Raw genomic sequence first — 57,671 nt, 5'->3', positions numbered from 1 at the left:
ACCAGTTCTCACCGAGGACGACGACGGCGGCGTCGGCATCTTCTGCGGCCGAAACCGCCGCGTCGAGGTCGTCCGATTCGTCGATTCCGGCTCCGCGTTCGTAGGTAACTGCGGTGTCTGCGGAGACGACCGACTCGATACCCTCTCGAATCGTCGTCCCGTCGAGTTCGTCGGCTTCTTTGAGACTCCACCCGCCGACTTGGTGCGTGAGTTCGTCGGCGTTCGGTCCGGTGACGAGCAATTCGTCGAGTTCGGGGTCGAACGGCAGTCGGCCTTCGTCGTTCTTCAGGAGCGTCATCGACTTCCGTGCTGCATCGAGGGCGACGGTTCGGTTGTCGTCAGTCCCGAGCGTCTCGGCAGACTCCGCGGCATCGACGTAGGGGTCGTCGAACAGACCGACGTCGGTCTTGAGTTGGAGGACGCGGCGGACAGCCGTATCGACCACAGATTCGTCGAGGTCGCCGGATTCGACCAGCGAGACGATGTGGTCGATGTGGTCGGTTTCGCCCAGTGAGTGGACATCGACGCCAGCGGTGAACGACCGGAAGACGGACTCTCGCTGGGTTCGGGTAACTCGGTGATTCTGGTGAAGCATGTTGATGCCGTTCCAGTCGGAAGCGACGTAACCGTCGAACCCGAGTTCGTCGCGGAGAATTTGTGAGAGCCAATAGTTCGACCCGTGAGATGGCTCGCCGTTGATGGAGTTGTAGCTGGGCATGATACCCTCGATACCTTCGGCGACGACCTTCTCGAACGGCGGCAGGAAGTCACGATAGAGCGACGAGAGCGACTTGTCCACGGGCGAGGCATCCTCGCCGCGCTCGGGCTCGCCGTAGGCAGGGAAGTGTTTCGCCATAGCCGCGACATCGACCGGTGCGCGATGAATACCGCGAGCCTTCGCGGCAGCGAGTTCGCCGCAGAGATACGGCGATTCGCCGAAGGTCTCGAAGGTGCGGCCCCATCGGGGGTCGCGGACGACATCGCACGTCGGGCCGTAGGTGAGACTCGACCCAGTAGCGGCGACTTCGGTCGCCGTGACGGCCCCAATCTGCTCGACGAGGTCGCGGTCACGGGCCGCCGCGACACCGAGGTTGTGGGGGAACACCGTCGTCTCTTCGACGTAGGCGTTGCCGTGGATAGCGTCCACAGGAATGAGAATCGGGATGCCGAGACGCGTCTCTTCGGTCGCAATTCGCTGGAGTTCATTCGCTATTTCGACGACTTCCGCCGAGTCTCGGTGGGGTGACGCACCGTATCCGAACGGCGTCACGAAGCCGATGCCGTCCTCACGGACCATCTCCTCGGCGTCGTCGAGGGTTCGGGTCTCTTCGAGCGTGCCGACGTACGTGCCCGCGAGTTGACCTGCCTTCTCACGGAGCGTCATCTCGTCGAGAAGTGTCTCGACGTGGTCGTCCGTCTCGTCAATCTGCGTCATCTGTGTTTCGTGAGTTGTCATAGAGATGTAGTTTTACTGGTTGATTGGCCGGCAACGTCGGTCACCGTCAGAGAGACTGACGACGGACTGCTCTTCGACCGAACGTTCGTCGAACCCGAGGCGGAGCCACCGGAGACAGAGATGGCTTGTGCGTCAAGCACCGTGCCAGAACCGTCGAGCAGTTCGATGGTCACAGACTGAAGGTCACCGTCGGCGTCGGAGACGGCCCAATCGATGGTAGCGTTGTTCCACGGTCCGCTAGCGTACGCATTCACCGACATCGAGTCGATGGTAGGCGCGGACGAGCCACCGGTGCCACCCGACCCGGAGTCGCTTCCACCTTTCGTCGCCAGAGAGTTCGCCGAAACCGAGAGCGACGTTCCGTCAGAGAAACTCACGGTCGTCTCCGTGTCGGCGGCGTTGTAGGCGACGTAGGTCTTCGCGGACCCATCGTCGAAGACGGCGGCGAGTGGTGTGTCAGCCGAGACACTGGTATCGACCGCGCCGAGGCCGTCGAAGGCCGTCAGCCACCGGTAGGTGTGGGCTTTCGACTCGCCGAATTCGACCGCATAGCTCGACGCATCTGCCTCGAACAGGCTCAGCGCGTCGGCTGGGTCGCTGAATGCGCGGTACTCCCAGAGGATGTCGGGCCAGTAGTCGAAGTCGTCGCTGCCGTTCGCCGCGACGAGTTCGTCGTAGGTCGCCGAAGCAGCAGCGCGATTGCGGCCAAGCGAGAGCGAGTGGCCGCCGACCGGAAGCGCGTTAATACCGTGAATCGCCTCCACGTCGTCGGTCCACCACGTATCGTACTTGTAGCCCGCACCCCACACAATCGCGGCGTAGCTGTAGTCCCACGACGAGGGGTGGTTCTCCTCATCCACGTCGTACCAGTACTCGTCCACGGCGGCCGTCTCGTGGGCGACAAGGTACGCGCCGAGGTCACGAAGTTCCGTGTCGCCGGTGAACTCGCCGTACATGAGAATTGCGGCGTACGCGTTGACCGACTCAGACGACGATTCCTGATTGTTACCGAGTTCGTATCCCGCGTTACCGGAGGCCCACGAGTGACCGGCGTAGGGACCGAAGTTCCGCAAGAACGGATACATCGAGTCCGTCCGCGAGGGGTTCGCGTAGTCGCGGATGATGTGGTCCATCATGCCACCCCAGTTGGCCGCGTCGGCCCACGCCGGGTTTCGCCGTGCGATTTCGGCGGCCCCTTTGACGTAGTAGCCGTAGTGGAAGTGGTGGTCGTTGAGGTCCGCCCCGGAGCCGAACGAGTCGTTGTAGCCGACGAGTGTTCCCCACGTATCGTCGTAGTAGAACACGTCCTCGGAGTCGGTCGAACCCGAGGCGGTCGCATCGAGCCACGTTTCGAGGTCGTTTCGGAGCGCCGTGACGAACGTATCTGCCGCCGCCGAGTCGCCGACCTGTTCGGCGATGGGACGCAACTGCGCTAACCGCTCGTAGTTCTTCCCCGTCCAATAGGTCCCGTCGCCGGGCGTGTCCGGACCGACGCGAACGAGCGGTGACTCGGCTTCTACGTCGTCAACGTATCCGGCGAGGCGAGTCTGCTCAACAGACCCTACATCGGGCATGTACGGCAGGAGTGGTGGGAGCGAAAGCACCGTCTCGAACGACGTTCCCGTCGTCGTCTGCATGGTGCCGCGCGGCGAGACGAACGTATCGCCGTCGAGTGTGGTGGTGGTATTCTTGTGCTGGTGCGGATAGAGACCGGCGATGGTTCCCGTCGCCGACGATTCGGCGCGGGCGTTCGTCTGGAACGTGTGGGTCGTCCGGACCTCACGAGCCGCCTCGTCGTAGGTCCACGAGACAGTCGTTCCGGTAATCTGGTTGTAGGCGTACGACTCGTAGCGCGCGAGCGCCGTCGTCGTCGCTTCAGGGAGGACTGCGAGCGTGAAGTAACCCGACCCGCCGAGCGCGCTGGTGAGCGTCGCGGAGCCGAGACCGCTCCAGGTGGCACCGCTAGGCGCGAAGATACCGTAGTGGTGGCCGTTGACCGAGACGCCGAGGACGTTGCCCTGGTCGGCCCAGACGGTGGGTGTCGCAGCGAACGTGAGTTCGGCGTCTGCACCCGCGATTTCGGCGAAGGCGAACGGCGACCCCTGCGTGAGTGTCACGTCGAGCGTTGGCGTCGTAGAGTCACCAGCACCCCAGCGGACGACGGTGTGCCAATCGCCGTATCCTGCACACTGCGTGTCGAGGAACGACCCACCGGTCGTCGAGAGGGTGACGTCGGTGGTCGCGTCCATCTCGGCGATGTTGTCGCGGTTCGCGTCTCCATTCTGGTTCGAGAACAGCCACTCGGTGGGGTGAGACAGGTCGAGTCCGTCGCTCGTCGGCATCGCGGCGAGCGGGTGTGCCCACAGCGGCGAGCCGTACTGTTCGAAGAGGATGCTACTCCACCAGTCGTTCGTCGGATACGGTGCGGAGATGTCGCCCGTCGCGTAGACCTGGCTGGGCGGCGACCCCTCTCCCGAGGGAAGCGTCGTGGTGTAACTGCCCGCGCCGACACTGACGACGCCCGAAGCGGCTTGGACGGCTTCGGTCGTCGTGTCGTCTGAAAGTTGGTTCGTCGTCGTCGCTGTCGTCTCGGGCTCCTCGGAAGCACTCGCACAGCCGGTGAGGCCAGCGGTGCCGAGGATACCGAGACCAGCGAGATACCGGCGTCTGGAGAACGTGCGGTTCGTCTGTGTGGAGTTGTCGTTAGTCATGGAGAGTCATCTCATCGGAATCGAGTGTTGCACCGTCGAGCGGGGAACTGTTCCAGTAGGCGTCGTCGTCGGCCGAGCGATAGCAGGCGACCTGATGGCGACCGTCGTCGCTGACGGCGGTTGCCAAAGGGGTGGCAGTTCGGCACTGCTCGGTCGCGTGCGGGCACCGCGTGTGGAATCGGCAACCAGAGGGCGGGTTCACCGGGTCGGGAATGTCGATGTCGCGGATGGGTGGCCCACTCGGTCCCTCGTCGACGCCGAGTTCTGGCGTCGCCCACTTCAGAACCTTCGTGTAGGGGTGCTGTGGGTTCTGGAGAACTTCGTCAGCGGGGCCGAGTTCGACCAACTCACCGAGGTACATCACGCCGAGACGCCCGCCTGCGTGTTCGGCGATGTACCGGGCGTTCGAGAGGTCGTGGCTGATAAAGAGAAAGGAGGTGTCGAACTGCGATTGCAGTTCGAGCATCAGATCCATCATCTCGACGCGCAGGCTCACGTCCAGTGCACTCACGGCCTCGTCGGCGAGGATGACATCCGGATTCATCAAGAGGGCGCGGACGAGTGCGACGCGCTGTTTTTCCCCACCAGAGAGTTGGTGTGGGTAGCGATGGGCGTAGTCTTCTGGGGGAGACATCCCGACGCGCTCGATGAAGTGGAGGATGCGTGCTTCGCGGTCCTCCGAATCGAGGTCAGGGTTCCATCGCTTCAGCGGGGCAGCAAGCGACGAGAGAACCGTCCGGTTCGGGTTCAACGCCGCGCCGGGGTCTTGGTGAATTATCTGGAGCGAGCGACGAATCTCGTCGAACGGAATCGACGGGTTCGACCGCCACTTCTTGGCTTCCCAGATGTCTTGGCCGCGGAACGAGATGCTCCCGCCGGTCGGTTTTTGCAGACCGACTGCGGTCTTTCCGAGCGTCGTCTTTCCGCTGCCCGATTCGCCGACGATGGCGACCACGTCGTTGCTCCCGATATCGAGCGAAACACCGTCGACAGCGCGGACCGTCGGGCGGTCGGCGAAGGGGTTCAACCCGCCGCCGTCTTTGGTAAAGTGTACATTCACGTCCGAAAGCGAGAGGACCGGTTGGTCGGAACTCATCGCTCTACCCCCGTCGAGAGAGGGATTTCGTCGTCCACGTCGGACCAATGGTGACAGGCCACTTCGTGCGAGTTCGATACCGCCTCCATCGGCGGTTTCACGTCCGCACACTCTGGGGTCGCCATCGGGCACCGTTCGTGGTACGGACACCCAGTCGGCACGGCGACGGGGTCGGGTGCCGAGCCAGCGATTGGGCGCATTTCGGAGAGCGGTGCGTCGAGGTTTGGTGTCGCGTTGAGTAAGGCACGGGTGTAGGGGTGCTTCGGGTCGTTGACCATCTCGGTCGTCTCACCAACCTCGGCGAATTCGAATGCGTAGAGGACGCCGATGCGGTCTGCCAGTTTCGTGATGAGCGGCAGGTCGTGCGTGATAAAGACCATCGTGAGGTCGTACTTGTCGCGGAGGTCCGACAGGAGGCTGATGATAGACCGCTGCATGAGCAAGTCCAGCGCCGCCGTCGGTTCGTCCATGACGAGTACCTCGGGTTCGAGTACGAGCGAGAGCGCGATGAGCGCCCGCTGTTTCATCCCGCCGGAGAGTTCGTGCGGGTACGAGTCGAGGACGCGCTCGGGGTCGAGATAGAGGTCCGCGAGGAGTTCTTTCGCCCGACGCATGCCGTCGCCCACGTGGTAGTCGTGGGCTTCGAGGGTCTCCACGAAATGTTCGCGGAAGTCCATCGTCGGGTTGAACGAACTCATCGCCCCCTGGAACACCATGGAGATGTCCTCCCAGCGAAGGTTCCGAAGTGGTCCCTTGTCGAGTTCGAGGACGTCGATTGGCGACCCGTCGCGCGGGTTGTAGGTGACAGAGCCTTCTGTGATTCCGGGGTTGACAACGGCGTTCAGGAGTGCAGAGGCAAACATCGACTTGCCACTACCGGATTCGCCGACGATACCGATGATTTCGCCGCGTCGGATGTCGATGTCCACGTCGTGGAGGACGCGCGAGGTGCCGCGGTCCATGTCGAACGAGACCGAGAGGTTCCGACACTCGAGGACGATATCCCGCTGTTTCGAGTCTATCGTCTCGTCGTGGGTCGGGGTCGTTTGACTCATTGGCCCCCCCCTGCGTTCGTCCATCTGCTCGCCGATTTGATGGACTCGTCGTCCAGCGAATCGGCAGAATCGGCGGTCGTCTTCGAGTGTCGCGCACGGACTCGCGGGTTGAACACGCGGTCCATCCCCTGTGCGAACAGGATGAGTCCCATCGACAGCAGGATGATAGTGACCATCGGCGTGATGAGCCAGTGGGCAGCATCGAGTGTGAGCAACCCGCCGTTCGAGTAGGCGAGTTGGAGCATGACGCCCCAATTGACGACGGACCTGTAAGGCAGCAATCCGAGGAAGTACAGGCCGACGGAGGCGAAGATGACCCCGCGCATGGCGTTGACCATGTTAATCATCACGAAGGGCATGATGTTGGGGACGACTTCTTTCGCGACGATAGCTGGCGTGGACAAGCCCATCGCGCGAGCCGCCTCGACGTAGGACGTCGAGCGAATCGTCAGTACCTGCGAGCGGATGGCGCGGGCCATTCCCGCCCACCCTTGTAACGAGAGGACGATACCGAGGACGATGGGGTTCTTCGGTTCGAGGAGTGCGACCAAGATGAGCAACAGCGGCAGTCCCGGCAGCGTCAACACGATATCGATGACCGTCGAGAGCGCCCGGTCGAGGCGGCCCCCGGCGTACCCTGCGAGCGCGCCAACGCTCGTTCCGAGAACGGTGACGAACACACCAGCGCTCGCAATCATCAGCAGCATCCCGGGTGTCGCGTGAACGACCTGTTCGAGGATGCCACGACCGACGTTGTCGGTTCCGAGCGGCCAGTGGAACGCCACCCAGGGGACAGACAGTCCAAAGACCGACGTACTCGCGAGTTCGTACCAACTGCCGCCGACGATGCCACCTTGGAAGGGGCCGACGAGGAGCGGTGCTTGGCCGAGCCGTGGCTCGACCACGACTGCGGGGCCGAGGAGTCCCATCAAGACGAATCCAACGACCAGAACCGTCCCGATACGGGCGCGGATGTCGTCCCAGACGACTCGCATCGGGGCGACGACCCAGAGGTCGAGAACGCGTTGAGACCGTTCAGTTCGGCTCAGCGACGACTCTGCGACGGTTCCGAAGCCGCCTGCAGAGGCAGACGTCGTCTGATTTTCTTGGCTCATGCGTTACCTCCAGTGGAAACACGCGGGTCCACGAGGCCGTAGGTCAGGTCGGCGATGAACGCACCGACGACGACGGCGAGCGTGATGAGGATGAAGCCACCCATCATCAGCGGGTAGTCGCGGGCGTCGACGGCCGTGACGATGTAGTAGCCGAGTCCCGGGTAGGTGAACACCTGTTCAAGAATCGCCGACCCGCCGATGATAGCACCGAAGGCGAGCAAGAGACCCGTGTACATCGGGAGAATCGCGTTGCGGGCGACGTATCGGAGTGCGATACGGGAGTCCGAGAGGCCACGAAGTCGGGCGACTCGAAGGTAGTCCTCACCGAGTACCTGGATACTGTTGCCACGCATCGCGAGGGCGACGCCACCGAAGCCGGTGATGACGACGGATGCGATGAGGAGGCTCGCGTGGTAGGTCGCATTCGCGACGAAGTCGTACGTGGCGACCGGTTGGAGTGGGTCGACGACCGGTGTCACCTGTGAAGAGATGTGGCCGCTCGTCGGGAACCACCCGAGAGTGAAGCCGAACACGTAGAGGAACAACAGCGCCGTCACGTAGTTTGGCGTCGAGTTGAGGACGATGCCGACGCCCGTGAAACTGACGTCGAATCGGCTGCCTTCCCAGTAGGCCATGAGCGCGCCGAGGGCGATACCGACGCCGAACATCAGCAAGATGGCGATAGAGAACGCGAAAATCGTCCACGGGAGCGCCTGGCCGAGAATCTCAGAGACGGGTGCGTTCTGACTAATCGACCGGCCGAAGTCACCCTGAAGGATTCCCGAGACGTACGAGAGGTACTGCTCGTGGAGCGGTGCCGAGAAGTCGATATTGATGTAGTTTGCAACCCGGCGGTTGATCTCCTGTTGTGAGAGGTCAGGGTTGTTCCGGATGAGTTGCCCGCGGAGTTGGTCGGCGGGATTGCCCGGCATGAGGCGAACGAGTGCGAACGAGAGCGACACCACGACGAAGGCCGTGAACAGTGCCTGTCCGGTTCGCTTGACGAAGTACTCGTACATCACTTACTCCGACTTGGCGGTCAGTTTGCCCTCTCGCGGCAGGTAGTACTGTGGCCAATCGACGATTGCATCTTCGTCGTCTTCCGTGACGGTGTTCCACTCGTCGGTGGTGAGCCACGCCTGGTCGATTTTCTCCATCAGCGGGGCCATCGGCAGATGCTGGTTGATGATCCACGCCAACTCCTGGGTCTTCTGTTTGGCCTCCTCGCCCGTGAGTCCGGCCAGTTCCTCTAACTCGGGTTCGAGTTCGACCGTTCGCGTCTCGCCGTCGGGTTCACCAATCGGCGTCACTTCGACTTCGCGCGGGAACTTGAGAATCGTCCGCGAGCGGGTTCCGTTGAGGAGTTTGTTGAGCGAGAAGTACGGGTAGAGCTTTCCGTCCGGCCAGCCGAGTCCGGCGACGACGTAGTCCTGACTGCCGTAGATGTCCCCCCAGTACGACTGACTCGGGTTGAGCGAGGCATCGATGCCGAAGTCGTTGAGGTCCTGCACGATGGACTGGCCGCCTGCGGTCCAGTCGTTCCACCCGGCGGGAATCTTGTACGGGAACGCCAGCGGCTTGCCGTTCTCGTCGGTCCACGTCCCATCGGTCTTCGAGAAGCCTGCTTCTTGGAGGAGTTGGGCGGCTTTCTCGGTGTTCGGTTCGTACGCATCGAAGTCAGAGAGCGAGTCGCCGAGCCAGTCTTTGTAACTGCCGTCGAAGTTTCCGGGGAGACCACACGGCACCTCGACGGGGACGTGCATCTTCCGACCCGCTGACTGAGCGAGTTTCTCGCGGTCGATGACGTACTGGATAGCCTGTTTGACCTTCTGTTGGCTGTAGTGTTCGTGTTCGTGGTTGAACATGATTCCCATGCCCCAGTTGGCTGGCATTGGAATCTCTCGGACGTGGTCCCCGTAGGACTGCGCGATGTTGTCGGGCGTGAACACGTTGTCGATGCCGTCGACGTTGTCAGTTCGGAGTGCCTGCCACTGTTTCTGATTCGTCTCGAGGTAGTCCCAGCGGAAGCGTGCGAAGTTGATATGTTCGGCGTCGGGGTGGTCCTCGAATCGGTCGGCGACGAGTTCCTGATTTCGCGCGTGGACGAATTTGAACGGGCCAGTTCCGTTCGGTTCGTCGAGCGTCATCTCGGCGAGTCCGGGTGCTTCACCGTCGCTCTCGTAGGCATCGAGGAACTCTTGGAACTCCGACCGAGGCGTATCGAGCGCGATGGGCTTCAGCGAGTAGAGGAACACTTCGTCTGCGACGGCACGTTGCAGTCCGAGTTCGATAGTCGAGTCATCGACCACCGTCACGTCTTCGGCTTCGACGATGTTTCCGATGGGTGCCCCGTTGTGGATTTCGAGTTTGAATTTGAACGCCACGTCCTCGGCCGTGACTGCTTCGCCGCTGTGCCAGTGGAATCCGTCCCGGACCGAGAGCGTCACCACCTCGTCACCGATGTCCCACGATTCGAGGACGCCCGGCATGAACGTACTCGTCGCTTCGTTAACGTAGAGCAAATTCTCGAAGATGGCGAGCGCCGCGCGGTCCGGGTACTGCTGCCCGTACGGGTTGAACTGCATATCTTTCGGGACGTTCGTGGTCGCCGTGACGAACGTTTGGTCGGTCATCTCGACCGATTCGCCCTCACCTGTGGTCGAAGTGTCATCTTCAGAATCGTCGCTCGTGGTCTGCGTATTCGAAGACGAACTGTCCCCACCACCGGTACACCCTGCGAGTGCTGCAGCCCCAACCGCACCGGCTGCCTGCATAAATCGCCGCCGTGTTCGTCGTTCTGCGCGTGCCACGTCTTCCCTGGTATCGGTAGACATACTCACCCAAATACCAGCAAGATATGTATGTATTTTTGATGATAGTTTTGATGTAGGGAGCCAATAAATAATTTATCTGATATTTTTTGGCAAACGTGACGGGGCGCTCGCACCGGCGATGAACAGCCTTAGACGTCGAACATCGAGACTCTGCGGCGGGCGGCGACGACGATACCGACCATCGTCAAGAGAATAATGCCGAGTGAGACCTGGAGTATCGCGTGTGCGGCCGTCCCCGGTTGCGCGAACTGGAAGGCGACGACGAGAAGGACGAGGAGTGTCGCGTCCAGTGCGAACAGGACCGAGAGGAGACGCTCAGACATACCAGAGTCGGCGGTGGCGACGGTGAAGAACGTTCCGCCGTAGACAGGTGTCGTGACCAAGGTTGGCTATCGGCCAAGAAAAGAAACGCACGACTCAGTTGCAACGCAAGGGTGGGGATTGTGGTGGGAGCAAAGCGGCCGTCCACAGCTAACCCAGCGTTGCGACACTGCGGTTATTCGAGGTCGAAACGGTCGAGGGTCATCACTTTGTGCCACGTCTCGACGAAGTCCTCGACGAACTTCTCCTCTGCGTCGTCGGTTCCGTAGACTTCCGAGAGGGCGCGAAGTCGAGAGTGCGAACCGAAGATGAGGTCCACGCGGGTGGCCTTCGCGTCGAGTTCGCCCGTCTCACGGTCGTAGCCTTCGAGTACGTTGTCGGATTCGTCGGACGGTTTCCACTCCGTGTCCATGCTGAGCAGGTTCACGAAGAAGTCGTTGTTCAGCGTCTCGGGTTCGTCGGTGAAGACACCAAGGTCCGACTGCTGGTAGTTCGCGTCGAGTGCGCGCATCCCGCCGACGAGTACCGTCATCTCGGGTGCCGTCAGGTCGAGCAGGTGTGCCTTGTCGACCAGCATCTCCTCGGGCGACATCTCGGTTTCGAGGTCGTCTGCGAGGTAGTTACGGAAGCCGTCTGCATCGGGCTTGAGCGCCTCGAACGACTCCACGTCGGTGTGTTCTTCGGTGGCATCGACACGTCCAGGTTCGAATGGAATCTCCACGTCGTAGCCAGCGTCTGCTGCGGCCTGTTCGACGGCTGCGTAGCCACCGAGAACGATGAGGTCGGCGAGCGAGACGTTCGTCCCGTCGTCCTGCGAGCTGTTGAAGTCTTCTTGGATGCCTTCGAGCGTCTCCAGCACTGTTGCCAGTTTCTCAGGCTCGTTGACTTCCCAGTTCGCCTGCGGTTCGAGGCGGATGCGTGCGCCGTTCACGCCACCGCGCTTGTCGCTGTCGCGGTACGTCGATGCCGCCGCCCACGCAGTCGAGACGAGGTCGGAGACAGAGAGGTCCGAAGCGAGGATTTCGTCTTTGAGTTCGGCGACGTCGTCCTCGTCGACGAGGTCGTAGTCGGCTTCGGGAAGTGGGTCCTGCCACAGCATCGCTTCGTCTGGAACCTCGGGACCGAGGAACCGGGACGGTGGGCCCATGTCGCGGTGGGTCAGTTTGTACCACGCCTTCATGAAGGCGTCTTTGAGTTCTGCAGGGTTCTCGTGGAACCGCTCTGCAATCTCGCGGTAGTCGGGGTCGCGGATGAGCGCGATGTCCGTCGTGAGCATCATCGGGGTCTGCTCTTTCGACGAGTCGTGCGCGTCAGGTGCCTTGTCGATGGCGTCTGCGTCTGCACCCTTCGGCTTCCACTGCCACGCGCCACCGGGGCCTTTGTGCGGTTCCCACTCGTACTCGAACAGGTTGCTGAGGTAGCCCATGTCCCACTGAATCGGCGAAGAGGTCCACGGACCTTCGATTCCACTGGTGATGGTGTCGGGACCCATGCCGGAGCCGTGTTCGTTCTCCCAGCCGAGGCCCTGCTGTTCGATGGGTGCCGCTTCAGGTTCTGGGCCGAGGTTCTCACCGGAGTCAGCACCGTGGACTTTCCCGAAGGTGTGTCCACCGGCGATGAGTGCGAGCGTCTCTTCGTCGTTCATCGCCATGCGGTCGAACGTCTGGCGGATGTTCTTCGCCGACGCGAGCGGGTCAGGCTGACCGTCCGGTCCTTCTGGATTCACGTAGATGAGACCCATGACGGAGGCACCGAGCGGGTTTTCGAGTTCGCCGTCTTCGTCGAAGCGGTCGGAGGCTTCCATCTCGTTCTCCGGACCCCAGTAGACGGACTCGTCGGGTTCGAAGGCGTCTTCGCGGCCACCAGCGAAGCCGAACGTGTCGAAGCCCATCGATTCGAGCGCGACGTTTCCGGTCAGAATCATCAGGTCGGCCCACGAGAGTTTCTTGCCGTACTTCTGCTTGACGGGCCAAAGCAGTCGGCGTGCCTTGTCGAGGTTCGCGTTGTCGGGCCAACTGTTGAGCGGTGCAAAGCGCTGCATGCCGCCAGCCGCGCCACCGCGACCGTCACTGGTGCGGTACGTCCCGGCGCTGTGCCACGCCATCCGAATAAAGAGTGGACCATAGTGACCATAGTCGGCTGGCCACCAGTCCTGCGACGACGTCATGACCTCCTCGATATCTGCCTTCACGGCGTCGAGGTCGAGACTCTCGAACTCTTCGGCGTAGTCGAATTCCTCGCCCATCGGATCGACATCACGAGCGTTCTGGTCGAGGATATTCAATTTCAACTGATTCGGCCACCAGTCTTGGTTGGACCCTTGCATCAATCCATGATTGATTCTTCTGCATGTAAAGATTGTCTAATTCGCCAACGAAGTTTTGCTTCGGTGAGGAAGTCTTTGCACCAGCCCAAGTAATCTATCGGATTCGAAAATTTTTGTGGGCGAATGAGATTTCTTGCGGGTATCAGAGCTTCGAAAGTGGACATCCGCGAACGGTTCGAAGCGGCCCGCATCTTCGACTTCCATCGAATGATTCAAAAGTCGCTGACGAAACACCGCAAGAGGAGTCCACCAGCGCCCGCAGACACGAGACAACCGAGCGCCAATGCGAGACCCGGAATCGGCGGTCCGGCCCGAGGCCACTCGCCCCGTGTCTCTTCGAACGCCTCGTTCTCGTACACGGTGAGTTCTGCGCCATCGAACGCGACCGAAAAGTCGGAGTGCGAGCCAAGAGATTCGTATCGCTCGTAGTCGGCTTCGTGGGCGAGGACGACGTACTGGATACCGACCGACGCGAGTTGGTCACCGAACGCCGGGTCAGTCGGCGATTCGAGCGCCTCGCGGACGCGAGTGTGGCTCGGGTCAGTCGCGTGCGTCTCGATACCCCCGACTTCGATGTTCCGCCCCTCGATGACCTGCCGGTCGAAATATAGCTCGGCGGGTGTTGCAATCCGTCGGTCGGTCCACGAGAACGTCAGGTACTGGTGCCACGGGAGAAAGAGCGCCCGCCCCGAGCCTTCGGTTCCCATCTGGTCGTTGGCTTCTGACCACGAATCGGGATAGGTCGTCGTGTCGAGTTGGCCGTCGAGTCCCGCGAACATCGGCGCGGTGTAGGCGAGCGGTGCCAACACGAGAAGTGCGACGAGGGCGAAGCGAATGGCGTTCGAGGTATCGTGTGCGGCCATGAGACCCTGACTTCGGCGTGGAACGAGCGCATCGACTCCAAGACCACCGAGGAAGGCATACGCCAGTACGAGTACACCCGCGAACTTCTGTGTATCTCGCATTCCGCGGAGGAACGGAATAGCCTCGAAGAGCGTGCGAACGAACGGTTCTGACACTGCTGTACTCACACCCAAACTCAGCACGAACCCGAACACAGCGGCGAGGACGATGCCGCGAACTGTCGAATCTGTCGAGTGCTGGAGAACCCCAGAGATTGCACAGTAGACCACAGCAGCGAACAGCACTCCGACGACCCACATTGGAAAGATATCGAAGGTAGTCGTCGCTCCGCCTCGCCAGAATCCGTACAGCATCGCAACCGAGAGCGGGACGTTGCCCGCGACGGTGCCACTGGCGCTGAACACCGTCAAATCGGCACCGGAGATAGACGAGAGAGACGTTCCACCACTGACCGTGGAAGTGGCCGCTGGAAGAAGCCAATAGGCGTTGACCGCGGCGGCGACGAGAGAGAAGGTAGCAAGCCGACGCACGTCGCCTCGCAGGACCACATCTGTAGTGATATCGGAGGCCTCCAGCGCCGCTGGAATGACTCGAACGGCCCACAGACAACACCCGAGAAGGGCGACCAGTACCGTCGCGTGCGGGTCGAACACGCTGACGAGCGTCGTCCATCCAACCGCGCGAACGAGCGCACGGTTCGTCTCGGAATCGACGTACTCGTCGAAGGCGACGACGGCCAGCGGGACGAATGCGTATCCCAAGAGGAAGTACCAGTGACCGGCGAGCAGGCGCACGTAGACGAACGGGTTGATGGCGTACACTGTCCCGGCGAACAGCGGGGCGACACGCGTGCGCGTGCGCGACTCGCACGCGACGTACATCGATAGGCCACAGAGAAGTGGAATCGACACGAGAACGAGTTTCTGAATCACCCAATCGTCGAGAACCACTGCAAGCGCATCGAGAGCGAGGAGGAAAGGGAGTCTCCCGTAGTACAGCGGCCCTTTCGTGTGGAGACCGAACTGGAGGTACTCGGCGTTCGGTGCGAAAATCATGTCCAACGTGAGGACGAACCCCGGTTTCAACAGCGGGTAGAAGACGAGGAGACTGAGTATCGTGAAGTACGCCACGAGGAGTGCGTAGGTGGACGAACGGCCCCGTAGCCGAGTGGCGAACTCGGTGGCGAGGTCAGTCTGTCTCCTCATAGACGCGACCGATTTTGTCGCTCAGCCCGACGACGGCGTTTTCGGACGTTGATGACCCCGAGTGCGCCGAGCGTGAGAATCCAACTTCCGGCCCACGCGTTGACGACCCACGTCCGGACGGTTCCACCAGTCCAGTTGATTTCGGAAGGAGCGGCGTTGATGTAGCCGTTGGCCCATCCGTACGCCCGGAAGTGCGTCGCGTTGGCTGGACCCTCCCAACGTTCGTCGTAGGAGGTGTAGAGTACCGTCACCGGTCGGTCGTCGAACTCGCCGACGACCCAGTAATCGAGGACGGTTCCGTCCGGGTGGTCGAAGGTGACCGCGCGCGCATCGTCGGGGACGTACTCGTCAACGTCGTCGTCGGAAACCAACACGCCGACACCCTGTCGGTAGTCCTCGTCGTAGACGAGTTCGCCATCGAGGACCGTCTCGGCGTCGCGGATGCGAACGTCGGGCGCTACTGCGGCCGTCTCGCTCTCGTTGAGGTTGACGCCGACAGCGACGCCGACGGTCTCGTTCGACTGCCTTCCGTCGATGACGACACCCGGAACGTCGTCGGTGTTGGCGGCGAAGCCGACGTCTCGTGGGTACGTCGTCTCTTGGAGCGAGACGCTGTCGATTTGGACCCACGAAGAGTTCGGCCTGATGCGAATCGAGAGGGTCGAGCCGTGTGAGACGACTGTTTGTGGCGTGTCGTTGAGCGCGTAGCTCTCACGTTCGACCAGGTTGTCCGGAGAACGCGTCCCGTTGTACCAGTACAGGTAGATGTTCCCCGAGCCTTCGGCATCGAGCGTGAGTTTGTAGGGCTGACCCTGTTCGACGTCTGCTTCTTGGGCGATGGGGTAGAGGTCACCCGATTCGGTCTCCATCACCACTGCGCGACCCTCGGACGTGTTGATGACAGTCGTTTGTGTGCCGTTCTCTCCGTCCCACGACCACCACTCTTCGAGTCCATCGTCGAACTCGCCGTTGGCGACGAGGTTCGGACCCTCGGGCACGATATCGTCGGTGGCGTTGGGGTAGTAAAGGCGGTGGACGCCCTGCGACTCTTCGATTCGCTCGCGGTCGGTCGCGTCCACAACGCGGTAGACGGTGTACTCACCCGAGGTGTAAGCGTACTCGTAGCCACTGCTCTCGTCGAGCGCCGTGTTGTAATCCTCTGGTGACCCCCAGAGCCACGGCGCACCCCAGCGTTCGACGACGCGGGGCGGGCCGTAGGTGATGTCCTCCGGTGGGTCCGACTCGACGACGATATACTTCACGCCCTGTCGTGCGAGTTGGCCGTGGACGGAGTCGGGATTATCGACGAACTGGTAATAGATGTCAGAGACGTACTCGGTGTTCTGAATACCGTGAAGGACGCCGCCGCTCTTGATGCCGAGGTGGTCGGGATAGGCGTACCGCAAGCGAAGTTGCGTGGTGTAGCCGTACGGAACCCACAACACCGTCCCATCCAAGTCGTCGGTGAGTTCGGTCTGTTCCTGGGGGACGTAGTAGCCGTCGCCACGAACCTCTTGAAGACCCAGCGCACCTGAAGCGGGGGCGGCGTACGCCAGTAGCGCGAGGATGACGAGTGCGACGACCAGAGCGTTACTCCCTCGTTCGACACCGCCGTCGGTGAGTGCGAATCCCGAACGAGCACGTTTGGTCTTCAGCAACCCGGTCGGCTCGCGGGGGTCGCCGAGGACGGTTTCGAGGCCCGCACCGAACAAGATGCTCAGACAGACCAACAGCGGGTACTGGAGTTTCACCGGGTTTCGAAGCGACCACACGGGCGGGAGCGTCTCGAACAGGACGGTCGTAAGCCCGTATTTGGTCAGCACCATGAACGCGATGATGGACCCGGCGATGGCGTAGTAGACGTGAAGACGGCGCTGTCGAATTGCGAGGAGGGCGACGCCCGGAATGACCAGACCGATGAGCATCGCGGGGTCGGTGTTGTACCCCAGTTTGTTCATCGCCATCACGCCGTGGTTACCCGCGAGGCGAGCGACTGCGAAGAGACTTGCTTCGGTGTAATTCCACGCGAGCGTCGTCTCCAAGACGCTTTGCCCAGAATCGAATCCGAGCGCCCGCTGAAGCATGTGATGAACGCTCGGCAGCGAGAGAATGACACCAAGGACACCCGAGACACAGAGTTTCAGGATTGTCTTCGGTCCCTCGCGTACGCGATAGACCAGATACGCGGCGAAGGGCGCGACCATCCAGAAGCCGAGCCACGGACTGACTGTCGTCGCCCCGAATACGGCTCCCGTCTTGAGGGTAGCTTCCCACCCGTCGGTATCGACGATATCGTACATGTAGTGCAGGAGAAGTGGGAGCGCCGCGTAGCCGATGAGTGCGGCCATCCCACCGTTGACGAACTCACCGATGGTCAGCGGGTTGATGGCGTAGACGAACGCCGCGAGGTGTCGAACTGGAATTGACTCGATGAACCGCTCGCCGAAGACCACGAAGGTGAGATACCCAATCGGCAGGAACGACAGGAAGAGGAGGTTCTGTGCGAGGACGCCGCCGATGAGCGTGAGTACGCCCATGTAGAGCGGGAGGACGTGGTAGATGTACGAGAATCCCAGTCCTTGGTTGACCCACACGTCGGTGAACTTCTCGATACCACCCATGCCGTAGAAGGGGGGAAAGTCACCGAAGGTGTACAGTCGTCCGATGGTGATGCCTCGGAGGAGGTACGCGTAGACGATGAGGAACACCACGAAACACACTGCATGGACGAGTCTTGGGGTGACACTCGGATGTTCGCGCAGGTCATCGAAGCGTGGAGTCATCTACAGGTAGCCGAGGTTCTTGAGTTTCTCTTCGACGGCGGCGTCGTGTTCGACGACGCGCTCGACGTTGCGCTCGACGGGAAGTGGCCGACGTTGGCTGTTCGAGCCGAGGAATCCGAGGCTCTGCCCGCGCATGTCTTGCGGGATGTCGATGCCGAAGCCGTCGAGAATCGTCGGCGTGAGGTCGTACAACCGCGGCGTGTCGAACTCGATATCCTCCACGTCGGGGCCGCGAGCGGTGAGAATGCCGTTGCGGCGGTGGTGAGCGGTCTTGTGGTGTCGCCAGTCGCCGTCGTACTCGAACAAGACACCCGGTTTCACGATGTCGCTGATACCGTACTCGGTGTGCTTGATGACGAGGTCTGGAACACGCACGTCGGCGTCGGGGTAGATGTCCTCGCCGTAGTACACCTCGTCGATGATGTAATCGCCGTACTTGTCGGTGACTTCGAGGAGTTTGCTCCGAATCTCGTCGGCCACCGCTTTGTTTCGCGTATAGATGAGCGGCGCGAGCGCGACGGCGTCGGCGTTCCAGTCGATTTTGTCCTCTAAGCCCTCCAATTTCCGGTTTCCGGGCATCTGACGAGCGACTTTGCGGAGGAAGCTCTCGGGGAGTGTTTCGAGGACGAGACCCGAGACGCGAAGTTTCTGCATGAGTGCGAGCGCCCGGTCGTAGTCGAGACCGACGAGGCCGAACAGGTCGCCGAAGTCGAATCCGGAGTCGTCGATGTGGATGTAGCCCTCCTGTTCGAGCCACGTGTTGAGGTAGAACCGACCCTTCGTGTAGCCGAACCCGTGGTCCGACATGAGAACGACGTTCCACTCGTCGTCGAGTTCGTCGAGGAACCACGCGAGTTTCTCGTCGACGGACTCCCAGAACGACTTACAGACTGGCGAGTCCCACTCGGTGTGCTGGACCGTATCGGTGAGATACAGCGTCGTGTGGACGAAATCCGCCGTCTCGGTGAATCCGAGCGCAGTCTGGAGTTTCGTCTCGACCGAATCGACCGCTTCGTCGATGTCGTCAGGGTCGCGCGAGAGGTAGTACTCTGGGAGGATAGTGTACCCGTTACGGTCGAGGGTTCGACCGAGTTCTTCGGGGCGAGTGTAGTCTTCCTGTTTGCCCGAGAAGGGACCGCTGATTTGCCATCCGTCGATATCGCGCGGAGGGTAGGTCGTCGGCATGTTGACGACGGCGCTCTTGTGGTCGTGTTCGCCGAGGTAGTCCCAGATTTCTCGCGTCGTAAAGGACTCGTTCGTGACGGTCTTGAACTGCTCTTCTTCGAAGTCGGGTTCGACGAAGGTGAAGACGCCGAGGTCACCGGGGTTCATTCCGGTGGAGTAGACCTTCCACGCGGGCATCGACAGCGGTGGAATACAGCTATCGAGTGTCGCCCGGCGCTCGTCGGCGAACGATTTGATGGTCGGCAAGTCGTCGAGCCACGGGTCCAAGAGGTCCCACGTGGCACCATCGAGGCCGATGACGCAGACTTTCATCTGCGCACCTCCGAGGTGAGCGTGTTCGTCGTGCGATTCGTGGTCGTCGTCGTGTGTTGGTGTTGCATTGGGTGTGCGAGATTAGACATAACCGAGGTCCTCTAGTCGTTGTTGGGCCATTCCTGAGACGCGAACGTCGGCTCGTTCGCCGTCTGGCCACGCGGGGAGGGCGTCTGTCAGTTGGCGTTCGATATCCGCTGGAAGGTCGGTCGGTTCTTCGTCGGGGAGGCAGAAGCCGACCGATTCGTCGTCGCTTCGTGAGACGATGAGTTTCCACTCGTCGAGGTACGCCGCTTTCTTCTCGTAGCCGTATCGCGCGCTCTCGACGAGCGGAATTCGGTCAGCGGGGACGCCATCACGGAGCGAGAGTCCGGTCGAAGATAGTGCGCCATCGAGACCAGTCACGTCGAGGAGGGTCGGCGCGAGGTCGATAAGTGAGGCGAGACCGTCAGAGTTGGTCGCAGGGCCGAAGTCGAGACCATCGACCGCGAGCGGGACGCGAGCCAGCGATTCGTAGGGCGTCCCGCCGTGGTCGACGCAGTAGGCGGGTCGGGAATCGACGAAGTGGTTCGCGTCGAATCCGGTGTGTTCCCAGAACGCCTCGCCGTGGTCGCCCGTCACGACGAAGGCAACGTTGCCGTCGAGTTTGCTGTCGAGGACGTACTGAAGGCGTTCGAGTCGGTCATCGACGTAGGCGAGTGCGGCCCGGTAGAGTCGCTTGCGGTGGTCACGATAGCGTTCACCTTCGGGACCGGGGTCGGCGGCATCGGTGTAATCCCACGTCGTGAGGTTGGGGATCGAGCGGTCGAGTTCGTACCGCCCCCAGTAGGATGCGGGCGGGTCAACCGGTTCGTGGAGGTCGCCGATGTGAAGATACGAGAACGTCTTCTCGCGGTCGGTCTCGGTGAGCCAGTCGCGGAAGTCGCCGAAGACGGTCCCGGCCGTGGCCTTGTCGTAAACGGCGTGGGTTCGGAACCGCCCGCCGATAGCGAAAAACGGCATGTGGAACGAGAATCCGCCGTAGGTATCGTAGCCTGCACTGCCGAGGACATCAGGGAGTGTCTCACGGTCGGAGGGGAGTTTCGGCGGGATGACGAGGTCCGTCGAACCGGTGTTGGATTCGTCGGACTGTCGGACTGCGCCGTGTTCGTGGGGGTACGCACCGGTGACAAGCGAGGACACAGCGGGGAACGTCCACGGGGCCGGTGTCACGAGGTCACGTTGCAGTCGAGCGTGCAGGAAGGGGCTATCCTCTGGAGTGATTGCATCGGCACGGAGCGCATCGACGACGACACAGACGATGTGGTCCGGTGCGTCGTCGGCAGGCGTCCGCGACGGAAGCGTTCGTTGGCGACTTCGATACTCTCGGTTCGCCTTGACGGTCAGCACGCGGTTGTACGGGCCGACGAGTCGGCGCTTCAGGCTATCGGGGAGGGACTCCATGAGTCGGCGTTTAGCCGTATCGACACCGTCGGCGACCACAGCAGTCGGCGGTCGGTGGTCGCGGTCCGTCACGACCGACCACCGATTCCATGGACACTCATGCGGTCACCTGCTCTCTGAGAAGCGAGACCATTCGGGCGGCGGTGTCGCTGATGGTGTAGGACGAGGCCGCTTCGGAGTTCTCGTGAGCGAGTCGCTGGAGGCGCTCGCGGTCGGATTCGAGGGCGAGGAGTTCGTTTGCGAGGGAGTCTGCATCGCCGCCTGCGTAGAATGCGGCGTCACCGCCGGTCTCGACCGTCGAAGTTTGCATTCCTTCGACGTCTGCGCTGACGACCGCCGTCCCATACGATTTGGCGAGTTGGAAGACGCCGCTGACGCCGGTACAGGTCTTGTACGGCATCACGACGACAGACGCGTTCTGCCACGTGGCGTCCATCTCGTCGTCTTCGACGTAGCCCGTGAACTCGACACCCGGTCGGTCGCCGTACTTCGCTTCGAGCATCTCGCGGTGGTTCGGAAAGCCCGGATGCGACCCACCGGCGATGACGAGTTCGGCATCGGGAACCGCCGAGCGAACCTGTGCGAACGCTTCGACGACCGTCTCGACGTCTTTGGTCGGGCTGAGGTGGCCGAACACCATGACGCGGAACTGGTCGGGGATGTGTGGCAACCCACCGTCAGCGTAGGCGAACGTGCCGTGAGGGACGTGGTGGACGTTCGAAGCGTAGTAGCGCTGGTCCACGATTTCTTTGTACTCTTCGGAGGTGACAGTCGAGGCATCACCCATGAAAGCGAGTTGTGTCGCAAGGCGGGCACCGGCCTGTTGGACGAAACTGAAGTCTTCGTCCACGGCGTCCTCTTCGACCACTTCCATCAGGTCGTGCATCGTCGTCAACACGGGGATGTCGTAGACGTTTGTGAGAAGCGCCGGAAGGACGAGACCGAGGAATCGATGGACGTTCTCGTCGCCGAAGTAGGTCATGTGGATGTTGAACTGGACGGCGTCGTAGTCGCCCGCCAGAAGTTCGTCGAGGAGGGCGCGGGCACCGTCGAACGAGTCACGGTCCCAGACGCGCCGAACCTCGTAGCCACGACGGAATTCGACGGGGGGTGCCGAATCGCTCCGTTGTGCGAGGACGGTCACGTCGATGTCGTCGCGGCGGCCGTAGGCCCGGGCGAGTTCTTCGCCATACTCGGCGAGGTGGCCGCGAGTTGGGGGGTGTGACGTGACGAGTGCAACACTGGGGGTGTCGCCGTCGGAAGAACGGGGGACTGACGGTCCGCGAATCGACTTCCGGATGCGGTAGAGCGACCGGAGCATGTCGGGAACGTCACGCGTCGGTGAGACGCTGCTGTCGCCGGGGTCGTCCCAGTCGATGGAGAGTTCCTCCACTTCGTAGCCGTTGTGGTGGACGCGAGCGACGAGTTCGGTGTCGAAGGCGAACCCGGTTTCGCTCATCTGGTCGGTAACTCTGTCCCAGACTTCCGAGCGGAACGCTTTCGCGCCGCACTGGAAGTCTTCGAGAGGGGCGTTCGTGACGCGCCGCGCCAGCGACCGGTAACCAACGGCAAGACACTGCCGGATGGCAGTCTGTGTTGCCCGGCAGTCGCCTTCGATGTCGCGAGAGCCGACGGCGACGGCCGCCGACCCGGATTCGACCGCTTCGTAGAGACGGTTGAGTTCGGCGACCGGGATGGCCCTGTCGGCATCGACGTAGCCGACGATGTCACCGGAAGCAACGTTGAGGCCGTCGATGAGCGCACCACCCTTGCCGCGGCGGGCGTCGCTCACGCTGATGGACGTTCCGGAGTCGGTCTCCAACGAGTCGAGCGTCGCTCGCATCGCTTCGTCGGGAGTGTCCGCACAGACGACCACCTGATGCCACCCAGCATCGTGAAGGTCGTCGACGAGCGAGACGACGGTCGCAGGAGATTCTGCGTAGACCGGTATTACGACTGACCGAGTAAAGTGGTCAGACGGCGTTTCAAACTGAGTCGAGGAGTGTGTCGTGTGTAAACTCATGAGTACACCTCAATGATTCCGAGGACAACGAGCGCAGTGTTGCCCAGAAGGAGGATGTGCAAGAACTGGAGAGGAGACGCGTGGAAGAGTCCCATGAGGGCAATTTCCACCACCGAAATAAGGGTAAATACGTAGACGAACCGGTTCCGTGACCGAGCCAGTTCGAAGTTGAGAATGACGCTAGCAAGCGCGAAGACGAGAATCGAGATGCCGTACCACTGAAGCAACGGCACCGCATCAGCGTACGCGGCACCGTAGAACGTCGTGAGGACGAACTCGGGGAGTACCCAGTAGGTAGCCGTCCCGAGACCGGCGATAACAGCAGTGTAGAACATCGCTCGGGTGAGCAGTTCGCTCGTCGCTGACTCGTCGGCTTGCTGCGTCGAAACCTTCGGGAACAGCGCGGTGCTGATGCCCATCGGAAGGAAGACGAGAATCTTCCCAAGCACCGAGGCGGCGACGTAGAGTCCCGCCAGTCGGGATGGGAAGAAGTGTTTTGCGAGGATGACATCGACCGTCGTCGGGACAGTAAGGCAAAACCCGGTGAGTATCGCTGGAAGCGTGTAACGGTAGGCCCGACTGAAATCGAACGTCGATGCGGAAGGAAGGGGGGCCTGCAACCGGCGACGCAGGTGGATGGTCGTCGTGCCGTAGACGACAACTGACGCGAGTATCAGTGCGGCGAACGCACCGAAGACGCCGTAGCCGAGGACGACGAGCGCAACACCCGCTGCGAGTTTTACGCCAGCGAGCAGGACTTTGTAGCCGCCGAGTGGGGTGAACCACTGGACTCCTTGGAACGTACCGAAGTTCACGGTGAGCGCCAAACCGAACGGCGCAGTGCCCGCGATAGCGACCACAAGCAACGTCGTGGAAACGTCGAGGAAGTCGCTGAGGAGTGGGGCGGCGGCGACGAGTGCAACGAAGATACCGATGCTGAACAGCATCGACTGTCGCAGGAACTTCCGATGGAAGGAAGCCAGTGCGGGGCCGTTACCGACGAGTTCTGCGGTGAACCGAGACGCGCTGAACCGAAGTCCGCGGCCGAACACGTTGACGATGTAGAACAGCGCGAATAACGCGCCGAACACGCCGTACTGTTCGGGACCGAGGGCACGGCCCATGAACACCTGAAAGGCGTAGTTGAGCGCCCCACTGGCCACTGTTGCGATGGCGATGATACTTCCGTGTTGCAGGAGGTCATCGCCAAGGACGTGTTGACGGACGACAGTGACCGGGGACGTAGCGAACTGTCGAATGCCGAGTTCATCGGTATCCTGAGACATTATCTAGCGAACAATGCCTCCATCAGACCCACCCACCAGTTGGACGCGTTGGTTAACCAACCGAACCCGAAGCTCGGTGGCCCCGGGGAGCGGTCGTTAGAGCGTCCATTCCGGTCGGCGTTTCCACCACGGTCTGCGTCGTCATCGTCTCCGTTACGGTCATCCCAATCGTCGTGACGGTCGTTCGAATCGCCTTCGTGGCGGTCGTCCGAGTCGTCGTCATCACGGTCGTCTGCGTCGTCACCGTCACGGCCGTCCCACTCACCGCGGTCATCCCAGTCGTCACCGTCCTGACGTCGGTCGTCGTTGGATGGGCGGACGACTTCGAACTGGAACACCTCGGAGCTGAAGGACGTTTCCTCACCGGTGTCGATGCTCAGTTGACCGTTGAACGATTCGCGGTCGAGCGACGTTGCGTCGAACGATATCTCGTATTTCAGCTCGGATTGTTCGCCGTAACCGTAGCCGAATCCGTAGCCGTAGCCGTAGCCGTACTGACGAGTGACGCCTGCTTGCTCATCGTAGCCAGCTCTGTACCCGTAACCGTACGATGCGCTGTTTTCAACCGGCGTAATCGTGAGCGACTGTGTGAACTGTTCGATTCGAATGTCGCCACGATTGATGGTGCCTCTTTCGGGCGTCACTTCGAGGACAGTCCCGTTCGGTGCAAACGTCACCGTGAGCGGTTCGTCGATGTCGGCGTCAGTCGGTGAAAGCGTGAACTGGAACGCTTCGATTGGGACGCGTTCACCGTCTTCGAGGTCGATAGTTGCAGTGACCGTCATCCGGTCGTTGCGGTCAACCTCGTCCGGCCCGGATAACGTCGTCTCGACAGCACTCGATGGAACTGCGGCCGCAGCGAGCGAGCCGAGCAGAATCACAGTGAGTGCGAGGCTCAGGAGTGGCCGTCGGTAGTCGGAGAGTACTGATTCGAGTGTGTTTCGCCTCATCCTCTCACCACCACTGGCTCACGTCCAGCGAGACATCGTTGCTCACACCGTATGTTCGAGTCTGTCGAGAGACTGGAGTGGGTATACCAGGAATCCGCCCGGCGCGTTGGCTGTTGATTCTAGTTCTCTCTCGCATGGTTATCGTATCACCATCAATTGAGGAATCTTGTTACGACGCCTTATTATTAATTCACTTACTAAAGAAAAATCCCTGATTAGATGAACAATGCGTGCATTAATTCTGTTAGCATGAACATACGTTTGCTCACTGAATCAATTGCCAGTTGATAGACGCTATTTCACGCCGTGAACAACGTATCTGTAACCGTACGAACCATCGGCTCAAAGTCGACGCTAATCGACAGACTCGGTTTCGAAACGCCAGTTATGAACAGAGATAGTGAACGTCAGTACTCGAAGAGAGTCACAGGTCGGGTTGCTTCGCACGCTCTCTGTACTCGTCGTACAGGTCGCGGCCCCACGCCACAGCATCCGGATTATCGTTTTGAATGACTCCCCGAAGGGTTCCATTGTCGTCGACGATGACACACACTGCCTCGTCCGGTTCCTCTGCGATGAGAAGTCCGAAGGGGAGGGGGTCGTCCACCACGAGATAGTCGAGTCCCGCAGCAATCGCCTCGTCGAGTTGGTCTCGCCATTGGACAGAGGTGTAGTCCAGTACTGGTTGTGAGGTGAGAATCTCTGCATCGAGCGACCGCGAGGTCACTTGGTCGTGAAACAGCATCGCGTATCGCTCCACGATAAACGGCGTAAAGCCACGGACAGTCGTCGCCCCACGGACGAACGACTCGACCTCTGAAATCGGCTTCTCAGGCGCAAATGGGACCGATTTCGTGTACGTGGCTCCTTCGAGTAGTGAATCACAAATCAAAGAGGCGTCCTGCAACCCCATCAGTAACTCCCGGTTCGCTTCGATGTCACTGAACTCCGAGAGAAACGACTGGTAGCGTTCGAAGAGGAGTTCACCGTACGACGTTACGACGTACCCATCTGCGGTCTCGGCGACGAGATGGTGTTCTTGTAATTCCTTGAGGCTACGATGAACGGTCGGGCGTGAAACAGCAACTGCATCCGTCAAACTGCGAATATCAATCGGGCCATCTCGAATTTGGGTGACGACCTCGTCACGGCGAAGAAGGAGCCTGAGAAGAGATTTGGTCTCGGTCACACTAATTAACTTCTTCAAAAGCCCAAAACTATTTTGGCTATTGTTAAACCCATTGGCCAATCGTCAGACAATAGTATCAGTTTTGTCAAAAAACGACCGAGCTTCTCACGAGTCGTGTAGTTATCTCTTCGACAATATCATGACTGGTCTCTTTCCAATCAATTTTTGGCCAAATGCTATTTATACAATTAGTTCTCGAAATGAAATGTATGCATAACCGGAAAATATTGGTGACCGGTGGAACGGGGTTCATCGGTTCGAATCTCGCGAACACTCTCGCGGAAGACAACGACGTAATCGCCCTCGACAACGGTTACCTCGGGACGCCGAAAAATCTCGACGATGCCGTCGAATACGTCGATGCGAGCGTCCTCGACGACGACCTTCCGACCGACGTGGACGTGGTCTTCCACCTCGCTGCACTGTCCTCCTACGCGATGCACGAAGATGACCCGACGAAAGGCGTTCGCGTCAACGTCGAAGGGTTCGTCAACACGGTCGAACAGGCACGAAACGACGGCTGTGACACCGTCGTCTACGCGACGACGTCGTCCATCTACGGCAACCGAACCGAACCATCTCCCGAGACGATGGACGTGACTGCAAACACTGGCTACGAAGCGTCGAAACTCGCCCGTGAACGCTACGCCCAGTACTTCCACAACCACTACGACATGTCGATGGCCGGGATGCGGTTTTTCTCTGTCTACCAGGGGTACGGTGGTGCAGAGGCCCACAAAGGAGAGTACGCGAACCTCATCGCACAGTTCGCAGACGATATCGCCAGCGGCGATGCGCCCGTCATCTACGGTGATGGGACGCAGACGAGAGACTTCACCCACGTCGATGACGTCGTTCGCGGACTCATCGCCGCCGCCGAGAATCAGCTACAGGGCATCTACAACCTCGGAACCGGTGAGAGCTACGACCTGAACACGCTCGTCGAGAAACTGAACGCGGAACTCGGAAGCGACATCGAACCGGAGTACATCGAGAACCCGATTCCCGAATCCATCTACGTGAAAGATACGATGGCAGATACGACGAAGATGTACGAGGCAACCGGGTGGGAACCGGAGATTTCCTTCGAAGACGGACTCCAGCGAGTCTGTGCGCAGTATCAGTCGTCCTCGGCGTCTCACTGAGAAGGCTACTGCATTGGTTCGGTCTTCTCGATGAGCGGGTGCTGAAGGTAGTCGTTGATATCCACGTCTGCCAGCGACTCGAGTCCACCGAGCCGAGCCATCTTGCGGAGGCCTAACTCTCCAACTTCGTCCGGTGAAACCGTGAGGACGTGAGCGAGCATTCGGTCGATACCGAGTTGTCGAGCGGCCAGCGCACGGTGGTGGCCATCGACGAGCAACGTCTCTGCCCCGTAGGAGATGACGATGAGTGGCTCTGCGAGTCCGTTTTGGAGTTCGTACTTGCGGCCTTCGAGTTCGTCACCGTAGACCTCACGTTGCGTCGGAATCAACGACGGGACATCGATTTCTCGTTCGCTGACGCTGATGGAGATACCGTGGGTTCGTTCGAGCATCTCACGGGTACTCTGGACCTTCGAGGGCGTCGTTCGCTCGATTTGACTCCTGACGGCGTCGCCGTTCGAAAAGAGACCGAGAAGCGTTCGTTCGTCGTCCACGACCGGGAGGAACTGGTGGCCGGTCCGGAAGATGACGCGGGCCGCATTTTTCACGGTCATCTCCGGGCGGACGACGACGAGGTCGCGACTCATCACTGATTCTACGCGCTCGCTTCCGTGGACTTCCAAGAGGTCGATAGCGCCGACGAAGCCGAGGAGATGCTCCCCTTCGTCCACGACCGGGAGGCCGCCGTACTGCGGCCCTGATTTGAGTCGGTCGACGACATCGGTCACCCACGTCTCGGGGTGAACTGTCTCGACACCGGTCGTCATGTATGCATCGACGCGGACGTCGTCGAGTTCCATCGGCGTCATGGGTGAAAGCCTCGCATTTCGGGTGTGTTGGGCACCTTCTGTCCCCATGTGCCTAAGCGTATCTCCAAAATAGCGGGTCAGACTGGGTGGTGTCCCAGTTGTTCGTTACTTCGCGTCTATCTTTCCGGCGAACGTCTGTGTGGTGATAACCCCGTCTTCGACGACGAACGTGTCCGTACAGAACTCGTAGACGTTGTCCGGCGTCTCGCCGTGCCACGTGATATAGGCGATATCGCCTTCGACCTTCTGGAGGTCGATACTCGCTTCGGCACCTTCCTGTGCGAAGTCGGCGAAGAGTCCCTCGAAGAAGTTGGGAATTTCGTCCATTCCACGATACGTCTCGTCGGGTGTGATGATAACCGACGTATCGTCGTAATCGGCCAGTATCTCGTCCATATCGCCACCACCGAACGCGGTCAGATGGTGCTCGAGCACCGCTTGTGTAGTTGTCATTGAAACCACCACCCATTATTTGTGCTAATCAATCATCAAGTTACGCGAAGAGTTAGACCCCCGGCTCTGCCTCTGGAATCGGGGCGGGTTTTCGCGTCGTCAACGCGGCGACCACCGCGACTCCCCCGACGAACACGGCCGCGACAGCCATCAGCGGTTCGTATCCCACAGCAGTCGCGGCGGCAGCGAACACCAGGGGGCCGGTTGCTCGCCCGAGGAACGTCGTACTATTGCGGAGTCCGAACAAGCTTGCGCGGAACTGGGTAGTCACGCGATTACTGACCGCGGCATCGACCGCAGGCATACTGAGCCCGAGCCCAACACCGAAGACGACCACCGACAGGGCGACGAATATCGTCGATGGAGCGACGTACAGACCCGCGAGCGAGACTGCATAACAGCCGAATCCGAGTGTGATCAGTCGTCCGTTGGTGAAGAGACGCGCCAATCGACCGTTGGAACTCGCTGCGACGACGGCCCCCGCCTCTGCGGCCATCAACACCAGTCCGATGTAGAACGGACTCAACCCGTAATTCGCAGTGAGCAAGAACGGAAGGACGGTCACGAGTGCTCCGAAGAGGATGAACTCCGTCAGGAATGCGACCGTGAGCAACGACGCGACACCGAGCGAAAGTGCCGAAATCGCCCCGCTGAGGTATGCACGAATGTCCGTGGCGTCTGGATTTCGACTCGTCTGCTCGGCGGGAGTGGGTTTCGTCTCGTCGAGTGCGACGTACGCAAACAGCGCGACCGGGAACCCGAATGCGTAGGCGAGAAACGGCGTATTCCACGCGACGGTCGCAAGTGCCCCGCCGAGGACGGGAAATATCGCGGCCCCAAACGAGAGGACAGCGACGTTCGCCCCGAGGACCGCGTTGCGCTGGACGCCCTCGAACGCGTCGCTGATGAGCGTCACTGTCGTCACGAAGAGCGCGGCGGCCGCCGTCCCCTGAATCGCTCGAAGCCCGAGTAGGATTGCATAATTCGGCGCGAAGAAGCTACTGAGTCCGGCGATGCTGAACACGAACAACGCAGGGACGAGAATGCGTTTTCGGCCAAACCGGTCGGCGAGCATGCCGACGAACGGAGAGACGACGATGCCGACGATGAAGTAGGCGCTGACCAGTAGACTGGCCGCCGCATCGGTCAATCCGAAGGTGTCGCGGACGAGTGGAAGTGCCGGTGCGACGAGTGGCACACCCAACGGTGCGAGGAGCGTGCTTGCGAGAACGACCTGCACGGTACGGTTTCGCCACGGGACATCACCCGTTTGGGATTGCTCTCTGGCGGACGCTTCTGCCGTCATAGCAGTTCACCGGTGATGTGGAGGCGGTGCGCGGTCATGGTGTGCTAGACGACAGCACAGAGAATAAGCACATCTTTGCTAATTTCGTGAATACACCTGCTCTCTGTACCCTGTACCCGGTTGTTGGATTTCGAAATGTGGGCAAGTACGTCGCTGACAACCTCCCACGCGTCAGTCAAAGAAGAAATTGACCCGAAAAGAGACGGGGAAAACGGCGTTAATTGGGCAGAAATCGGCCCAATACGGGGTGACGAAGTTCTCGACTAAAGTGAGACCAACCGCAGCGATGTGACGAATGAAACTCGAACGTATCGCACTCGTTGGCGTCGCTGCGGTGACAGTGTTGACCGCAGTTGCGACGGTCGTGCCGTGGCTCTCACCGGGGTTCGTCGATTGGCTCGCAGTATTCGAACTCCTGCTCGTCGGGACGACAGCCCTGTTCGCCGGAACCGCACTCATCTGGGTCGTCCTCACGTACGTCGTCGGAGCGGGATACGACTCTCCGAAACCAGTCCACGGTGGTGACGACATTCAGGTTCGAATCCTCACCGTCGATGCCGCCAGTGTCGTACAGGAGACTGTCGATTCGCTCCCCACAGAACTCGACGACGTTCACGTCATCGCTGAGCGTGACATCGAAATCGACGGTGCCGTCGTCCACGCCGTTCCCGACGACTTCGAGTGTTCGGCGGTTAGAAAGGGACGTGCTATCGAGTGGGCACGGCAGCATTTGGCGTGTGGCCGCGAGTTCGTCCTCTATCTCGACGAAGACAGCCTCGTCGAATCGTTCGACGGACTCCCAGATGCCGACGTCGTTCAACTCCGTGAACGGCCACGTCGGACCGGGTCGGTCTTTTCCTACCTCGCAGACGTGTACCGGATGGGTGTCCAAATCGAGCAACGTGCGTTCGCTCGACTGTCGATTCCGCTGTTCGCGTGGGGTGGCGGCATCGCCGTCCGGCAATCTGTCGAAGAAGAGGTGACGTGGGACCGCGAAACGCTCGTCGAAGATACTGCGTTCGTCTGGGCGGCCGCCCAGCAACTCGATAGTTTCTCGTTCGAACTCGCGACCGCAACCTGTGCCAACGAGGCACCCCCATCGCTGAAAGAGATTCTCGAACAGCGTCGGCGGTGGGCAGCAGGCAACCTGCAATCCTCTGCCGAGTTGCCGTTCGTGTATCAACTGCTGACCCGTGTTCGCAACTACGCGTGGGCACTCTCGCCAGTCGTGACGCTCGTCGTCGTCCCGTTGTCGGTACTCGGAATCGGCGTCGCCGCAACTGGCTTTTTCACACTCGTCTCGATAGGGATGGGCGTTCTCACGCTGTATTGGTACCTCCGTGGCGTGGTGTACTACGGCGGCGAAACGCTCGCGTGGGCACTGGCGATGCCGCTCGCTCCAATCGTCACGCTCGTCCACTCGATGGGAACGATCGTCGGCATCCTCAACCCACCAAAGGAGTTCCGAGTGACGAAAAAAGTCGGCAATCGCTGATTACGAGACCTAAGCGGTTATCTAACCCAGCATTCGAGTACCGTGCATGGACATCTTCCAGAACACGAGGCAACCAGATTGGGACTGGTGGGGAAGACTGTGGCCGACACCGGGTGAGACGCTTCGGCAGTTGGGCCTGACCTCCGACTGTACGGTTGCCGAAATCGCCTGCGGGAATGGCTACTTTGCACTCCCTGCGGCTCGAATCGTCGAGCCAAACCCAGTCTATGCACTCGATATCGACGAGTCTGTACTCCGCGAACTCGAACATCTCGCCGAACAGCAAGCTATCGAGAATATCGTCGCGCTTCACGGAGATGCGAGAGAACTTGATGCACACCTTACAGAGCGTGTTGACGTCGTCTTGCTGGCGAACACACTCCACGGTGTCGAGGATAAAACGAAACTCATCCAGCAAGCGTTCGACACTCTTCGAGACGGCGGTCAACTCGTCGTCGTCAACTGGCACGACCACCCGCGAGAGACGACCACTGTCGGCGGAAAACCACGAGGCCCGCCAACCGAGTTACGGATGTCGCCCGAAGAGACGAACACAGCCGTACAGGACGCTGTGGACGTGAGGTCAACAACGTCCATCGAACTCCCGCCGTATCACTACGCGATTCGATTCGAGCGATAACACGCGATACGACGGTCGCAATTCAGGAGTTGTGCTGCCATCGTTGTCGTGCTGAGAATTGCACGTGAGAATCGTGGGAGCAAGGACCAATCGTGTATCATACAAACACAATTGGTGGGCAAACGAGGAGGCCTGAACGACGATAACAGAATAGTCGTCCGCTACGGGTAGTGAGTGAGTTGAGTGGAGTGCCGATGCACGCTTCGTTCGGGATTTCACTGTCGCTTCGCAGCAGTCAGAAATCGCATCACCGTTTAATTTCAAAATTGATTAACAAATATTAGCGAGGCTTTGACATAGATCTGGAGAGGAACCTCAGTGTTGGTATTTGAACCCCTTTACCACACAACTAGGTAATATCATATCTGATATGTGAGGGAGAACTGATTTTACCTGTAACACGAATGTGGCTTCCATGAGAACAGCTGGAGAAGAAGTGAACATTCGTCAAAAGCGAGCGCAGGTATTGAAAAGGAAGATTCTGGACACACTCAAATACATTCCAAAAGGCGATTCTATTCCAGATGTAGCGTGGAAACGACGCCATCGAAATATCGTTCTTCTCTTGGCTGCCCACGCACCGTTCTTGTTCCTCCTCGGGAGTTTCTCGGGGACCGACCCGTATCTCACCGGGGCGACGTTCACTGCAGTTCCGTTCGAACACCTCGTCGCGGGTGTCGGGCTCGTCGTTGGCTTCGTGTTAGTCGCAAGTCTTCCGTGGTTACCTCGGCGGGCGCGGAGTGCCATCGCGTCGATGGGGTTGATGACGGCTTCTGCCGTTCTGGTGTACTACTCGGGAGGATTCATCGAAGCGCACTTCCACTTTTTCGTGGTCGTGGGAGTCATCGCCGTGTACGAAGACTGGCTTCCGTTCATCGTCGGGATTCTGTACGTCGCCGGTGAACACGCACTCTTCGGGATGACGTATCCGGAAGTGGTGTACAACCACCCCGATGCGGTTGCCAATCCGATGGGCTGGGCAGTCGTACACGCACTGTTCATTATCGGACTCTCGACGGCGCTCGTCACGAACTGGTTCTCTATCGAGCGCTCTCGCGAAGAGACCAGAAAGCAACTCGTGAACGTCGAAGACAGCGAAAAAGCGAAGGCCAAAGTCGAACGCCTCAACGAGCAACTCCTGGTTCAAGCCGACGAACTCGCCGCCGCGATGGACGCAGTCTCGAACGGTGATTTCACCGCGAACCCGCCGCAGGGGTCCGGTATCAAAGCTATCGAAGCAATCAGCGATGCGTTCGTCCAGATGAAAGGGGAACTCTCGACGACCATCGTGGACCTACGCGAGTTCGCACGGACCGTCGAACAGACGACGCGCTCCGTTCACGACGATGCCGAAGCACTCGAGCAGAGTCAACAACAACTCGCAACCGATATTCGGGAGTTCGCAACAGCGGTACGCGAACAGGCACGAAATCTCGAATCGACCACCGACGAACTGAGTAGCCTCTCGGCGGCTATCGAAGAGATTGCCGCGAACGCCGACCAAGTCTCCGAAGAAGCAGGAACCGCCGCAGAGGCGGCGGCCGTCGGCAGTGGAACCGCAACTGAGGCAATCGAAGCAATCGAAACTATCGAAGAGAGCGTCGGCGAACTCGCCGAACTCGTCGAATCGCTCGATACCCGAATGGACGACGTCTCCCAGAGTACAGATCTCATCGAAGGGATTGCCAAGCAGACGAACACGTTGGCACTGAACGCCAACATCGAGGCGGCACGCGCAGACAACGGGAGCGAAGGGTTCGCCGTCGTCGCTGACGAAGTTAAAACGCTCGCCGACCAGACGCAGAGCCACTCGTCCGCAATCGAGGAGACGGTCAGCGAGACGATCGAGGACGTCAATCGCGTTCAAGCAGAGATGGCTCACACGAAGGCACAACTCCAGACTGGAAAAGAGACCACGACCGAAGCGGGTGACTCCTTTACACAACTCGCAAAGACCGTCGATGGCGTCGATACCTCGGTCAACGAGGTTGCGGCCGCGACCGACGATGGGGCTCGAACGACCGAACAGGTGGTCGATGCGATTATCAGAGTCGCCGAGCGCTCGCGTGCTGTCGCCGACCAGAGCGAGACGCTCGCAGACCGAACCGAGTCCAGAACACACCGGATTTCGGAGATTCGAAGCCAACTCGATGCCCTAACCGAACAGACTGGCACCCTGCAACGCCAACTCGATACGTTCCAGTGCGAGACGGCGAGCGAACCACGACCATTGAAACAGATTCAATAATCGGTTTTTCGCTCAGTTTTTCGTCGATAAATCGACTCCCCTGAGCCGTCTCGCGTTGATGGCGACGATAATCGTCGAGAGCGACATGAACACCGCACCAAGCGCAGGAGAGAGCAGTATCCCGATGGGGGCGAGAATGCCCGCCGCGAGTGGAAGAGCAAAGACGTTGTATCCCGTCGCCCAGACGAGGTTCTCCTGCATCTTCCGGTAGCTAGCCTTCGAGAGTCGAATCAGTCGAACCACGTCGAGCGGGTTGTTGTCCACGAGGATGATATCGCCCGACTCGATAGCCACGTCCGTCCCCGACCCGATGGCGATACCGACATCCGCCCGTGCAAGCGCAGGAGCGTCGTTCACACCGTCGCCGACCATCGCAACCAACTTGCCTTCGGACTGGAGTCGTGCGACTTTCGTGTCTTTCTCCTCGGGAAGCACCTCGGCGAAGTACTGGTCGATACCAAGTTCGTCGGCGACGGCCCTCGCAACGTCGTCCGAGTCGCCGGTCAGCATCGCGACTTCGATACCCATCGCGTGGAGCGCGTCGATAGCCTGTCTGCTCTCCTCACGGATGACGTCGGCGAGGGCGAACGCCGCACCGACCTCCGACTCTTCGCGGATGAGGTAGATGACGGTCTGGGCGTTTTCTCCCGCGTCGTCTGCGAATGCCCTGACGTTCGCCGGGCGGTCGATGCCGAGTTTTTCGACGAGGTTGGGGCCGCCAAGGTGGACTGTCTCGTTTCCGACGGTCGCTTTGACGCCGAGTCCACGCAGGTTCTCGAAGTGAGAGACGCTCGCGCGTTCGATGCCGCGTTCTTCGGCGGCGGTTCGAATCGCCCGCGCAATCATGTGTTCGGAGTCACCTTCGACGCCCGCGGCAACCTCGAAGGCTCGCTGTTCGTCCCAGTCACCCGTCGTTTCGACCGCGACGACGCCCTGTTCGCCCTTGGTGAGCGTCCCCGTCTTGTCGAACATCACCGTGTCCAGATTTCGGGCTTCTTCCATGGCGATTCGGTCGCGGATGAGCATCCCGTTCTGTGCCGCAGTCGAGGTGTTGATGGCGACGACGAGCGGAACCGCGAGGCCGAGAGCGTGTGGACAGGCGATGACGAGGACCGTGACGACGCGCTCGAGGACCGCGATGTTGAACCCGGTCGCGAGAACCCACGCGACGGCCGTAACTCCGGCCACCGCGAGTGCGACGTAGAACAGCCATCCCGCGGCTCGGTCGGCCAACAACTGGGTTCGGGATTTGGATTGCTGTGCTTCTTCGACGAGGCGCATGATGCCCGCGAGTGCGGTTTCGTCGCCTGTTTTCGTCACTCGAACTCGCAAGCTACCGTCCTGATTGACCGTGCCTGCGATGACCTCCGCGCCGGGTGTTTTTTCGACTGACCGCGATTCGCCTGTAATCATCGACTCGTCCACTGAGGAGTCGCCCACAACGACTTCGCCGTCGGCCGGAACGCTCGCCCCCGGTCGAACGAGGACGACATCACCCTCCGAGAGGTCTGAAACTGAGACTTCTTCGGTGTCACCGCTCTCGGTCACTCGCTCTGCGGTGTCGGGCATGAGTTTCGCCAACTCGTCCAGCGCACCGGAAGCCTGCCGGACAGAGCGCATCTCCATCCAGTGACCCAACAGCATGATGTCGATAAGCGTGACGAGTTCCCAGAAGAACGGCGTCGTCCCCGGAATGAACAGGCTCGCGATGGAGTAGCCGAACGCGACAGTGATAGCGAGCGAGATGAGCATCATCATCCCCGGTTCGCGGTTCTGCAACTCGGTGCGGGCCATCGAGAGGAACGGGAGGCCACCGTAGGCGAAGATGACGACAGAGAGGACGGGCGTAATCAGGAAACTCCCCGGGAACACCGGCGCAGTGTAGCCGAAGACGCCCTGGATGAACTCACTAAAGAAGATGACCGGAATCGAGAGGACGAGCGACACCCAGAACCGACGGCGAAACATCTGTTCGTGGCCCGTGTGGTCGGTGTGGGCTTTGTGACCTGTGCGTTCGTGGTGCTGGTCACTGTCGTCGTGTGGGCTGGCGTCCACAGCGCCACGGTCGTGTTCGTCGGAGGGTGCGTGCGCGTGCTGGTCGTGCGAGGCGTGCGCATCTGAGTGGTCGTGGTGGGGTTCAGTCATGGGTCATCACTGCATGTCAGTACGCGACGCGCTCCGAGTGTGGCGTCGAATGACAACACATAACACAACATACGAGCGCCAGACTTATTCGGATTCTTGCTTCGATTCGGTGGGTTAGGCGTCTACGTTCCTTCGAAAACAAAGCCGAGCAACGAACTGAGCCCCGAGTAACCACAGCATCGACACGGAACGAGTACCTCCCACTGTCTCGCTGGCAGTGCTGGCTGTCGTCGCCCTCCACAGAACTCACACCCTCACAGAACAGCTACGCTCGTCTTCCACGCCGTTCGAGATATCGGACTCACCGTGTTCGGTTTCGTGGTGACGTTCGTCGTTCTTCGACTCGTCGAGTAAGTAAGTCGAGGGCGGGCGAACGCGATATCGTCTTATTGGTCGTCTTCTGCGAGCGCCTTCCTCGTCATCTCGTTCAACTCGGCCAGTTTCCGCTTGATTGGTTCGGACTTGTCTGCGGGAATCTCGCGGAGTGCCACCTGCTCGTCCGGGTCGGGATAGCCAACGATGACGGTGGCAATCATCTCAAGGGCTTCGTGCGGGATGCAGTAGTAGTGATACACACCCTCGACATCGAACGTGTGTTCGAAGGTCGCAGCGCGTTCGGTCAGGATGCCACTGTCCCACGATGCTGCGCCATCCGGAACGAGTTGTGGCTGGCCGTTATCCGGATGGTACGCCGTCGTCGAGTGCGTTCCGCTTTCGTTGACGAAGGTTACCGTCCCACCCGTGTTGACGCGCACGACGTGGGGTTCGAAGTGGAATCCCGCCGAGGTGGTTCGCATCGCAACTTCGGCGCGGTCTGTCGGCGGGCCGATTGGTTCGGTGTGGTCGTCGTCGGAATCTGTCGCGCCGTCGTCGTCACCACCACGGTGGCCGTGACCCATCTGGTCGTCGTGGTGGGTAGTCATTCCCCCCTCGTCGTGGTGGTCCGCTGGTGTGTGGACGCCCGTTTGCGGAGGAGTTCGTTGCGTGTTAGTCGGGACGCCGACACAGCCAGCGAGTCCGACTATGGTGGCACCGCCGGTCAACTGAAGGATTCGGCGGCGACTAAGTGAATTGTCAGTCATGGTCTCTGTCTGAAAATTGGTTTCCTGTGGATATAGGGTGGAAGTTGATTTCTTGAGTCTGAGAATCGACAACGACGTTACGTTCACGAGTCAGTAGATAGGCCGAGATTCGACGACCAGACTCGTTCGAGTGACCTCCTGCACGGTTCGGGAGTTGGTCCCGCACTCTCTTTCGATGTGTAGGAATATTGTATTCGAGACTTTGGATTGCGAAGAGAAGCAGGCAAAGACGATGGTAACGTATCTTTCAGTATGCAAGCCGCGCTCGTCGATGGAATCCTCGAATCGTTACGAATCGGTGTCGGCTTCCTCTGGACGGCCGCGTGGGCGATTATTATGGGACTCGTCATCACGAGCCTCGTCCAACTGTACGTCTCGAAAGAGCGAATGGCACGGGTGTTGGGAAATGACGACCTCGGTGGCCTCACGAAGGCGACGCTGTTTGGCGCTGCGAGCAGTGGGTGTAGTTTCGGAGCCGTCGCAATCGGGAGGGGGCTGTTCAAGAAGGGCGCACACGCAGTGAACGTTCTCGCGTTCATGTTCGCTTCGACGAACCTCATCGTCGAACTCGGGTTGATGATACTCATCCTCCTCGGCTGGGAGTTTCTGGTCGCCGAACTGCTGGGTGGCGTCATCCTTATCGCCGTGATGGCACTCATCGTCCACGTGACGCTCCCGAAGAACCTCTTCGACGAGGTTCGGGCGGAGTTGAATCTCCACGACCGCGAACAGGGCATCACCGAAGACCCAACCTGTGGGATGCTGGGCAAAGACGAGTACGCAGTGCAGACAGATGGCGGCGAGGTTCTGAAATTCTGCTCTGCGGGATGTCTGGAAACGTACCAGCAGGAAGTTTCGAGTCGCGGTAACTGGCGCGAGGAACTGCTGTCGTGGGGCGGGTGGTACAAACTCGGCAACCAGTACCGCAAGGAGTGGTCGATGATTTGGAAGGACGTGGTCGCCGGGTTCCTCATCTCGGGATTCGTCATCGTCTTCGTGCCACAGTGGGTGTGGAACGCACTCTTCCTGCAAGGAGATAGCATACTCGTGAGCGCCGAGAACGCAATCATGGGCGTCGCTATCGCCGTCATTAGTTTCGTCGGCAGCATGGGAAACGTCCCGTTCGCAGTCGCACTCTGGGGTGGGGGAATTAGTTTCGCGGGAGTCATCGCATTCGTCTATGCCGACCTCATCACGATTCCCGTGTTGAACGTCTATCGGAAATACTACGGCTGGAAGGTGATGCTGTACATTCTCGCCGTGTTCTTCGTGACGATGGCGTTTACTGGCTTCCTCATGGAGGAGTTGTTCGCCACCCTCGGAATTGTTCCCAATCTTGCTGGTGGGCAGACAGCGACCGAACAGACGTACTTCGAACTCGACTACACGTTCTATCTCAACGTGGTTGCGTTCGCACTCTCGGGGTTCTTGCTGTACGTCTACCGGCGTGGACTCGGTGCCCCGGGTCCGTACCGTGACCCAGTCTGTGGAATGCGGACCGACGATGACAGGCCGTCTGCGACCTACGATGGCGAGACGTTCTACTTCTGTTCGACGCGGTGTAAAGAAGCGTTCAAGCAGGAGCCAACCACGTTCTTACCGGACCAGCAACACGTCGTCGAAGGAGGTGACATGAGTGGACACGAACACCACTAGTGAGAATTAACAAATGACACTTCCACTACCATTATCGGGAACTATACCACCTCGAGTGACGACTGGCACGATATGTCACACGACAGGGAGACAGTGGTTCGAACCCGCAGTGAGCGAGTCGAGTCTACTCCCTCTCATCTCTCTTTTCGGGTCGCCTCGGACAGGTTTCGTTCGCTGACGAGGGGGACACATGAGTAACGAGCGCCGAGTCGGGGTCGATATCGGCGGTACGTTCACCGATATCGTCACCATCCACGACGGCGCGGTGAGCGTCTCGAAGACGCCATCGACCCCCGACAACCCCGACGAAGCCGTCATCAGTGGTCTCGAAGCCGTCAGCGAACGGGAGGGCTTCGCACTCGAAGCTATCGAGTTTCTCGCCCACGGGACCACCGTCGCGACCAACGCCGTCCTCGAAGGCGAGTGGGCCGACACTGCGCTCGTCACGACCGAAGGCTTCCGCGACGTCCTCGAAATCGGGCGACAAGCCCGGCCAGACCTCTACGACTTTCAGGTCGAAAAGCCCACGCCAGTCGTCGAGCGTGACCGCCGCTACGAAGTCCGAGAGCGACTCGACGAACGCGGGAACGTCCTCACCGAACTCGACGAAGACGGCGTTCGCACACTCGCGACCGAACTCATCGACGCCGACGTGGACAGCGTCGCAATCTGTCTGCTCTACGCGTTCGAAGACGACAGCCACGAACGACGCGTCCACGACATACTCGCCGACGAAGGGCTGGACACCTCGTACTCACTCTCCAGTGTCGTCCTCCCCGAAATCCGCGAGTACGAACGAAGCCTCACCACCGCGCTCAATGGCGCGCTCAAACCAGTGATGGACCGCTACATCGGTTCTCTCGAATCCCGTGTCGAGGCACACGGTGTCGGCGCAGAGCTGAAAATCATGCAGTCGAACGGCGGCATCATCACCGCCGACATCGCCCGCGAGCGCCCCGTCAACACTCTGTTGTCCGGTCCTGCGGGCGGCGTCCAAGGTGCGACCTACGTTGCTGGACTCTCGGGCGAGCGCAACCTCATCACGATGGACATGGGTGGCACCTCGTGCGACGTCTCGCTCGTCGAAGACGGGACGCCGCTCGTTTCGACCGATACCGAAGTCGGCGACTATCCCATCGCAGTGCCGACGATAGACATCCACACCGTCGGCGCAGGCGGGGGGTCGGTTGCGTGGATCGACGCCGGGGGCGCACTGCGCGTCGGCCCAAAGTCTGCCGGTGCCGACCCCGGCCCGATTTGCTACGGACGGGGTGGCGAGCGCCCGACGATTACTGACGCGAACCTCCTGTTAGGAAGAATCGACCCACACGCATTCCTCTCGGGCGAACTCGGTGTTAAAATTGAAGACGTCCGCCGCCACTTCACCGAAGAAATCGCCGACCCGCTCGACATGTCGGTCACGGAGGCCGCACAAGGCGTCCTCGACGTTGCCAACGCGAACATGGCGCGGGCACTGCGTGTCGTCTCCGTCGAACGAGGCTACGACCCCCGCGAGTTCGGCCTCGTCGCGTTCGGCGGTGCAGGCCCCCTCCACGCCTGCAAACTTGCCGACGAACTCGATATTCCGACGGTCATCGTTCCCCGCACCGCAGGCGTCCTCTCGGCGCTCGGTCTGCTCATCAGCGACATCCTCTACGATTACAGTACGTCGCGGGTGCGACCGTGGGACGCTGTTTCTCCCGACGACCTACAATCGCAGTTCGACGAATTCGCCGACGAAGGGCGTGAACGACTCGCCGCCGAGCGGCTGGAAGCAGACGCGATGCAGTTCGAGCGCACCCTCGACCTACGCTATGCAGGCCAAGCGTTCGAACTCTCTGTTCCGGTCCCCGATGGCGACCTTTCGGACGACACGATGACGACTCTCGCCGACCGATTCCACGAACGCCACCGCCAGCGGTACGGCCACGCCTACCCGGACGAACCGCTCGAACTCGTCACCATCCGCCATCGGGCACGTGGCCTGGTCGAAACACCCGAACTCCAACCGACAGACACCGGTGAATCGGTCGAATCTGCCGTCATCGACACCCGCGAAGTCGTCTACGACGGGAACCCGGTGGAGACCTCGATTTACGACCGCGACGCACTCCCGGTCGGCGCGTCGTTCGAAGGACCGGCAGTCGTCAGCGGGGTCGAAAGTACCGTCGTCATCCACCCCGGCCAGCGAGTATCGGTTGACGACTTCGGCAGCCTCCACGTGGAGGTCAGTCCATGAGCGTTGATTCGGTCACGCTCGAAGTCATCAGAAACGCCTGTATCGCCATCGCAGAGGAGATGAACGCGAATCTGATTCGCACGGGTTACTCGCCGAACATCAAAGAACGGCGCGACTGCTCGTGTGCGATGTTCGATGCCGAGGCCGAACTCATCAGTCAAGCCGAGAACATGCCCGTCCACCTCGGGGCGATGCCGTTCTCGGTCGCGGCGGCTATCGACCGATTCCCGCCCGAAACACTCAGCGACGGTGACGCAATCATCCTCAACGACCCGTTCCGCGGGGGTGCCCACCTGCCGGACCTGACGCTCGTCACACCCGTCTTCGTCGATGGCGACATCGTGGCCTACGCCGCGAATCGTGCGCATCACGCCGATATCGGTGGGGCCCGCGCGGGGAGTGTCGCGGCCGATTCGACCGAAATCTACCAAGAGGGTCTCCGAATCCCACCGGTGAAACTGTTCGTCGCAGGTGAGGTGAACGAGGCAGTGATGGACCTCATTCTCTCGAACGTCCGCACGCCGGACGAACGGCGGGGTGACTTGCGCGCACAAGAGGCCGCGAACCAGACCGGGAAACGACGGTTCGTCGAACTGGTCGAAAAGTACGGGATAGAGACGCTCTCAGAGGCAATCTCCGAAATCAAAGATTACTCTGAGCGCCGAATGCGTGCAGAAATCTCGTCGCTTCCAGATGGCACCTACTCGTTCGAAGACGTCCTCGACGACGACGGTGCGGGCAACGAGAACCTACCCGTCGTCGTGGAGGTGACAGTACAGGGAGATTCAGTGTCCGTCGATTTCGAGGGGACAGCGCCACAGACCGATGGCCCGGTCAACGCCGTCTTCGCGGTGACGGCGAGTGCGACCTACTATGCAGTTCGCTGTGTGACCGACCCGGACATCCCACCGAATCACGGCTGTTACCGGCCAATCAGCATCCACGCGCCCGAAGGAACCATCGTCAACCCGACGCTCCCGGCGGCCGTCGTCGGCGGCAATCTCGAGACTTCCCAGCGCGTCACGGACGTGGTGTTGGGCGCGTTCGGGCGCGAGGTTCCCGAGCGCGTCGTCGCCGCCTGCCAAGGGACGATGAACAACATCACCTTCGGCGGCATCGACCCGCGAGGTGGCACCGCGAGCAGGGCAGACGAAGGCTCTCCGGACTCGTCCGGTGGTGGGTCACCCTACGCCTTTTACGAGACGCAGGGCGGTGGATTTGGTGGTCGTGCAGGCAAAGACGGCATGGACGGCGTCCACGTCCACATGTCGAACACGATGAACACGCCGATCGAGGTACTCGAAACCGCGTATCCGCTTCGAGTGACGCGCTACGAACTCCGGCAAGACTCGGGTGGTGCAGGCGAGTTCCGTGGGGGACTCGGCCTTCGACGAGACATTCAGGTGCGCGGCCATCGCGCTACGTTTAGCCTCCTCGCCGACCGCCACGTGAGCGCACCCTATGGGCTCGCCGGTGGCGAATCAGGCGGCAACGGCGCGGCCTATCTCATCGACGGCGACGAAGAGAAACTCCCACAGAAATCGACACGCACGCTCGAATCAGGGGAGACAGTGAGTATTCGAACACCCGGCGCAGGTGGATACGGTGACCCTGCCGACCGCGACCGAGTAGCTATCGCCCGTGACCTACGTCTCGAGAAGATATCGCCCGAATTTGCTCGCGAACACTATGGCGACGACGAAGAGCGTTCGAAAAAACAGCGAGTGGGTTCCGACCACCGCTGAGCTGTACCGTAATTCTGGTTGGCGAGCCAGCCTAGAGGGCGTCACGCACCGAATCGAATGCGTCTTCGACCTTCGGGAGCGCAGCACTGACGTCTTCGATGGTCGAATCGAACGTCACGAGTTGTTGGCCCGGGTCGTAGGTGAGTAATCCAGCACTATCGAGTTCCGGCAGGTCGATGTGATGGAGCGTTACCATCACTTCTTCATCGATGAGACCGTCGTTCGACTCTGAGAGATTCGCCGCGAGGGTGAAAAGCGTCACAGGACTACTACGCGAACTCAACTCTGCGATGAGGTCACGGCGGCGTTGTTGGCCGAGGAGGTCGAACAGTTCATCGAGCGCAACTGGCAGGCGTTCGGCTGACCCCTTTGTGCTCATACCCGTGTTAACGAACCTCAAGTAAATAAACGTCTATTGAGACTTCGGCTGAAACAACAGGAAAATAATTAGTATAGACCAGAAGATTTTCAACTTTTTCGACCATTTGGCCCGTATTTTTACACAGCCCCCAGGAACGCTGATTAGTGTATATACCGTATCTTTCGTATGGTCTCGTTCGACCGCGAGCGAGTAGAAGACAGAGCAATCGAGCTATTGACAGAGCTCTCGTTGAGCGATTACGAGGCTCGAACGCTCGTCGGACTACTCCGACTAGGAAGAGGAAGTGCGCGGGAGGTGAGCGATATCGTTGAAGTCCCTCGGTCACGGGTGTACGACGCGGTCGAATCGCTTCACGAGATGGGACTGGTTGATATCCGCTATGGGACACCGAAAGAGTTCATTCCCGTCTCCCAGGAGACGACGATTCGGAAGTTCGCCGTGAAGTACGAGGACCTCATCGAAGAACTCTCCAGTACGCTCGAACGGTTGAGTCCAACAGAACTCCGAACCGAACAGATTGGCGTGTGGACGGTCACTGGCTCACAGAATGTCAATCGGCGGGTTATCGAGTTCATCAACGACGCCCAAGAAGAAGTCGTCTTCATGAGTGAGGAGGAACTGTTGACCGACGAAATAGTCGATGCGCTTTCGAGAGCAGAAGCCAGAGGAATCGAAATCTACCTCGCTAGCGCCGACGACGAGGTGCAGAATATCGACACCGTTCTTCCAAATTCGACCGTCGTGGACACGCTGTGGGAGTGGTCTGGGTCGCACATCTCACGGTTGTTACTCGTCAACGACGAGGTGACACTCGTGAGCGTCGAGCGGTCGGTCGGGAATAACGAATCTACCGAGGTTGCAATCTGGGGCCGCGGAACCAAAAACAATCTCGTGGTCGTCCTTCGGACCATTTTTGCCGTCCAGTTCGGTGAGGACCGCGAAGAGTTCGACACGGACTCAGAAGACACCGAAAGGATGACCAAAGAGGACGCGGATAGTGGCATGAACGACGAGATGGGCTAATCGAGTGAGTGACGCCCGATCTGTTCGAACTCCGCGACCCTACTCGTCCGTTGGAACGACCCGAAGCAGTCGGTCGTCGGTCTGTTTTGGATACGATTCGCCTTCGATTTCAGTTCGACCGTCTCGGTTACTCGTTGCGACGAGAAGCGACCCATCGGGGGCTTGGGTCACGTCTCGGATGCGACCAACTTCGTCTTCGAACAGCGTGTGTGCGACTGCGACGTATCTCTCATCCATCCAGGATGCATCGAAGACGGTGCCGCTGTCTGTCCCGGGGAGTCTCTCGCCTCGCGGTGCGAGTGTGACCACGTTCAACCGCTGTGAGCGAAGGCCGCCGATGATGAGGCGGTTCTGTAATCCGGAGACTGAGCCGGTATAGAATACACATCCCGGTGGTGCCCACGTTCTCTTGCCTGTGTTGACGAGCGGGCGCTCGAAAGTAGAGTCGGTGTAGCCAGTTTTGCCACGCTCGGTCGGGTCGATAGTTCCCCATCCGTAATCACCGCCTGCAACGAGGCGGTTGACCTCGTCTGCACCACCCGGCCCGTGTTCGGTTACGAGCGGCGTTCCGTCGGGGAGCCACGTGATTCCCTGCGGATTTCTGTGTCCAATCGTGTAGAGACGAGAGTCCGCATCGGGGCCAAAATCCGGGTTGTCGGACGGAGCAGAACCATCTGGTTCGAGTCGGAGAACAGAGCCGTTCAGGGTCGTCACGTCGGCCGCGTTCGACTCCTCGGCGGCGTCGCCAATCGTCACCCAAAGGTAGTTTTCGGGACCGAACGCGACTCGACTCCCGTTGTGAACGTTCGCTCCCAGAACGTCGTCGATGAGAATCGTCTCGGTCGCCGCAGGTGCGTCCGCAGAGACGTCGAAACACGAGAGTCGATTTCGCTTGCCGTCCTCGGTGTCGTAGGTGTAAAAGGCGTACACGACCGGCACGTCTGGGTAGTTCGGGTGGACAGCGAGACCCATCAACCCACCTTCGCTTCCAGCGGCCCACCAGCCACCTTCTTCCCCGGCGACAACCGGACTTGCATCGACGACGTCGGTCGTCTCGAACGCGGTTTCGAGTTGGCTATCGCGGTAGTGGAGAATCCGACCGGGGCGTTCCGAGACGAACAGGTCGCCGTTGGGGGCGAACGTCACGTCCCACGGAATTTCGAGTCCTTCGACGACTGGTTCGACGGTGAGAGACGTCGGTGGCGCAGTCGTTGGAACCTCCCACGAGGCGTCGGTCGAGACGGGAGCGTGGGTGACCGAGAGGTCGTATTCGTCAGTTACTGCTGGGGTCGCCCCGATGTACTGACCGAGGCTATTCGTCGTTGCCTGGCTGAGACAACCGGAGAGAGAACCGAGACAAAGTCCTGCGAGGAGTGACCGACGAGAGAAACTCCGCTGTGACATACTAACTTGAGCAACCCGACACCAACTGATAAGTTATTCTATTTTTAGGCCAGCCAAAAGCGCCAGAATAGTTGACATAGAAACAGTTTTGCGGCGGGTTTCGAAATTTGTCAGATACGGGTGTGGTGGCCGCACATCGCTTGTGCAACGTTCACACCCACCCGAGACTCAGTTAAGATTGGACAGCAATAGTATATAAACAAATGTCACCACATCCGACGCGACGAAAGTTCCTCCAAGTCGCTAGCGTCGGCAGCGTCGCCCTCGCCGGATGCCTCGGTGGGAGCGACTCACCGCAATCGACGACCGACTCCGGTGGCGACCAAACACAACCCACAGACTCGGCGACCGGTGAGTCAGGGGGTTCGAATATCGACAGCGCGTGGTTCACGTCAGAACTCACCGACGTCAACTCGGGTGAGACGTTTACGGTCGAAGGCCTCCTCGACCGACCGATTCTGTTAGAGACGTTCGCCGTCTGGTGTTCGAACTGCCTCCGTCAGCAGAAGGAACTCATCACGTTCCACGAGATGCTGGGTGACGAGGTGACGACCGTTGCACTCGATATCGACCCCAACGAAGACGCGCAGTTGGTCCGCGAACACACCGAAAAACACGGCTTCGACTGGCGCTATGCGATTTCTCCGGGGTCTGTCACCCAGAGTCTCGTCGACGAGTTCGGGTCGTCGATGGCGAGTCCCCCCGTCGTTCCGATGCTCCTCATCTGCCCTGATGGCTCTGTGACCCGCCTGAAAGACGGGCACAAGACGACTGGCTTCCTCCGCGAGTACATCTCTCAGTGTTGATGACGCTGGCACCGAAGCTTCTCGAACTGTTCGTCCTCGGTGTGGGAACCCCGTTGACGGCGGCGTGTGCGCTCCCGCTCTATCCGGGTTTTCTCGCGTATCTCGCTCGACAAAGTAGCCGAAGCGAAGCGACAGATGGGGGCACGACAGAGAAGACTGGGCTTCCAATCTCCGTTCTCGGCCTGCTCGTGACGCTCGGTGCGGTGTCGTTCATGCTCCTCGTCGGCGTCCTCTTCTCGCTTCTGCTCGAAGTGTCGCTGACTGCCGTCGTCCAAGTCGTCTCACCGCTCGCGTTCGGCGTGTTGTTCGTCGTCAGTCTTGCACTCCTCTCGGACACCAAAATTTTCACACGGGTTCCGACGATACAACCGCCGGAGACGAAGCACCCCGCACTCTCGGCGTTCGCCTACGGATTTTTCTTCGGCGCGATTATCCTCCCCTGCAACCCGGGGTTTATCGCGCTGTTCTTCGCCCGCGTTCCGGTCCTGTTCAACACCACCGCCGAGAGCCTGCTCGGGTTCTTCGCGTTTGGCCTCGGCATCGGCGCACCACTGCTCGTGTTCGCACTCGTCTCCGAACAGTACAGCAGACAGGTCACACGCTGGTTCGCCCGCCACACCACGGCTATCAATCGCGTCACGGGCACGGTGATGCTCGTCGTCAGCGTCTACTACCTACTCGTGGTCTTCGACGTACTCGGCATCGCCGGACCGGTGAGTGCCGCGTTCGATTTCGTCTTCGGGCTCGTTGGATAGCCGACTTTATTTTCTCGCTCGACTGAGGCACAAGCATGCCCATCGAACTCGGCGACCGAGTGGCGATTCAGTATGTGGGCCGCTTCGAAGACGGAAGTGTGTTCAACACCTCCCAGTACGAGGTTGCTGTCGAACACGGACTGGCCGCTGCACAAGAACGAGACGAGTCCGAATATCGGCCACTCTCGTTCGTCGTCGGTGCCGGAGAGATAATCGAAGGGCTCGACGAAGCCGTCCTCGGCATGGCCGTCGGCGACGAATCGACAGTCACCGTTCCCCCGGAGGAAGGCTACGGTGCGTTCGACGCAGACCGTGTACGCGAGTACGACCCCGACGTGTTCGAGTCGATGGTCGGTGAACCTCCCGAGGTCGGTGTTCACGTCCACGCAGAGAATGGCCTTCACGGCGACGTCACCGCGGTCACCGAAGACGTGGTCGAAGTCGATTTCAATCACGAACTCGCCGGGAAAACGCTCGTCTTCGATATCGAAATCGTCGCCGTCGAGTGAGACGTCGTTATTCGGGGTCGATAACCTGTGGCCTGTCCTCGCCGTGGTCGAGTTCGACAGAGTGCGTCGTGTGGCGAGCGTGCGTTCTCGCCCAGCGGCGTGCCGAGTGTTCCGTGAGGAATTGGTCGCCGTCGGGACACTGACGGCAGGTGACGACCCACGGTGACACGTCGTCGGGGAAGTGGCCAGTGTGGCGGCGATGGTCGAGGGCGAACTGCTCGATGGACTGATTGCCGAGTTGTAACTCGTCGAGTTCGTAGGCGAGGTCCCACGTATTATCACAGCGAGAACACGAAACGGTGGGTGTGTCGTCGACCGGGGCACTCGGAAGCGGCGTCTCGAAATCGTCGTCGGTGGGAGCAGTCACACCCGTGGTTCGATGTACCCGCTTGTAACAGTTGCCCAGGTGCCCACTTGCCTCGGCTCTGACTCAGGCGCTCGCGTCGTAGCCAGCGTCCTCGACCGCCGCGATGAGGTCTTCGAGCGAAGCCTCGCCGTCGATGGTCGCTAACTCGCGCTCGCGGTCAGCAGTGGCCGCCGTGACCCCTGAAACCTCGCTCAGTGCGTCTGCGACGCGCGCTTCACAGTGTTCACAGCTCATTCCAGTGACGGTGAGCGTCGTACTCATTACACTGGTCTAAGAGAGACACAGTTTAGTGAATTTCCCTTTTGTGGATTCAGGTTTTCCAGGAACATACCTTAGAATCCAAAGCCAATTCGACCAAAGACCTACTACTTCTGCGTGTCAAGAGGAGAGTATGCGTGACCTCGACGAGACAGACGTACACATTCTCCAACTCCTGAGCGACGATGCGAGACGCCCCTTCAGCGACATCTCGGAGGCAGTCGGCCTCTCGGCCCCTGCCGTCTCCGACCGCATCGACCGCCTCCGAGAAGAGGGAATCATCCGCCGCTTTACCCTCGACCTCGACCAGTCGAAACTCGCCGGTGGAACCCCGGTACTGGTTCGCCTCCACGTCGTCCCCGAACACGTCGATACAGTTCGTAACTCGCTTCGAGAAGCCGATGCGGTCGAACACCTCTTCGTCTCCGTCGATGGCGAAGTGACGTTCCACGCGCGGTTCGACGATGGGACCATTCGACACGCACTCGACGAATTCGTCGATTTCTCTCTCGTCCGCGAGTACGACGTGCAACTGGTCGAATCTGCCGAGTGGACGCCCACAGTCAACGGTACCGAGTTCGCACTCGAATGTGCCGAGTGTGGTAATTCGGTGACGAGCGAAGGTGAAAGCGCCCGTATCGGCGGGACGCTCTACCACTTCTGTTGTTCGTCGTGTCTCGGGCGATTCGAAGACCGATACGACCGCCTCGAAGCGGGTGCGAACACCGTAGATAGCTAAACCAGTATCGAATGCTCGCTTTCGAATCGAAACTTCACGCCCGCTTTTAGACACGCTTTCGAAGTCACAATTCAGGTAAGAGAGTAGTCCGTATGTAGAAGTATCATGAGTTCACGGACAGTCCATCTCGACATCCGCGGGATGAGTTGTGCAAACTGCTCGCAGGCAGTCGGGGAGTCACTCGAAGCCCTCGACGGCGTGACGGCGGCGACCGTCAACTACGCCACCGACGAGGCGTCGGTCGAGTTCGACCCAGAGGCCGTCTCACTCGGGCAGTTGTACGACGCCGTCTCGGATGCGGGATACGAGGCGATTTCCCAACATCGGACCGTTGGCATCTCGGGTATGAGTTGTGCCAACTGTGCCGACGCGAACCGCACTTCGCTCGAATCGGTGCCGGGCGTCCTCGACGCAGAGGTCAACTTCGCCACCGACGAAGCGAACGTCACCTACAACCCCGCCGAGGTCACGCTCGATGACCTCTACCGGGCAATCGAAGAGGCCGGATACGACCCGATTCGTGAGGACGACGAGAGCGAAGACGACGCCCGCGACGTTGCACGGCGCGACGAGATTCGCAAACAAAAACGCCTCACGCTCTTCGGTGCCGCTCTCTCGGTACCCCTCCTTCTCATGCTCGCCGTCGAGTTGTTCACCGCGGCGGGGCTTCCGGAGACGATTCCGGGCACCGGCCTCCCGATAGGGCTGATTGGGTTCGCACTCGCAACACCCGTACAAGTCGTCCTCGGCCGCGAGTTCTACGAGAACTCCTACACGGCACTCGTGAAGAACCGACGGGCGAACATGGACGTCCTCATCGCCATGGGGTCTTCGACGGCGTACTTCTACTCCGTGTTCGTCCTCCTCGGCCTCCTCGCCGGGAGTCTCTACTTCGACACCGCCGCGCTCATCTTGGTCTTTATCACCCTCGGTAACTACCTCGAAGCCCGGTCGAAAGGCAACACCTCCGAAGCACTCAGAACGCTCCTCGAACTCGAAGCCGAAACCGCCGTCCTCGTCGAAGACGGCGACGAGCGCGAAGTGCCACTCGAAGATGTACAAGTTGGCGACCGGATGAAAGTCCGCCCCGGCGAGAAGATTCCAACCGATGGCGTGGTGGTCGATGGCGACTCGGCCGTCGATGAATCCATGGTCACCGGCGAATCGGTGCCCGTCTCGAAAGGCCCCGGCGACGACGTCGTCGGTTCGACCGTGAATCAGAACGGCGCGCTCATCGTCGAAGCCACCAAGGTTGGTTCCGAGACCGCGATTCAGCAAATCGTCGCACTCGTCAGAGAGGCACAGGGCCGCCAGCCCGAGATTCAGAAACTCGCAGACCGTATCTCGGCGTACTTCGTCCCCGCAGTCATCGCTAATGCGCTCTTCTGGGGGACTGTCTGGTTCCTCTTTCCCGAGACGCTCGCAGGGGTCGTCCAATCACTCCCACTGTGGGGTCTCGTCGCGGGCGGACCCACTATCGCTGGTGGGGCGATTTCGACCTTCGAATTTGCGATTGTGGTCTTCGCGTCGGCAGTCCTCATCGCCTGCCCCTGTGCGCTCGGCCTCGCAACCCCCGCCGCGACGATGGTCGGGACGGCAATCGGCGCGCGAAACGGCGTCCTGTTCAAAGGCGGAGATATCCTCGAACGCGTCAAAGACGTCGAAGCAGTGGTCTTCGATAAGACCGGGACGCTCACGAAAGGCGAGATGACGCTGACCGATGTGGTCGCTGTCGGCCCAACCGCAGACGGCTCGGGCGTCGTCGCCAGCGACGAAACACTCGGTGAGTCTGCGGTACTCCGATACGCCGCCGCCGCCGAGCGCAACAGCGAACACCCGCTCGCACAGGCAATCGTTGACGGGGCGAAATCCCGCGACATCGACCTCCCCGAAGCGGACGACTTCGAAAACGTCCCCGGCCACGGTGTTCGCGCGACCGTCGAAGGAAAGCCCGTCTTGGTCGGCACGCGAAGCCTCCTGTCGGATGCTGGAATCGACCCATCGCCGGTCGAAGACACGTTGCAGTCACTCGAAAATGACGGCAAGACCGCCATGCTCGTCGCCGTCGATGACGAACTCGTCGGTATCGTCGCCGACGCAGACGAAATCAAGCCCTCGGCCGCCGATGCCGTCGCCGCACTCCGCGAGCGCGGTGTCGCGGTCCACATGATTACCGGCGACAACGAGCGAACCGCTCGTGCCGTCGCCGAAACCGTCGGTATCGACCCGGAAAACGTTCGAGCGGGTGTCCTTCCAGAGGACAAAGCCGATGCCATCGAATCACTCCAAGCCGACGGGACGAAGGTGATGATGGTCGGTGACGGGGTGAACGATGCACCTGCACTCGCTGTTGCGTTCGTCGGGACGGCACTCGGTTCGGGAACGGACGTCGCTATCGAGGCGGCCGACGTGACGCTCATGCGCGACGACCCGCTCGACGTGATGAAGGCGATTCGCATCTCCGAAGCGACGCTCACGAAGATTAAACAGAACCTCTTCTGGGCGCTCGGCTACAACACCGCGATGATTCCGCTCGCCTCGCTCGGCCTGCTCCAACCCGTATTTGCGGCCGCCGCGATGGCCTTCTCGTCGGTGTCGGTACTCGCAAACAGTCTCGCGTTCAGAAACTACACGCCCGACCACGACTACCGACTCGTGGACTTCCTTCGAGGCGAACGCTAGCCCCTCTATTTCCGCTCGAACAATGACTCCGAGGCGGTGAGCTTTCTTTCGATTCGCCACCCTGAGACGCATTTCGTTTTTCTCCTCAGAGAGAGATATCATACGCATGGAACGACGTGTAGTCAGGACGGATACCAGCGAGTTGCTCTTGCTCGCAGTCGGCGTGTTCTTGGTCCTCGTCGGGATTGCAACTCTCGTCGGGATGCCGTGGCGCTACAACGGCGGTGGAATCGGCCTCGGTGCCCTGCAAATATTCGGTGCCGTGGCGACGATTGCACTGGGCGGCGCGCTCGCATGGCTCGGGAACAGTGGGCGTCGTAAATAGAAGAAGTCCCGTGACAGACGGGAGCGTTTAGTACCGAGACGGGAGGAACGCCATGCCGAGCAGGAGTGCGACCGTCGTCAAGGAGACGATTGCGATGCCCCACAGGCCATTTTCGAGGTGGTGGAACTGCTCGATATCAGCCGTCTGCTGTTCGTAGGATTCGTAATCTTGGGTGAGAACCATCGTCTCGTTGTTCGGGAAGTACGCGAGGTACTGTTCGCTCCCGACAGTGACGTTGGCTCGGTCACCCACGGAGATAGTGTTCTCCTGAGATGCCGTCCATTCGAGCGTGACACTCGACTGTTCGATAGCGGCGACGGTGGTCTGCTGGTCGTTGTAGGCGAGCGAGTCACCTTCAGCGATGGTTCGCGTCTCGTTTGCCGGGAAGTACTCCTCGGCGGAGACGAGCGTCGAATCGTTGATGACGACGTACTGCTCGCCGTCACGCGTGACCGTCTGGTTGTCCGCATTCGGGTCGTTCTGCAAGATTGCGGTGTTGTTGCGAATCTCGACGAGCGTTGCCTCTGCCGGGTCGGAGGTGTTCGGAACCTCGACGCGGTAGTCGGTGCCATCGAGCGTGACCGTACTGCCGTTGTCCCACGTTTCGGTGAACCGAGCCGATTGGTTCACGTACGCGATTTCACCGGAGCGAACGAGCGAACTCCCACCACCGTGGCCGCCCGACTCCACTTCCGCAGAGATCGAGGACACGGTGTAGGTCTGGTCGTTGCCAGCGACGGTGAACTCGTCACCCTGTGCCAGCGAATACTCGGGGTTCTCGAAACTGACCGTCGGCGTGGACGCAGTTGCGATGAGCGAGTATGCACCGACACCGATGACCAGGAAGAACACGACGGAGATAGCCGCGGCGCGTCGTTGCATGGTTGCGGCAAGGGCCACACGGCGTATAATGATTACTAACCTGCGCGGAGGGATTCGAGAAGGGAACCAGTCCGTTCTCGAAAGAGGAGGTTCCGTGGCTGAACGTCGAATCGGAAGCCAACTCCTGGATTCTCTCGACGACGGAGTTCCGCGGACGAGCAAGCGTTTTACCATCATCCCGCAAATAGCATTTTAGAATCATTACCGGCCGAAAGTCACAGGAAGGCCGGGGGAGAATCGCAGATGACAGCGGGCATTGACGAAACGGCGTACCTAGAACTCATCGCAGACCGGTTCGAGTTTTTACTCGCGCTCGACGGTGACCACTTCGACAAACGCGAACTGACCGAGAGGCTTCCCTACTCGCGGTCAACCGTCAATCGGGCGATTCGAGACCTTTCGGCGGCGGGACTCGTCCTCAGTACCCCGGAAGGCTACACGGTTTCGCTCAAAGGACAGTATCTCTCGGCGCTGTTCGATACCTATCGGCGCGACGTGCGCAACGTACTCGAAGTCGATGCGGCAATCTCGGCCAAAGTCGGGGACTACCCCCTGCCGAGTGTCGCACTCCTCGATGCAGACGTTGCAGTCGCAAGCGAGGGTCGTCCACACCGCCCGCTCCAACACCTCACTGACACGTTCGGGCGTGCGGATTACGGTACGTTCGTCATGCCGCAACTCCCGAAGAACTCGTTCGCAAAACGCCTGACTACGTGGCTCTCGACCGACCACGCCTGCCGACTCGTCGCACCCGAGTCTGTCGTCACCGCACTCTGGAGAGAGTATCCCGAACTCCTCGACGGGATTCAGACCGCACCCGACTGCACGCTTCGTGTGGGTGCGGTTCCACCGTACGGGCTCGCCTACACCGTCGTCGATGGAGAGCCATCTTCGACGGTCATCATGTACGAAGACAGGCGAGTCCAGAGCGTCATCACCAACACGTCGAACGAGGCGGTGGCGTGGGCGCAATCGTACACGCAATCACTCTGGGAAGACGCCAACCCGTTCGACCTCACCGGCCACCTCGATTGGATACCCAGAGAGACAGCACGCGACGAGACCGAACCAGACTCCGAGGCAGGCCTCACGAATGGTGACGAGTGGGCGACCACCAGCGCGGCACGTACACAACCAACCACGCACACCGGGAGACCCCTCCCAACGACGTTGCAGTCCCAAGGATTCGTCCGTCTCGCACCAGACTACTTCGACCGCGTCGGTGTGTCGCCACCACTGGCCTGTTGGCGTGCCGGATTCGACCTCGCCGAGGTAAACACCGGGTACGCCCTCGACCGGGAGCGACCAACCGACGACGGTCGCGAAAACGTGACCAGCGAACTGTTCGAACGTCTCTGTCAGGCGACCGACCACGTCGTCGTCGGTCCGCCCGGTGCCGGAAAGAGTACGGTCTGCATGTCGGTCGCCTGCCGCTGGTACGACCGCCAACGCGGGCCAGTTATCTATCGGAAGAGTGGCCACCGCGATGCGTTTGCTGCCACGGCACGTCTCGCATCTTATCTCACCTCGGCCCCCGGACACACGCTCGTCGTTATCGAAGATGCAACGCGTGCCGAAGCCAACGCCGTATTCGAACTCGTCAGGGACTTCGCCGACGACGACCGCGTGACGTTCCTCCTCGATAGCCGCGAAAACGAGTGGCAAACCGACAATCTCGTCGGTGCCGCGCAACTCGAATCGCACCGAACCCACGCGATACGAGAGTACACTGTCCCGCCCGTCGATGCCCGCGAGCGCGAGCGTCTCATCGAACACTTCGAATCGACGGTCAACGAACGGGTCGATATCGCCGCGGAGCAAATCTCGGTTGGCACACCAGACCGACACAGTGGAGACGACTCCGGTGACTTCCGCACCGGCAACGAAGCCACCACACCGGGTGAGATGTATCTCTTTGTCCACCGCCTCGCCCGGCACGTCGAACCAACGCCCACCAGCCGCGCGCCTCCAACCAGCCTCCTCGACGATATCGACAGCGTCTACGAAGAGTTGCGCGACGTGGGCGACCTCGCTATCGACGTTGGCGTACTCGTCAACCTCCTGAACGCCGCCGGTGTCCACGTCGATATTCCACTCGCCTACGCACTCGCTACGGACCGGTCCGACGAGTCCGTCATCGAAACCGCACTCGACAAACTCGAACGGTCGGTGTTGTACTCCGCACTCGAGAGTGAGGGGGACGAACCGGTCAGGACCGTTCACGAGACGTGGTCCGCACAGTTCCTTCACAGACTGTGCGGACTCGAATCAGAACGCCACGCTCGCCGTCGATTCGAGCGATGTCTCACTGCACTCTGTTCGCTCGTGGACGACGAACAGGCGCGAATGGCCGTCCAGTCTATCTTCGGTGGCACGGCTGACGTGATTCGGACGATAGAAGCCGACCCTTCGGCGTGGGGAAGCAATCTCGTCAAAAACGTGTTCGAACTCGGAGTGAACAATCCGGCACTCTCGTCGCTGTTCGCAGAGTCGGACTACACCAACGTCGATGTGCCACAGGCGTGCGACTCCTCGCTCTCACTCGACACCCGCCGATGGCGCGCTCGTATGTTCGTCAACGCCGGTGACCTCGACCGAGCGATGCGCGAGTTCGAGTCGCTTTCGACGGTGGACCGAGCATCAGTCAATTCCCGAGCGATTCCGTCGGACGCACTCGTCGGTGCTAGAGCAGACGGGTTAGCGGGGGTGTCTGAAGTCCTGCAAAAGCGTGGGGCGTACGACGAGGCCAGAGGCTCTGCCGAATCTGCGCTCGCTCTGTTCGAGCAACTCGACGACGACCTCGGACGCAGTGACGTACTGAATTCACTCGGGGCAATCGAATCTCGGTGCGGGAACTTCGAACAGTCGAGACAGTACTACGAATCTGCGCTCCAACTGCGTCGAGACGCTGGCGATGCGACGAGAATCGCGAGTACGCTTTCGAATCTCGCCGGAGCAGAGCGGTCGCTCGGCGAGTACGACGCAGCACTCGACCACGCGAGAGAGAGCCTCGAAATCCGCCGAGAAATCGGCTATCCGTGGGGGGAGGCGGTCAGTCTCGAAATACTTGGGATTATCGAGATGGAGACCGAACGCCTCGACAAGGCAGAGCAATACATCTGTTCATCACTCAGTATCCGCCGAGAGATTGGTGATACGTTGGGGACGAAAGCATCGCTCAATAACCTCGGACGGATAGAGTTCGAGCAGGGTCGAATCGAAGACGCCTACGCTCGTTACACCGCGCTCGTCGACCAGGTGAAAGACGAAGACGTTGGCTGGGTTCGTGGCAACGCACACTACGGTCTCGCCGAGGTGTCACTCGAACGTGGGGACGCCGATGCCGCATTCGAACACGCCGAGAGAGCGAGGAAAATCGTCGAAGACGAGTTCAAACAGGCTGAGTTGCAGTCGCTTCAGGCGTTGGCGAAACTCGACAGTGGTGACCTCGATGCGGCGACCGAACTTGCAACGGACGTCTTCGAGACGGCACAATCGCTCGATGGCGAACAACAAGTGTACGCCGGGATTGCATTCGGTCGAACACTCGCTACCGACGGTTCTGCGTCGCGGGCGCTGGAAGTACTCACACAGACGGTCGAGGCCGCACCGAACAACCTGCTCAAAGGACGGGCCCTAGTCAACCTCGGTGAAGTGTACCAGTCGCTCGGTGAATTGCAGGATGCACTGGACGCATTTGACGATGCTGCAGCGTGTTTCTCGGCCGTCGAATCCAGGGGTCGCGTCCGCAAGACGGTGACGCAGGCACTCGAAGTTGCCAATCAGATAGACGATGACGACCTCCACATGTCGCTCGGAGAATACATCGATGGCTGAGTTTTCAAGCTTCTGAATCTGCAGTCGTGTCCATCGTCGTGATGCGACTGGTTCTCTGTAAGCTCAACAACCAGTCCGAAGTCCAAACCAGAGACTCGTCGCTCGACGTGTGAATCAAAGAGAAGAGCCACGGGTCAGATTTGAACCGAAGCGAGACGTGTTCACTCGTTTACCCTTACTCGCATGGTTCAAACCCACGTGATGCCTCTCGGAGTTCACGTGGTTCACTCAGAAGAGCCAAGGGTCGGATTTGAACCGACGGGGGTTCCGCTCTGCAGGCGGATGCGTTGGGCCGAACTCTGCCACCTTGGCAACGGTTAATCCTATCGCTGTCTCGCGCTTAAGCCTGACGATGTGCGGGTTCGTCTTCGGTGGAAGACGGATACACCGGCTATGTGTGCTGTCTGGAGCACCTCGCAGTTCACGGTTCTCGTGAGAGCTATCGTCGAACCTGAGACATCACAGTCGTCGAAGGTGACACCTACTGCGGTGACTCTTCGAGTGTATTGCTCGGCAGACTCGCACGCTCGATGCCAAGCCTGCGGCTCTCTGTATAAATGAAAAAAGCCCAGCAGGCAACGCCTG

42 protein-coding genes and 1 tRNA gene (1 of these 43 running past the window's edge) are annotated in these 57,671 nt (G+C 60.2%); 15 read left to right on the top strand and 28 right to left on the bottom strand.

Annotation, left to right across the window (positions count from 1 at the left end; genetic code table 11):
* From ACK509_RS09610 to ACK509_RS09530, 17 genes are all read right to left on the bottom strand, one after another.
* Window positions 1-1,435, bottom strand: the 5' portion of a protein-coding gene (locus ACK509_RS09610) for a glycoside hydrolase family 3 N-terminal domain-containing protein (protein ID WP_410766322.1). 758 nt of this gene lie to the left of the window's left edge; 1,435 of the gene's 2,193 nt are visible here — the first part of the coding sequence; it begins with the start codon at window positions 1,433-1,435; the stop codon falls past the left edge of the window.
* 17 nt (window positions 1,436-1,452) lie between these two features.
* Window positions 1,453-4,167, bottom strand: a complete 2,715-nt coding sequence (locus tag ACK509_RS09605) for a glycosyl hydrolase (protein WP_410766321.1) — start codon at window positions 4,165-4,167, stop codon at window positions 1,453-1,455.
* Window positions 4,160-5,263, bottom strand: a complete 1,104-nt coding sequence (locus ACK509_RS09600; RefSeq protein ID WP_410766320.1) for an ABC transporter ATP-binding protein — start codon at window positions 5,261-5,263, stop codon at window positions 4,160-4,162. Before ACK509_RS09600 ends, ACK509_RS09605 begins: the two co-directional genes overlap by 8 nt.
* Window positions 5,260-6,318, bottom strand: coding sequence for an ABC transporter ATP-binding protein (locus tag ACK509_RS09595; protein WP_410766319.1), 1,059 nt, complete (start codon window positions 6,316-6,318; stop codon window positions 5,260-5,262). The genes ACK509_RS09600 and ACK509_RS09595 overlap by 4 nt, the downstream gene beginning before the upstream one ends.
* On the bottom strand, window positions 6,315-7,433 hold the full coding sequence (locus ACK509_RS09590) for an ABC transporter permease (protein WP_410766318.1): 1,119 nt from the start codon (window positions 7,431-7,433) through the stop codon (window positions 6,315-6,317). The genes ACK509_RS09595 and ACK509_RS09590 overlap by 4 nt, the downstream gene beginning before the upstream one ends.
* On the bottom strand, window positions 7,430-8,452 hold the full coding sequence (locus tag ACK509_RS09585; protein WP_410766317.1) for an ABC transporter permease: 1,023 nt from the start codon (window positions 8,450-8,452) through the stop codon (window positions 7,430-7,432). The genes ACK509_RS09590 and ACK509_RS09585 overlap by 4 nt, the downstream gene beginning before the upstream one ends.
* 3 nt (window positions 8,453-8,455) lie before the next feature.
* A complete protein-coding gene (locus ACK509_RS09580) occupies window positions 8,456-10,267 on the bottom strand; it encodes an ABC transporter substrate-binding protein (RefSeq protein WP_410766316.1) in 1,812 nt (603 codons plus the stop codon).
* A gap of 128 nt (window positions 10,268-10,395) precedes the next feature.
* Entirely contained in the window at window positions 10,396-10,590 is a 195-nt protein-coding gene (locus ACK509_RS09575; protein WP_410766315.1) for a hypothetical protein, read from the bottom strand.
* Window positions 10,591-10,763: 173 nt separating this feature from the next.
* Window positions 10,764-12,914 carry a catalase/peroxidase HPI gene (gene katG, locus ACK509_RS09570; RefSeq protein ID WP_410766314.1) on the bottom strand — a complete coding sequence of 717 codons (2,151 nt, stop codon included), beginning with the start codon at window positions 12,912-12,914 and terminating at the stop codon, window positions 10,764-10,766.
* Between the two features lie 212 nt (window positions 12,915-13,126).
* Window positions 13,127-14,983 carry a hypothetical protein gene (locus ACK509_RS09565; protein ID WP_410766313.1) on the bottom strand — a complete coding sequence of 619 codons (1,857 nt, stop codon included), beginning with the start codon at window positions 14,981-14,983 and terminating at the stop codon, window positions 13,127-13,129.
* Window positions 14,980-17,766 carry a hypothetical protein gene (locus ACK509_RS09560; RefSeq protein ID WP_410766312.1) on the bottom strand — a complete coding sequence of 929 codons (2,787 nt, stop codon included), beginning with the start codon at window positions 17,764-17,766 and terminating at the stop codon, window positions 14,980-14,982. The genes ACK509_RS09565 and ACK509_RS09560 overlap by 4 nt, the downstream gene beginning before the upstream one ends.
* Complete coding sequence (locus ACK509_RS09555) at window positions 17,767-19,263, bottom strand: alkaline phosphatase family protein (protein ID WP_410766311.1); 1,497 nt, start codon at window positions 19,261-19,263, stop codon at window positions 17,767-17,769. It abuts the gene before it with no gap.
* Between the two features lie 81 nt (window positions 19,264-19,344).
* Window positions 19,345-20,778: a sulfatase-like hydrolase/transferase gene (locus ACK509_RS09550; RefSeq protein WP_410766310.1), complete on the bottom strand. Its 1,434-nt coding sequence runs from the start codon at window positions 20,776-20,778 to the stop codon at window positions 19,345-19,347.
* A 25-nt stretch (window positions 20,779-20,803) separates the two neighbouring features.
* Window positions 20,804-22,729, bottom strand: coding sequence for a glycosyltransferase (locus tag ACK509_RS09545; RefSeq protein ID WP_410766309.1), 1,926 nt, complete (start codon window positions 22,727-22,729; stop codon window positions 20,804-20,806).
* Window positions 22,726-24,015 (bottom strand): oligosaccharide flippase family protein, encoded by a 1,290-nt coding sequence (locus ACK509_RS09540; protein WP_410766308.1) that lies wholly within the window; start codon window positions 24,013-24,015, stop codon window positions 22,726-22,728. Before ACK509_RS09540 ends, ACK509_RS09545 begins: the two co-directional genes overlap by 4 nt.
* Window positions 24,015-24,965, bottom strand: a complete 951-nt coding sequence (locus ACK509_RS09535; protein ID WP_410766307.1) for a hypothetical protein — start codon at window positions 24,963-24,965, stop codon at window positions 24,015-24,017. Before ACK509_RS09535 ends, ACK509_RS09540 begins: the two co-directional genes overlap by 1 nt.
* A gap of 424 nt (window positions 24,966-25,389) precedes the next feature.
* Entirely contained in the window at window positions 25,390-26,154 is a 765-nt protein-coding gene (locus ACK509_RS09530) for a helix-turn-helix transcriptional regulator (RefSeq protein ID WP_410766306.1), read from the bottom strand.
* Window positions 26,155-26,363: 209 nt separating this feature from the next.
* Here ACK509_RS09530 and ACK509_RS09525 point away from each other — a divergent pair, with 209 nt between their 5' ends.
* Window positions 26,364-27,299: an NAD-dependent epimerase/dehydratase family protein gene (locus ACK509_RS09525; protein WP_410766305.1), complete on the top strand. Its 936-nt coding sequence runs from the start codon at window positions 26,364-26,366 to the stop codon at window positions 27,297-27,299.
* 5 nt (window positions 27,300-27,304) lie between these two features.
* Here ACK509_RS09525 and ACK509_RS09520 read toward each other — a convergent pair whose 3' ends face one another.
* From ACK509_RS09520 to ACK509_RS09510, 3 genes are all read right to left on the bottom strand, one after another.
* The gene (locus ACK509_RS09520) at window positions 27,305-28,099 is read right to left on the bottom strand and encodes a CBS domain-containing protein (protein WP_410767244.1); all 795 of its coding nucleotides are present in this window, start codon (window positions 28,097-28,099) and stop codon (window positions 27,305-27,307) included.
* 114 nt (window positions 28,100-28,213) lie between these two features.
* Entirely contained in the window at window positions 28,214-28,561 is a 348-nt protein-coding gene (locus tag ACK509_RS09515; RefSeq protein WP_410766304.1) for a nuclear transport factor 2 family protein, read from the bottom strand.
* Window positions 28,562-28,613: 52 nt separating this feature from the next.
* A complete protein-coding gene (locus ACK509_RS09510) occupies window positions 28,614-29,867 on the bottom strand; it encodes an MFS transporter (RefSeq protein WP_410766303.1) in 1,254 nt (417 codons plus the stop codon).
* Between the two features lie 295 nt (window positions 29,868-30,162).
* Here ACK509_RS09510 and ACK509_RS09505 point away from each other — a divergent pair, with 295 nt between their 5' ends.
* From ACK509_RS09505 to ACK509_RS09495, 3 genes are all read left to right on the top strand, one after another.
* Complete coding sequence (locus tag ACK509_RS09505) at window positions 30,163-31,362, top strand: glycosyltransferase family 2 protein (protein WP_410766302.1); 1,200 nt, start codon at window positions 30,163-30,165, stop codon at window positions 31,360-31,362.
* A 46-nt stretch (window positions 31,363-31,408) separates the two neighbouring features.
* The gene (locus tag ACK509_RS09500; protein ID WP_410766301.1) at window positions 31,409-32,002 is read left to right on the top strand and encodes a class I SAM-dependent methyltransferase; all 594 of its coding nucleotides are present in this window, start codon (window positions 31,409-31,411) and stop codon (window positions 32,000-32,002) included.
* A gap of 415 nt (window positions 32,003-32,417) precedes the next feature.
* Window positions 32,418-34,250: a methyl-accepting chemotaxis protein gene (locus ACK509_RS09495; protein WP_410766300.1), complete on the top strand. Its 1,833-nt coding sequence runs from the start codon at window positions 32,418-32,420 to the stop codon at window positions 34,248-34,250.
* A gap of 12 nt (window positions 34,251-34,262) precedes the next feature.
* On the opposite strand, the gene ACK509_RS09490 is transcribed toward ACK509_RS09495, so the two are convergent.
* Window positions 34,263-36,218, bottom strand: coding sequence for a copper-translocating P-type ATPase (locus ACK509_RS09490; RefSeq protein WP_410767243.1), 1,956 nt, complete (start codon window positions 36,216-36,218; stop codon window positions 34,263-34,265).
* A 563-nt stretch (window positions 36,219-36,781) separates the two neighbouring features.
* Window positions 36,782-37,477 carry a plastocyanin/azurin family copper-binding protein gene (locus tag ACK509_RS09485; RefSeq protein ID WP_410766299.1) on the bottom strand — a complete coding sequence of 232 codons (696 nt, stop codon included), beginning with the start codon at window positions 37,475-37,477 and terminating at the stop codon, window positions 36,782-36,784.
* 252 nt (window positions 37,478-37,729) lie between these two features.
* Between ACK509_RS09485 and ACK509_RS09480 the strand changes: the two genes are divergently transcribed.
* The 3 genes from ACK509_RS09480 to ACK509_RS09470 all read left to right on the top strand — a co-directional run bounded on the left by ACK509_RS09480 (window position 37,730) and on the right by ACK509_RS09470 (window position 43,117).
* Window positions 37,730-39,133: a permease gene (locus ACK509_RS09480; protein ID WP_410766298.1), complete on the top strand. Its 1,404-nt coding sequence runs from the start codon at window positions 37,730-37,732 to the stop codon at window positions 39,131-39,133.
* Window positions 39,134-39,323: 190 nt separating this feature from the next.
* On the top strand, window positions 39,324-41,372 hold the full coding sequence (locus ACK509_RS09475; RefSeq protein ID WP_410766297.1) for a hydantoinase/oxoprolinase family protein: 2,049 nt from the start codon (window positions 39,324-39,326) through the stop codon (window positions 41,370-41,372).
* Window positions 41,369-43,117 carry a hydantoinase B/oxoprolinase family protein gene (locus ACK509_RS09470; RefSeq protein ID WP_410766296.1) on the top strand — a complete coding sequence of 583 codons (1,749 nt, stop codon included), beginning with the start codon at window positions 41,369-41,371 and terminating at the stop codon, window positions 43,115-43,117. Before ACK509_RS09475 ends, ACK509_RS09470 begins: the two co-directional genes overlap by 4 nt.
* A 31-nt stretch (window positions 43,118-43,148) precedes the next feature.
* Here the strand turns inward: ACK509_RS09470 and ACK509_RS09465 are convergent, their stop codons facing one another.
* Window positions 43,149-43,496: a hypothetical protein gene (locus ACK509_RS09465; protein ID WP_410766295.1), complete on the bottom strand. Its 348-nt coding sequence runs from the start codon at window positions 43,494-43,496 to the stop codon at window positions 43,149-43,151.
* 168 nt (window positions 43,497-43,664) lie between these two features.
* On the opposite strand from ACK509_RS09465, the gene ACK509_RS09460 reads away from it, so the two are divergent.
* Complete coding sequence (locus tag ACK509_RS09460) at window positions 43,665-44,522, top strand: TrmB family transcriptional regulator (RefSeq protein ID WP_410766294.1); 858 nt, start codon at window positions 43,665-43,667, stop codon at window positions 44,520-44,522.
* A gap of 39 nt (window positions 44,523-44,561) precedes the next feature.
* Here ACK509_RS09460 and ACK509_RS09455 read toward each other — a convergent pair whose 3' ends face one another.
* Entirely contained in the window at window positions 44,562-45,926 is a 1,365-nt protein-coding gene (locus tag ACK509_RS09455; RefSeq protein WP_410766293.1) for a PQQ-dependent sugar dehydrogenase, read from the bottom strand.
* 203 nt (window positions 45,927-46,129) lie between these two features.
* Here ACK509_RS09455 and ACK509_RS09450 point away from each other — a divergent pair, with 203 nt between their 5' ends.
* The 3 genes from ACK509_RS09450 to ACK509_RS09440 are packed head-to-tail and all read left to right on the top strand — an operon-like array spanning window position 46,130 to window position 47,996.
* On the top strand, window positions 46,130-46,732 hold the full coding sequence (locus ACK509_RS09450) for a TlpA family protein disulfide reductase (protein WP_410766292.1): 603 nt from the start codon (window positions 46,130-46,132) through the stop codon (window positions 46,730-46,732).
* Complete coding sequence (locus ACK509_RS09445; RefSeq protein WP_410766291.1) at window positions 46,732-47,487, top strand: cytochrome C biogenesis protein; 756 nt, start codon at window positions 46,732-46,734, stop codon at window positions 47,485-47,487. The genes ACK509_RS09450 and ACK509_RS09445 overlap by 1 nt, the downstream gene beginning before the upstream one ends.
* 35 nt (window positions 47,488-47,522) lie before the next feature.
* Window positions 47,523-47,996: an FKBP-type peptidyl-prolyl cis-trans isomerase gene (locus tag ACK509_RS09440; protein ID WP_410766290.1), complete on the top strand. Its 474-nt coding sequence runs from the start codon at window positions 47,523-47,525 to the stop codon at window positions 47,994-47,996.
* Window positions 47,997-48,003: 7 nt separating this feature from the next.
* Here the strand turns inward: ACK509_RS09440 and ACK509_RS09435 are convergent, their stop codons facing one another.
* Together ACK509_RS09435 and ACK509_RS09430 are read right to left on the bottom strand one after the other, a co-directional pair.
* On the bottom strand, window positions 48,004-48,363 hold the full coding sequence (locus tag ACK509_RS09435) for a hypothetical protein (protein WP_410766289.1): 360 nt from the start codon (window positions 48,361-48,363) through the stop codon (window positions 48,004-48,006).
* Between the two features lie 63 nt (window positions 48,364-48,426).
* On the bottom strand, window positions 48,427-48,624 hold the full coding sequence (locus ACK509_RS09430) for a heavy-metal-associated domain-containing protein (protein WP_410766288.1): 198 nt from the start codon (window positions 48,622-48,624) through the stop codon (window positions 48,427-48,429).
* 130 nt (window positions 48,625-48,754) lie between these two features.
* Between ACK509_RS09430 and ACK509_RS09425 the strand changes: the two genes are divergently transcribed.
* From ACK509_RS09425 to ACK509_RS09415, 3 genes are all read left to right on the top strand, one after another.
* Window positions 48,755-49,360, top strand: coding sequence for an AsnC family transcriptional regulator (locus ACK509_RS09425; RefSeq protein WP_410766287.1), 606 nt, complete (start codon window positions 48,755-48,757; stop codon window positions 49,358-49,360).
* A gap of 105 nt (window positions 49,361-49,465) precedes the next feature.
* Window positions 49,466-52,042, top strand: a complete 2,577-nt coding sequence (locus ACK509_RS09420) for a heavy metal translocating P-type ATPase (RefSeq protein ID WP_410766286.1) — start codon at window positions 49,466-49,468, stop codon at window positions 52,040-52,042.
* Between the two features lie 106 nt (window positions 52,043-52,148).
* Window positions 52,149-52,367, top strand: coding sequence for a hypothetical protein (locus ACK509_RS09415; RefSeq protein WP_410766285.1), 219 nt, complete (start codon window positions 52,149-52,151; stop codon window positions 52,365-52,367).
* A 27-nt stretch (window positions 52,368-52,394) separates the two neighbouring features.
* Here the strand turns inward: ACK509_RS09415 and ACK509_RS09410 are convergent, their stop codons facing one another.
* Window positions 52,395-53,249, bottom strand: a complete 855-nt coding sequence (locus ACK509_RS09410) for a hypothetical protein (RefSeq protein WP_410766284.1) — start codon at window positions 53,247-53,249, stop codon at window positions 52,395-52,397.
* Between the two features lie 243 nt (window positions 53,250-53,492).
* On the opposite strand from ACK509_RS09410, the gene ACK509_RS09405 reads away from it, so the two are divergent.
* Complete coding sequence (locus tag ACK509_RS09405; protein WP_410766283.1) at window positions 53,493-57,086, top strand: tetratricopeptide repeat protein; 3,594 nt, start codon at window positions 53,493-53,495, stop codon at window positions 57,084-57,086.
* 235 nt (window positions 57,087-57,321) lie between these two features.
* Here the strand turns inward: ACK509_RS09405 and ACK509_RS09400 are convergent.
* Window positions 57,322-57,398, bottom strand: a tRNA-Cys gene (locus ACK509_RS09400).
* Between the last annotated feature and the right edge of the window lie 273 nt (window positions 57,399-57,671).

Source organism: Haloferax sp. DFSO60 (assembly GCF_046557615.1).
Lineage (GTDB): Archaea > Halobacteriota > Halobacteria > Halobacteriales > Haloferacaceae > Haloferax.
This window is presented reverse-complemented; position numbering and strand designations above follow the sequence as displayed.

Bases quoted from the DNA above. Each gene is read 5' to 3' on its own strand.
- ACK509_RS09605 (WP_410766321.1), bottom strand. From the start codon at position 4,167: ATGACTAACGACAACTCCACACAGACGAACCGCACGTTCTCCAGACGC.
- ACK509_RS09600 (WP_410766320.1), bottom strand. From the start codon at position 5,263: ATGAGTTCCGACCAACCGGTCCTCTCGCTTTCGGACGTGAATGTACAC.
- ACK509_RS09595 (WP_410766319.1), bottom strand. From the start codon at position 6,318: ATGAGTCAAACGACCCCGACCCACGACGAGACGATAGACTCGAAACAG.
- ACK509_RS09590 (WP_410766318.1), bottom strand. From the start codon at position 7,433: ATGAGCCAAGAAAATCAGACGACGTCTGCCTCTGCAGGCGGCTTCGGA.
- ACK509_RS09585 (WP_410766317.1), bottom strand. From the start codon at position 8,452: ATGTACGAGTACTTCGTCAAGCGAACCGGACAGGCACTGTTCACGGCC.
- ACK509_RS09580 (WP_410766316.1), bottom strand. From the start codon at position 10,267: ATGTCTACCGATACCAGGGAAGACGTGGCACGCGCAGAACGACGAACA.
- ACK509_RS09575 (WP_410766315.1), bottom strand. From the start codon at position 10,590: ATGTCTGAGCGTCTCCTCTCGGTCCTGTTCGCACTGGACGCGACACTC.
- katG (WP_410766314.1), bottom strand. From the start codon at position 12,914: ATGCAAGGGTCCAACCAAGACTGGTGGCCGAATCAGTTGAAATTGAAT.
- ACK509_RS09565 (WP_410766313.1), bottom strand. From the start codon at position 14,983: ATGAGGAGACAGACTGACCTCGCCACCGAGTTCGCCACTCGGCTACGG.
- ACK509_RS09560 (WP_410766312.1), bottom strand. From the start codon at position 17,766: ATGACTCCACGCTTCGATGACCTGCGCGAACATCCGAGTGTCACCCCA.
- ACK509_RS09555 (WP_410766311.1), bottom strand. From the start codon at position 19,263: ATGAAAGTCTGCGTCATCGGCCTCGATGGTGCCACGTGGGACCTCTTG.
- ACK509_RS09545 (WP_410766309.1), bottom strand. From the start codon at position 22,729: ATGAGTTTACACACGACACACTCCTCGACTCAGTTTGAAACGCCGTCT.
- ACK509_RS09540 (WP_410766308.1), bottom strand. From the start codon at position 24,015: ATGTCTCAGGATACCGATGAACTCGGCATTCGACAGTTCGCTACGTCC.
- ACK509_RS09535 (WP_410766307.1), bottom strand. From the start codon at position 24,965: ATGAGGCGAAACACACTCGAATCAGTACTCTCCGACTACCGACGGCCA.
- ACK509_RS09525 (WP_410766305.1), top strand. From the start codon at position 26,364: ATGCATAACCGGAAAATATTGGTGACCGGTGGAACGGGGTTCATCGGT.
- ACK509_RS09520 (WP_410767244.1), bottom strand. From the start codon at position 28,099: ATGGAACTCGACGACGTCCGCGTCGATGCATACATGACGACCGGTGTC.
- ACK509_RS09515 (WP_410766304.1), bottom strand. From the start codon at position 28,561: ATGACAACTACACAAGCGGTGCTCGAGCACCATCTGACCGCGTTCGGT.
- ACK509_RS09510 (WP_410766303.1), bottom strand. From the start codon at position 29,867: ATGACGGCAGAAGCGTCCGCCAGAGAGCAATCCCAAACGGGTGATGTC.
- ACK509_RS09505 (WP_410766302.1), top strand. From the start codon at position 30,163: ATGAAACTCGAACGTATCGCACTCGTTGGCGTCGCTGCGGTGACAGTG.
- ACK509_RS09500 (WP_410766301.1), top strand. From the start codon at position 31,409: ATGGACATCTTCCAGAACACGAGGCAACCAGATTGGGACTGGTGGGGA.
- ACK509_RS09495 (WP_410766300.1), top strand. From the start codon at position 32,418: ATGAGAACAGCTGGAGAAGAAGTGAACATTCGTCAAAAGCGAGCGCAG.
- ACK509_RS09490 (WP_410767243.1), bottom strand. From the start codon at position 36,218: ATGTTTCGCCGTCGGTTCTGGGTGTCGCTCGTCCTCTCGATTCCGGTC.
- ACK509_RS09485 (WP_410766299.1), bottom strand. From the start codon at position 37,477: ATGACTGACAATTCACTTAGTCGCCGCCGAATCCTTCAGTTGACCGGC.
- ACK509_RS09480 (WP_410766298.1), top strand. From the start codon at position 37,730: ATGCAAGCCGCGCTCGTCGATGGAATCCTCGAATCGTTACGAATCGGT.
- ACK509_RS09475 (WP_410766297.1), top strand. From the start codon at position 39,324: ATGAGTAACGAGCGCCGAGTCGGGGTCGATATCGGCGGTACGTTCACC.
- ACK509_RS09470 (WP_410766296.1), top strand. From the start codon at position 41,369: ATGAGCGTTGATTCGGTCACGCTCGAAGTCATCAGAAACGCCTGTATC.
- ACK509_RS09465 (WP_410766295.1), bottom strand. From the start codon at position 43,496: ATGAGCACAAAGGGGTCAGCCGAACGCCTGCCAGTTGCGCTCGATGAA.
- ACK509_RS09460 (WP_410766294.1), top strand. From the start codon at position 43,665: ATGGTCTCGTTCGACCGCGAGCGAGTAGAAGACAGAGCAATCGAGCTA.
- ACK509_RS09455 (WP_410766293.1), bottom strand. From the start codon at position 45,926: ATGTCACAGCGGAGTTTCTCTCGTCGGTCACTCCTCGCAGGACTTTGT.
- ACK509_RS09450 (WP_410766292.1), top strand. From the start codon at position 46,130: ATGTCACCACATCCGACGCGACGAAAGTTCCTCCAAGTCGCTAGCGTC.
- ACK509_RS09445 (WP_410766291.1), top strand. From the start codon at position 46,732: ATGACGCTGGCACCGAAGCTTCTCGAACTGTTCGTCCTCGGTGTGGGA.
- ACK509_RS09440 (WP_410766290.1), top strand. From the start codon at position 47,523: ATGCCCATCGAACTCGGCGACCGAGTGGCGATTCAGTATGTGGGCCGC.
- ACK509_RS09430 (WP_410766288.1), bottom strand. From the start codon at position 48,624: ATGAGTACGACGCTCACCGTCACTGGAATGAGCTGTGAACACTGTGAA.
- ACK509_RS09425 (WP_410766287.1), top strand. From the start codon at position 48,755: ATGCGTGACCTCGACGAGACAGACGTACACATTCTCCAACTCCTGAGC.
- ACK509_RS09420 (WP_410766286.1), top strand. From the start codon at position 49,466: ATGAGTTCACGGACAGTCCATCTCGACATCCGCGGGATGAGTTGTGCA.
- ACK509_RS09415 (WP_410766285.1), top strand. From the start codon at position 52,149: ATGGAACGACGTGTAGTCAGGACGGATACCAGCGAGTTGCTCTTGCTC.
- ACK509_RS09410 (WP_410766284.1), bottom strand. From the start codon at position 53,249: ATGCAACGACGCGCCGCGGCTATCTCCGTCGTGTTCTTCCTGGTCATC.
- ACK509_RS09405 (WP_410766283.1), top strand. From the start codon at position 53,493: ATGACAGCGGGCATTGACGAAACGGCGTACCTAGAACTCATCGCAGAC.